The following is a 57671-nucleotide window of genomic DNA, read 5'->3' as shown; positions in this document are numbered from 1 at the left end:
GAGGATGTTGGCCTTGGGGTGGTGGCCCATCAGGTCGAAGCGGAAGCCGTCGACCTTGTACTCCTTCGCCCAGGTGACGAGCGAGTCGACGACGAGCTTGCCCATCATCGCGTTCTCGGGCGCGGTGTTCGCGCAGCACGTGGAGTTCGCGACCGAGCCGTCCGGCATGAGCCGCTGGTAGTAGCCGGGCACGATCCGGTCGAGGACAGACGTCTTGTCCTGCCCGGCCGCCGCCGTGTGGTTGTAGACGACGTCCATGACGACGCGCAGGCCGTCCTCGTTGAGCGCCTTGACCATCCGGCGGAACTCGACGGTGCGCCGGGTGCCGTCGGGGTCGCTCGCGTACGAGCCCTCGGGGACCGTGTAGTGGTACGGGTCGTAGCCCCAGTTGAAGGCGTCCTTGGCCGCCGCCTTGCCGACGCACTCCTGCTGCTTGTCGCTGTCGGGGGCGTACGACGCCAGGTCACAGGCGGGCGTGGCCTGCTCGGACCTCTTCTCGGGGATGGTGGCGATGTCGAAGGCGGGCAGCAGGTGCACGTACGAGGTGCCGGACTTCGCCAGCTCGCGCAGGTGCCTCGAGCCGTCGCTGTTCTTGTCGGTGAAGGCGAGGTAGGTGCCGCGGTCCTTCGCCGGGGTCGTGCGGTCCGCCACCGAGAAGTCGCGGATGTGCAGCTCCTGGATCTGCGCGTCCTTCATGGCGACGGCCTTGGGCTTGGCCAGACCGGACCAGCCCTTCGGGGCGAGCGCCTTGTCGGCCAGGTCGACGACGAGGCTGCGCTCCGAGTTCGCGGTGAGCGCCACGGAGTACGGGTCGGTGACCTTGTTGCTGACGAGCTTCTGGACGCTCGGCGCCCACACGGTCACGGCGAACCGGTACTCCTCGCCGCGCCAGGCGGACGCGGGGCCGGTGACGGACCAGACGCCGCTCGCGGCGTCGCGGCGCATCGCGCGCTCCTTGCCGCCAAGTTCGAGCCGTACGTCCTGCGCGGTCGGCGCCCAGACGGAGAGCGTGACCTTGTCGCCCTTGAACACCGGGCCCAGGGCGGCCTTTTCCGCGCTGCCCGCGTACAGGTCGTCCAGGGCGCCCGGGATCTGCACCCCGGTGGCGGCGAGCAGGGCGCCGTTCGCCGCGCGCTGCGTGGCGATGAGCTGGCCGCGCAGGGCGTCCCGCACCCGGTCGCGGTCGCGCGGATCGACGGTGAACGCCGGATAGTCCTTGAGGTGCGGGTACCTCGCCTTCTGCGCGTCGGTCAGCGCACCGGGCCTCAGCCGCAGCCAGTGCCCCTCGCTGCTCAGCGCACCGTCCTGGACGGTGATGCCGCCCTCGGGCGCGTAGACGAGCTGCTGGCTGGTGGCGGCGGTGGCCGTCACCTTCCAGACGACGGTGTTCGCGTCGATCCACTGCGCCTGCGCCTTGGAGAGGTCGAGGTCACCGCCCGAGCCGACCGACGGGAGCAGGTAGGAGGACTCCCCCGCATTGAGCCACACCTCCTTGCCGTACGTGGCGAAGTCGAGGACGCGGTCGGTGGCGATGTCCTTCTCGTCGCCCTTGTGGACGATGTAGTTCAGCGTCGTCGCGCCGTCCGCGAGCGGCACCTCGAAGATCAAGCCGTACGCGTCCTTGCCGGTGGGCTTGAGCGGCTTCGACCAGTCGGTGGGGTTGGCGGCACCCGTCCAGGTGTGCAGGCCCCAGCCGTCGTAGTCGCCGTCCGCGCGGTGGACGTGGATCACGGCCTTCTTCTCGTCCTGCGGCGGATAGACCCCATCGGGCCTGGCGGTCGCCTGCCCGTCCTTGCCCTGCTCGACCCAGACCTCGCCGGTCCTGGCCAGGTCGACGGTGCGCTGCGGACCGTCGGTGTCGTCACCGTTCTGGAGGGTGTACGTGACGGAACTCGCCCCGTCCGGGACCTTCACCCAGGTGAAGGCGCCGAAGGCGTCCCGGCCGGTGAACTGCCCCGTCGCGGAGCCCGACTTGAGCGTCCAGCCGTCGTAGTCGCCGTCCGCGCGCTTGTAGTGGACGACGGCGTAGTCACGGTCGACCGCCGTCGGCTTCTCGGGCGCGGGCGGCTGCCCCGCCGTCGAGGAGGCGAGGGCGCTCGCGGTGCGTCCGGCGCGGTCCACCACGACAGCCTTGTACCGCAGCGTCGTCCCGGCCTCCACCGTGTCGGGGAGGTACTGGGTGATCCGGTACGGGGCGTGGTCGACGGAGCCGAGCGTCTTCCAGGCGCCGTTGCCCACCTGCGCGGCGAAGACGACGCGCGCGGAGGCGGTGGTGCCCGGGTCGGCGGAGAGGGTGACCGTGCCGGTGGCGCCGGCGGCGGGGGCCTTCAGGGTCAGCGCGGGCTTCGCGGCGGGCGCCGGGAGCTTGCCGTCGGCGCGCAGGACCAGTGATGACAGGGCCGGGACCGTCACCTCGACGGAGCCGCCGGACGCCTTGACCGTGCCCGAACCGCCGTACAGCGCATGGAACTTCGCGGACTCGACGGGCAGCGTCACCGTCTTCGCGGTCGTCGCGTTGTTGACCGCCACGACGTACTCGCGGTCCGCGCCCGTACGGGAGAAGGCGTACACCGAGTCCTTGGCGTACAGCTCCTTCTGGGTTCCGTCGGCGAGCGCCGGGTTGTCCTTGCGGAGCTTGGAGAGCGCGGCGATCGCCTTGTAGAGCGGGTGCCGGGTGTCGTAGGCGTCGTCGGCGTGGGTGCGGGCGGTGCCGATCTCGTCGTCGTCGAGGTAGTCGGCGACCTTCGAGGCGAACATCGTCTGCCGGGCGTCCTTGTCGCCGCCGGGGCCGGTGAAGCCCTGCTCGTCGCCGTAGTAGACGACGGGGTTGCCGCGCGAGAGGAACATGACCTCGTTGGCCAGCTTGTCGCGGCGCAGCAGCTCGGCGTCGGACGCCTGCGGGTTGTCGGCTTTCAGGAAGCTGCCGATGCGGCCCATGTCGTGGTTGCCGAGGAACGTGACCTGCTCGTAGGCGTTCGCCTTGTCGGTCGCGTACTTGTAGTCGTCGGCGAACACCTTGGCCAGCTTGTCGGCCGTCGCGCCTTGTGAGGCGTAGGCGCGGGCCCCTTCCTGGAAGGGGAAGTCGAGGGTCGCGTCGAGGCGGCCACGGGTGACGTACGGGGAGGTCACGTCGGTGTCGGCGGAGTACACCTCACCGAACATGAAGAAGTCGTCCCGGCCGTGCTTGGCGGCATACGTGTCGAGCGCCGTGGCCCACTGGGTCCAGAAGTCCAGGTCGACATGTTTGACGGTGTCGATGCGGAACCCGTCGATGTCGAAGTCCCGCACCCACGTCTTGTAGATGTCCTCCATGCCCTTGACGACCTCGGGCCGCTCGGTCCACAGGTCGTCGAGGCCGGAGAAGTCGCCGTACGTGGTGGACTCGCCCTCCCAGGTCGAGTCGCCGCGGTTGTGGTACATGGTCGGGTCGTTCAGCCAGGACGGGACCATCTCGCCCGTGTTCTTCGGCGTGTACGGGAACGAGTCCGCGTCGACCTTCGCGGTCACCCCCTTGCTGTCGTCGAAGGGGCGGCCCTCGGTGTCCAGGTAGGGGTAGGCGCCCTTGGGGCGGTAGTTGTACGTCATCTCGGTGTAGTCGACCGTGTCGGCGGTGTGGTTCGTGATGACGTCGAAGAAGACCTTCATGCCCTTGCGGTGGGCCTTGGATATCAGGGTCTTCAGGTCGGCGTTGGTGCCGAAGTGCGGGTCGACCTGGGTGAAGTCGGTGATCCAGTAGCCGTGGTAACCGGCTGAGGCGTTGTCGCCCGTGCCCTGCACCGGCTTGTTCTTGAAGATCGGCGCCAGCCATATCGCGGTGGTGCCGAGGTCCTTGATGTAGTCGAGCCGGTTCGTCAGGCCCTTGAGGTCGCCGCCCTGGTAGAAGCCCTTGTCGGACGGGTCGTAGCCGGTGGCGAGGCGGGTGCCGGTGAGGCCGCCCTTGTCGTTGGACCTGTCCCCGTTGGCGAAGCGGTCGGGGAGGACGAAGTAGTACTGCTCGCGCGTCAGGTCATGGCGCGCGGGCGTGGCGGCCAGCTTCGCGTCCGACGGCGGCGCGGGCGGCGCCGCGGCGCGGGCCGCGAGCGGCTGGGCCAGGGTCAGGACCAGCGCGGCGGCCGCGGTGTACGCGGCGGTCCGTCTGTGGCGTTGCGGTGTGGAGAGGGTGCGGCTCAAGGCGTGAACTCCTCGCGGAGGCGGAAGCTGGGGCTCTTGCGGACATGTCCTTCGGGGGGTGGCTCCGGTCCGCCGCGCGACCGTATCGCTTGCAGGAACTTTGCTGCAAGAGTTCTGCAATGCATAGCAAGAACTTTCAACAGAGTTATTGACGCGGCCTTACGGGCTCCCTCACGCTCTCGGTGCGCCGCCCCCTCAGGGGCCGTCGCAGTCCCCACATGTAGGAGCCGCACATGCACCCGTCCCCCACCGCGCCTTCCCGCAGAAGGCACCGCACCGCCACCGCTCTCGCCGTCGCCGCGCTCGCGCTCGGCGGCGTCGTCACCCTGCCCGCGCAGACCGCGTCCGCCGCCGACACGGGCGTCAAGAACGGCGACGTCATAGCCAACCTGTGGTCGTGGAACTGGAAGTCGGTCGCCAAGGAGTGCACCGACGTCCTCGACCCGGCCGGATACGGCGCCGTGCAGGTCGCCCCGCCCGAGGAGTCCCTCAAGCAGACGAACTACTTCTGGTGGGACGTCTACCAGCCGTACTCGTACAAGCTGGACAGCCGCTTCGGCAGCGCGAGCGACTTCAAGAGCATGATCGACACCTGTCACGCCGCCGGCATCGAGGTCTACACCGACGCCGTCATCAACCACACGGCCGGGCAGACCGGCACCGGCTACGCGGGCACCACCCTCAGCGACAAGTACGACACCCCGGACTACGACCCGGCCGACAGCGACGACTGCAAGAAGACCATCGCCAACTGGTCCGACCAGTACGAGGTGCAGCACTGCGAGCTGCTCGGCATGCCCGACCTCGACACCTCCGAGTCCGCCGTCCGGCAGAAGATCGCCGGCTTCCTCAACAAGCAGATCGACCTCGGGGTCGACGGCTTCCGCGTGGACGCCGCCAAGCACATCGACACCGCCGACATGAAGGCCATCGTGGGCGCCCTGCACACCACGAAGGCGGGCGACGCCCCGTACATCACGCAGGAGGTGTACCCGGGCACCCCGCCCGCCCTCGGCGACTACTACGCCAACGGCGACGTCCTGGACTTCACGTACGCGGCCGCCATGAAGTCCCAGTTCGGCGGTGGCGACATCGCGAACCTGGCGTCGTTCGGCAGCAGTTGGGGCCTGGCGAACGAGGCGAACTCCAACACCTTCGTCACCAACCACGACACCGAGCGCAACGGCTACACGCTCAGCTACAAGGACGGCGCGACGGCGGTCCTCGCCAACGTCTTCCAGCTCGCGCGCGGCTACGGCCGCCCGTCCGTCTACGCCGCCTGGAACTTCTCCCAGAGCGACGAGGCGCCGCCCAACAACGGCGGCTTCGTCACCGACACGAACTGCTCCTCGGGCTGGTCCTGCCTGGACCGCGACACCGCCGTCTCCGGGATCATCGCCTGGCACAACGCGGTCGCGGGCGCCTCCGTCACCAACTGGCAGTCCCCCGCCTCGAACGTCATCGGCTTCGCGCGCGGCACCGGCGGCTTCGTCGCGCTCAACAACTCCTCGTCCGCCCACACCCACACGTACACGACCGGCCTCAAGGACGGCACGTACAAGAACGTGATCAACGGTGGCGCCACCTCCGTCACCGTCTCCGGCGGCAAGGCCACGCTCACCGTCCCGGCGAAGGGCGCGGTCGCGTTCTACGACGGCTCGTACATCTGCACCGTGAACTGCGGCGGTGGCAACGACGGCGGGAACGGCACCACCACCGTCACCGCCTCCTTCAACGCGTACGCGCCCACCACCTCCGGCACCGACGTCTACGTGGTCGGGTCCGCCCCGGCGCTCGGCTCCTGGAACACGGCGAACGCGGTGAAGCTCTCCGCCACCGGCTACCCCGTCTGGAAGAAGGACATCGCCGTCCCGGCCTCGTCCGCGATCGAGTACAAGTACCTGAAGAAGGACTCCGCCGGGAACGTCACCTGGGAGTCCAACGCCAACCGCAAGCTGACCACCGGCACGTCGTCGGCCACCGTCAACAACACCTGGAACGTCGCGGACGCGAGCGCCACCGACGTGCGGTTCGCGGTCAACGCCACGACCACGACCGGCACGAACGTCTACGTCGTCGGGTCGATCCCCTCGCTCGGCTCCTGGAACCCGGCCGACGCGATCCCGCTGTCGTCGGCCACGTACCCCTCCTGGGGCAGCACGGTGATCGTCCCGAAGAACACGTCCTTCACGTACAAGTACCTGAAGAAGGACGCCTCGGGGAACGTGACCTGGGAGTCCGGGGACAACCGGTCCTACACGACCGGCTCGGGCAGCGGCTACACCGCGAGCGACACCTGGAAGTGACCCACGTATGAGGAAGGGGGCCGGTGCGAGAACACCGGCCCCCTTGTCACGTGTGTCTCCGGATCAGACCGTCTCCCACCACACCGTCGTGTCGGCGGGCAGCTCGACCGTGCCGTTCTCGGGCGCCGGCACCGGGCCCGAGGCGAGCAGCGTCCGGCCGGGCGCGGGGACGCGGACCGGGGCGCCGGTCGTGTTGACCGTGCAGGCGAACCCGGGGCGCTCGAAGAAGAGGACGCCCGCGGGCACGTCGTCGCGCCAGGTCACGTCGGCTCCGGCGCCGAGGCCGGGCTGGGCGCGGCGCACGGCGAACGCCGAGCGGTACATCTCCAGCGTCGAGTCCGGGTCGCCGGTCTGCGCCTCGACGCTGAGCGGGCCCCAGGTGTCGGGCTGCGGGAGCCAGCTGCCGCCGCCACCGAAGCCGTACGAGGGTCCGTCCACCGTCCACGGGATCGGCACCCGGCAGCCGTCGCGGAAACCGTCCTGGCCCTGGGCGCGGAAGAACGACGGGTCCTGGCGCACCTCGTCGGGCAGGTCGGTGACGTCGGGCAGGCCCAGCTCCTCGCCCTGGTAGACGTAGGCGGAACCGGGCAGCGCCAGCATCAGCAGTGTGGCAGCGCGGGCGCGGCGCAGGCCGAGCTCGCGGTCGCCGGGGGTGCGGATCTGGGTGCCGCCGGGCGGGTTGGCGTAGCGGGTGGCGTGCCGGGTGACGTCGTGGTTGGACAGGACCCAGGTGGCCGGGGCGCCGACGGGGCGCATGGCGTCGAGGGAGCTGTCGATGATGGTGCGCAGCTCCTTGGCGTCCCAGGGGGCGCCGAGGTACTGGAAGTTGAACGCCTGGTGCAGCTCGTCGGGGCGCACGTAGTTGGCGGTGCGCTCGACGGTCGGGGTCCACGCCTCGGCGACGAAGACGCGCTCGCCGTCGTACTCGTCCAGGATGAGCCGCCACGAGCGGTAGATCTCGTGGACGCCGTCCTGGTCGAAGAAGGGCATGACGTCGTTGCCGAGCAGCTTGAGCTGGTCGTGGGCGCCGAGGTCGGGCAGGCCCTCGGCCTTGACGAGGCCGTGGGCGACGTCGATGCGGAAGCCGTCGACGCCCATGTCGAGCCAGAACCGCAGGATGGAGCGGAACTCGTCGGCTACGGCCGGGTGCTCCCAGTTGAAGTCGGGCTGCTCGGGCGCGAAGAGGTGCAGGTACCACTCGCCGTCGGGCAGCCGGGTCCAGGCGGGGCCGCCGAAGATGGACTCCCAGTCGTTGGGCGGCAGTTCGCCGTCCGGACCCTTGCCGGGGCGGAAGTGGTAGCGCTCGCGCAGCGGCGAGCCGGGGCCCTCGGCGACGGCCCGCTTGAACCATTCGTGCTGGTCGGAGGAGTGGTTGGGCACGAGGTCGACGATGATGCGCAGGCCCAGGGCGTGCGCGTCGCGGATGACCGCGTCGGCGTCGAGGAGGGTGCCGTACATGGGGTCGACGGCCCGGTAGTCGGCGACGTCGTAGCCGCCGTCGGCCTGCGGGGACGCGTAGAACGGGGAGAGCCACACGGCGTCGACGCCGAGGTCGCGCAGGTAGGGCAGGCGGCGGCGGACGCCTTCGAGGTCCCCGGTGCCGTCGCCGTCGCTGTCGGCGAAGCTGCGCGGGTAGACCTGGTAGATGACCGCGTCCCGCCACCAGTCGGTGGTCTCGCGGGTCGTGGTGGCGAACGCCGGGGACTCGTCGGTGGAGTGCTGAGTCATGGTGTCCTTGCTGCGTAAAGGAGCCGGCTGTGGGTCGGTGTGCGTATCGGGTCTGCGTGCGTATCGGGCCTTCAGCCCTTGGTCCCGCCCGCGGTGAGGCCGGTGACCAGGTGCTTCTGGACAAGGTAGAAGAAGGCGGTGACGGGGATGGCGATCAACACCGCGGTGGCGGCCATGAGGTTCCACTGGGCGTCGTGCTCGCTGATGAAGCTCTGCAGGCCGACCGCGAAGGTGTACTTGGCGTCGTCGAGCAGGAACGTCGAGGCGAACGCGACCTCGGCGAACGCGGTGATGAAGGCGTAGAACGCGGCGACCGCGATGCCGGGCTTGGCCAGCGGCAGGATCAGCCGCCAGAACGTGCCGAACGGCGAGAGGCCGTCGATGCGGCCCGCCTCGTCGATGTCGACCGGCACGGTGTCGAAGTAGCCCTTCATCAGCCAGGTGCAATACGGCACGATCGTCGTGCAGTTGACCAGGACGAGGCCCAGGTAGCTGTCGACGAGACCGAGTTCGGAGAAGATCTCGTACATCGGCACGATGAGGACGGCGATGGGGAACGCCTGCGTGAGCAGCAGGACCCACATCAGCGGCCGGTAGCCGGGGAAGCGCATCCGGGAGACGGCGTAGCCGGTCGTGGCGGCGAAGAGGACGCCGACGAGGGTGGTGCCGAGCGCGACGACCAGCGTCGACTTCGTCCAGTCGAGGAAGCCGGTGTGCTGGAGGACGTACGTGTAGTTGTCGAGGGTCGCCTTGGAGGCGATGCCGCCGGGGTGCAGGTAGTCGTCCTTGTCGGGGCCGGCCGACAGGTAGACCAGCCACACGATGGGGAACAGGGCGATGAGGCTCGCGACGGCGAGGACGCCGTGCGACAGGGCGGTCGCGAGCGGACCGCGCTCACCGCGCCGGCGCGCCCGGCGTGCGTTCGACGGGGCGGCCTTCGGCGCGGAGCGCTGCGCGGGGACCTCCGGCGCTGGGGTGGTCGTGGTGCTCATGGTGGTGGCTCCTGCGGCGTCAGACGGCGAGCTGCTCATTGCGCTTCAACCAGCGGTAGTAGAAGGAGGTGAAGACGGTCAGGATCGACAGGAGCAGCACGCCGTAGGCGGCGGACTGCGCGAAGTCCCGCGGCTGCTGGCCGAAGCCGAGGCGGTAAGCCCAGGTGACGAGGATCTGGGCGTCGGGCGCGGTGTTGCCGAACAGCAGGAAGATGATGGCGAACTGGTTGAACGTCCAGATCACGCCGAGCAGGACGACCGTCGAGGAGACCGAGCGCAGGCCCGGCAGGGTGATGTGGCGGAACTGCTGCCAGGCGCTGGCGCCGTCCATCTCGGCGGCCTCGTAGAGCGAGGCGTCGATGGACTGCAGGCCGCCGAGCAGGGAGATCATCATGAAGGGGACGCCGCACCAGGTGTTGACGAGGATCGCGGCGGCCTTCTGGAAGAAGGGGTCCTCCAGCCACTCGGGCTGGGGCAGGTGGAGCGAGCCGAGCGTGGCGTTGATGATGCCCGAGTCCGCGAGCATGATCCGCCAGGCGAAGACGGTGACGAAGGTGGGCACCGCCCACGGCAGGATCAGCATGAGCCGGTAGAAGGTGCGTCCGCGCATCTTCTGGTTGAGCAGGAGGGCGAGGCCGAGCCCGATGCCGTAGTGGAGGGCGACGCAGAGCGCCGTCCACACGATCGTCCAGATGAAGTGCGACCAGAAGCGGTCGTAGGAGGACGGGCCCCACAGGATGTCGGCGTAGTTGTCGAGGCCGATGAACTTGTAGGTGGCGTCGATGTGGTTGACGCCGATGGTGCGGGCGGAGTTGAGGCTGTTGGCGTCGGTGAGCGTCAGGTAGAAGCCCCGTACCAAGGGGTAGCCGACGAGAACGCCGAGGACGATCACCACCGGGGCGATCATGGCGTACGCGTACCAGTACTTGCGGTACGAGTCCTTCAGGCGCCGGATCGGTCCTGGGCGCGGCTCACGGCTCTGGGCAGCCGGTCGTTCGACGGCGATGGTCATGGCGGAGCACCTTCTGGTCAGGTCGACGCCGGCCCGCACCCTCCCCCCGCGGGGCGCGGACCGGCCGAACTACAAGGACGCGTACGTCCCTCGCGTCACTTGCTGAAGTCGGGCACGAGCTTGGTGAAGGAGGCCTCCAGGCTCTTGAGCCCCGCGTCCAGGGACTGCTTGCCGGTGGCGATCTTCGGCAGCTCCTGGTCCATCGGCGTCCACAGCGAGCTGTACTCGGGCAGCTCGGGACGCGGCTGGGCGGCGGAGAGCACCTTCTGGTAGCCGGCGATGCCCGGGTCGGCGGTGACCTTCGCGGTGTAGGCGTCCGCGCGCGTGGGCAGCGTGGAGTTCTTCAGGGCGATCTGCTCCTGCGTCTTCGCCGAGGTCATCCACTTGACGAACTTCAGCGACGCCTCCTGGTGGGCCTTGTCGGAGCCCGCGTAGACGGAGAGGTTGTGGCCGCCGGTCGGGGCGCCCGCCTTGCCGGTCGAACCGGCCGGGACGGTGGCGATGCCCAGGTTGTTCTTGTCCTTGAAGGCCGAGCCCTTGTAGAAGTTGGTGATCTCCCAGGGGCCCTGGATGATCGAGGCGACCTTGCCGTTGACGAAGGCGTCCTGGATGTGGGCGTAGGCGTCGGCGGTGGCGTCGGCCTTGTGCAGGCCCTTGCCGTCGAAGAGGCCCTGCCAGGCGGTGAGGCCCTTCTTGGCCTCGGCGGAGCCGATGGTGATCTTCTTGCCCTCGGCGTCGACGGTGTCGGTGCCCTCGCCGAGGAGGAACGGTTCGGCGTAGTAGCCGGCGGTGGAGGCCCAGTAGCCGTCGGCGCCGGTCTTCTCCTTGACCTTGGCGGCGTCGGCCTTCAGCTCGTCCCAGGTGGTGGGCGCCTTGGTGATGCCGGCCTTCTTGAAGAGGGCCTTGTTGTAGACGAAGGCGAGGGTGTCGGTGACCAGCGGCACGCCGTAGGTCTTGCCCTCGAACTGCGCCTGCTTGATCAGGCTCGCCTGGAACTTGTCCTGCTCGGCGAGGGCCTCGGTGCCGTCGAGCGGCAGCAGGTAGCTCTTCTTCGCGAACGCGGGCGTCCAGCCGACCTCGGCGCGCAGCACGTCCGGGGCGCCGCTCGCACCGGCGGCGGTGTCGAACTTGTTCTGCGCCTGGTCGAAGGGGACGTTGACGTACTTGACCTTGACGTCGGGGTTGGCCTTCTCGAAGTCCTTGACCAACGCCTTGTACGTGGGCGCCTCGTTGGTGGCGTTCGACGTGTCCCACCAGGTGATGGTGGTCGGTCCTGACGCCTTGCCGCCGTCGTCGTCGCTTCCGTTGCACGCCGTCGCCGCGAGCGCGAGGGATGCCACCACCGCGGTGGCCGCTATGCCACGCCGCATGAGATCTCCTTGAGGGTGAATGCCCGTGAGTGGGCGAGGAGTGGTCCCGTCCGCTCCTCCGACCCACTTGCCGGCCGCGCCGTCGCCGCCGCCGGGCGTCAGGAACGTAACAGCGCGGCAAGCCCGGCGAAAGACCTTGCAGCAAAAAATTGCAGCCAAGTTGGCGAGTTATCGCTTCGTGACCCACAAGGGTCCGGAGAAAGCGGGAAGTTCTGCCCGATAATCACCCGTTATGCCTCCTTGCAAGGGTCTGCAAGGTCTTGCCACATGGGGGTGACACGGGGATCATCAGGAGCCTTGCCAGCACGATGTCCCCCCAAGGAGTGCGATGACGCACCTGCCCGCGCAGGCGACCCGGCGACCGGTCCGTACCCCACCCGCGACCGCGCGCCTGGCCGACATCGCCGTGCAGGCGGGCGTCAGCGAGGCGACGGTCAGCCGGGTCCTGAACGGCAAGCCGGGCGTCGCGTCGACCACCCGGCAGTCCGTCCTCGCGGCGCTCGACGTGCTCGGCTACGAGCGGCCCGTGCGGCTGCGGCAGCGCAGCGAGGGGCTGGTCGGCCTGATCACCCCGGAGCTGGAGAACCCGATCTTCCCCGCGCTCGCGCAGACCATCGGGCAGGCGCTGACCCGCCAGGGCTACACCCCGGTCCTCGCCACCCAGACGCCCGGCGGCTCCACCGAGGACGAGCTGACGGAGATGCTCGTCGACCGGGGCGTCACCGGCATCATCTACGTCTCGGGGCTGCACGCCGACACGACGGCGGACATGCAGCGCTACGAGCAGTTGCGCGGCCAGGGCGTGCCGTTCGTCCTCGTCGACGGGTTCTCGCCCAAGGTGCAGGCCCCCTTCATCTCGCCGGACGACCGGGCCGCGATGCAGCTGGCCGTCACCCACCTCGCCGCCCTCGGCCACAGCCGGATCGGGCTCGCGCTCGGCCCGAAGCGGTTCGTGCCGGTGCAGCGGAAGATCGAGGGGTTCGTGCGCACGATGCGGGACCGGCTCGGCGTACACCCGGACGACACCGTGCGCGACCTCGTCCAGCACTCCCTCTACACCCTGGAGGGGGGCCAGGCCGCCGCGTCCGCCCTGATGGACCGCGGCTGTACGGCCGTCGTCTGCGCCAGCGACATGATGGCGCTCGGCGCGATCCGGGCCGCCCGGCAGCGCGGGCTCGAGGTCCCCGACGACATCTCCGTCGTCGGTTTCGACGACTCCCCGCTGATCGCGTTCACCGATCCGCCGCTGACCACGGTGCGCAAGCCCGTGCAGGCGATGGGCCAGGCCGCGGTCCGCGCGGTCCTGGAGGAGATCGGCGGCACCCCTGCCCCGCACACCGAGTTCGTGTTCATGCCCGAACTGGTGGTGCGGGGTTCCACCGCGTCGGGGCCCGGTGTCAACGGCAGACGCTGAGCTTCTCTGAACGGGGCGCCCCCCGTCTCCGTATGCTGCGGTGAGGGCCGGCCTTCACATCCCGAGGCCGGAGAAAACGGGGGCCCGTACGGGAGGCACGCATGGTGCGCAGAGCGCTCCGCTGAGGCGGGCGGTACGGCTGTTTCTTCAGCCGCGCCGTCCGCCTGATCATTTCTCACCTTTCTCAGGCAATCCCTGAATTCCTTTTTATCGAGCACGGAGTGCCGCTTCGCGCTGCCCGAAAATCACCCGGAAAACGCGCCCGCAATTTATTTCCGGACTATTTCGTTCCTGGTTGACAGGGCCGAATCGGCTCGCCAATCCTGGCTGCACCACCGCGATTCCGGAAATTCGCAGAACTCCAATGCCCGGGAAGGGGGGAAACGCCATGAAGAAGATTTCCGTCCGCAAGGCCGGTCCGATCCGTCTGACCACCGCCTGCTACTACCTCTGCGGCGACGCCGCGTAATCCGCTCCACCGCCGGTCGGGGCCGGGCCGCCTTCGGGGCCCGGCTCCGATCCCCGACCCGGGAGGTGCGCCGGATGGGCGCGACCGTATCCCTGCACCGGCTGACCATGGTCGCCGAGGACGACGGCGTGATGGTCGGCCGGCCCGACACCGGCAGCTACGCGGTCTTCCCCGAGGAGGGGGCGCAGGCGCTGCGCAGGCTCGCCGACGGGGAGTCGACCGAGGAGGTCACCGCCTGGTTCGAGCGCGCCTACGGATCGCCGCTCGACCTCGACGACTTCCTGGAGACCCTCGCCGACCTGGGGTTCCTCCGCACGGACGACACCGAAGGCGGCCCCGACGAGGAGCCGCGGGTGCGCTGGCAGCGGCTCGGGCGGGCGGTGTTCTCCTGGCCCGCGTTCCTCGCGTACGGCGTGCTCGTGGGGGTCACGGTGGCCGCCATGGTGCACGACCCGGGGCTGCGGCCCACGTACCACCACGTGTTCTTCACCCACTACGTGTCGCTGATCCCGATCGTCGTCTTCGCCGTCGCCATTCCCTGCATCGTCGTCCACGAGGGATTCCACGCGCTCGCCGGGCGCCGCCTCGGACTCCCCTCCACGCTCGGGCTCGGGCGAAGGCTCTACTACCTCGTCGCCGAGACCCGGCTCGATTCGCTGCTCAGCGTGGAGCGCAAGAAACGCTATCTGCCGTTCTGCGCGGGCATGATCGCCGACATTCTGCTGTTGTGCGGACTCACCCTTCTCTCCGCCGCTCTCGACGGACTCGGCTTTCCGGCGTGGATCCACAAACTCTGCCTCGCCGTCGCCTTCACCTGTGTCCTGCGCCTCATCTGGCAATTCCTGTTCTATCTGGAGACCGACATCTATTACGTGCTGACCACCGCGACCGGGTGCACGGATCTGCAGAACGCGACGCGGTTCAGGCTGCGCACCGGACTGCGCAAACTCGCGCGCCGGAAGCCGCCCGTCCCCGACACCGAGTGGTCGCCGCGCGACCACGCCGTGGCGCGCTGGTACGCACCACTGCTCGTCACCGGGTACGGGTTCTCGCTGGCCTCGCTCCTGTGGGCGGGGCTGCCGACCGCGCTGCACTTCTGGTCGACCGTCACCGGCCGGCTGAGCGGCGGGGACACCCCGTTCTGGGACCTGGTCGACGCCGCCGGCTTCCTCGCCCTGTCCGGACTGCAGATCGGGCTGCTCGTCCACGTCACCCTGCGGGACCGGCGCGCCCGGTCCCGGACCACCGCACCACAAGGAGCCCTGACATGACCGCAACTCCCACGACCCCGCTGTCCACCCGGCACTGGTGGCTCGACGCCGGCGCCGAGGCCACGGACGGTGAGCCGCCGCCCAGGGCCCGGCTCCAGGTGCGCTGCCACCGCCGGTTGCGGGGGCCCTTCACCGCCGCGCACTTCCTGCTGCACCAGGCCGTGCCCCAACTGGTCGAACGCGACACGGAGTTGGTGGCCTCCGCCCGGGCCCTGGAGATCGAGTCGATCGCGCCCGAGCTGATGGCGATCGTGCCGACGCCGCCGCAGACCCTCACCAACCTCGCCTCCGCCACCGAGCGCACCCGCTTCTATCCGGCGACCCGCGCCCTGCGCATCGCCCACGGCGTCGCCGAACTCCTCATGGACTGGGCCCGCTCCGCCCACCCCGGCGGCCTCACCCTCGCCTTCCGCGGCCTGGACGACGCCGACCCCACCGACCGCGATCTCGTCGCCGTACTGCTGCGGCGCTGCGACCCGGCCGTGCTCACCGTGGTCGTGGACGGCGCGGGGGCCGCCTCCGACCTGCTGGGCAAGGCCCTGGCCGCGTACGCGCACCGGGCGCCCCGGCTCCCCGTCGTCGATGCCGCGCTGCTGCCCGACACCGACCTCGCCCAGCTCTACATCGACTCCGACGGCACCAGCGAGGACCCCCGGCTGCTGCGCGCCTACGACGCGCTGCCCGCCGACGAGCGCGCCCGCCGCCACACCGCACGCGCCGCGCTCCTCGCCGCCCGCGACGAACCGACCCTGCGGCTCGCCGCGATCCCCTACCACCTGGAGCACGGCACCGACCCGGCGGGCGCGGGCGTCGAGGCGATCGTCGAGGCCGTCACCACCTGCTTCAACAAGGGGTTCTACGAGGCCGTCATCAACCTCGCGCTGCGCGGCCGGGCCCTGCTCGACGAGGCCGCGCCGACCCGTACGTACTGGAACCTGACGCACAAGATCGGCGCGTGCCTGTGCTACCTGGGCCGCGGCCACGACGCGTTCCCCTACTTCGAGGAGATGCGGCGCGGCTCCACCTCGCCCGACGTCCACATGGGCACCGCCTACCTCATGGCGATGCTCTACACGCGGTTCCTGCCCAAGGAGGACCACGACGAGGACCGCGCCCTGGCCTGGGTCAACACCGCCATCTCGATCGCGGACGTCCACCCGGACCCGCACAAGCGCGTCCTGGTGCGGGCGTTCATGCGCAACGCGCGCGCCCTGGTCGAGCTGCACCGCGGCGACGTCGACGGATCGCTCGCCCTGGTCGACGAGGCGATGGCGATCACCGACGCCGACTTCGGCCCGCACGAGCAGCTCCTGCACCGCTCCGTCCTGCTCTACAACCGGGCCCAGGTGCGCGGCGCCCGCCGCGACCACCAGGCGTCCCTCGCCGACTACGACGAGGTGATCCGCCGCGACCCGGACTACGGGGACTACTACTTCGAGCGGGCCGCCCAGCACCGGGCCCTCGGCGACCACCGCTCCGCGCTCGCGGACTACGCGGCGGCGATCCGGCTGACCCCGCCCTTCTACGAGGCGCACTTCAACCGGGCCGACCTGCTGCGCGAACTCGGCGACGACGCGGGCGCGCTGCGCGACCTCGACATCGCCCTCGACCTCGAACCGGACCACGTGGACTCCCTGGTGCACCGCTCCGACCTGCACCTGGCCCGGGGTGACCTCGACAAGGCCGCCGCCGACATCGGCCACGGTCTGTCCCTGGCCCCCGCCAACGCCCAACTCCTCGCCGCGCAGGGCGCCCTGCTCGCCGAGACCGGCGACGCCGACGCCGCGTACGACAGCTACTCGGCGGCGCTGCGGGCCGACGCGCTGTGCGTCGCGGCGTGGGCCAACCGCGCGGTGCTCGCCTTCGAGGCGGGCCGCGCCGACTCCGCCGTCAAGGACCTGGACGCGGCGCTCGCGCTCACCGACGACGCCGAGCTGCGGGCCAACCGGGCCGTGGCGCTCCAGGCGCTCGGCGAGCACCGGCGGGCCGTCGCCGACCTGGACGCCGCCCTGGCGGAGACCGGCGGCGGTGCCGACCCGGAGCTGCTGTACCTGCGCGGGGTCAGCCGCTTCGCCCTCGGCGACGAGAGCGGGGGCCGCGCGGACTGGGCGGCGCACAGCGCGGCGTACGCCACGGCGGACGCCTCCCCGCACGCCGAGGAGGTCCGGGCGCGCTTCGGGGCCGTTCCGCGCGAGGGGGCGGCGTGAGCCGGACCGATGGATCCCGGCGGCTCCAGCCGGTACCGGCCGCGGGCCCCGTCGAGCCGGCCGGGGCGGACCTCGTGCGGTCCGTCCTGCGCCGGCACGCCAAGGGCGTCGCCGTGGTGACCGTCGGCGGGGAGCCGCCGACCGGGTTCTGCGTGACGTCGCTGGCCTCGCTCTCCCTGGACCCGCCGCTCTTGTCGTTCACGGTCGGCCTGCGCTCGGCGTCGTGGACCGCCGTGCGGGGCGCGACCTGGGTGATGGTGCAGCTCCTCGCCGAGGGCCAGGAGGAGGTGGCGCGGACCTTCGCGGGCCCGCGCCAGGGCCGGTTCGGCGCGGACACGTCCTGGCACCGGGACCCGCTGGGCCTGCCCGCGCTCGACGGCGTCCTCGCCCGGTTCGTCCTGACGCCGGTCAGCTTCCGGCCGGTCGGCGACCACGCGCTCGTCATCGGGCTCGTGGTGCGCGCGGCCCGGGTCGCGGAGGCGACGGGCCCGCTGGTCCACCACGACGGCGACTTCGTCGGCCTCGACCGGGCATCCGGTCCGCGCTGAGCGGCACCTACGGGCCATTGGTACTGTCGGCCATGATCGACCACGTACCGAAGGGGCCCGTACGCGCATGGCCGTGGACCAGCTCGACACCCGTATCCTGCGCCTGCTCCTGGAACAACCCCGGACCAGCGTCCGCGAGTACGCCCGCATCCTCGGCGTCGCGCGCGGCACGCTCCAGGCGCGGCTCGACCGGCTCGAACGGGACGGTGTGATCACGGGCGTGGCCCCGTCCCTCTCCCCCGCCGCCCTCGGCCACCCGGTGCTCGCCTTCGTGCACATCGAGGTGACGCAGGGCCATCTCGGCGACGTCGGGGACGCCCTCGCGCAGGTCCCGGAGATCATCGAGGCGCACTCGATCACCGGCGGCGGCGATCTGCTCGCCCGCGTGGCGGCCCGCGACGCCGGTCATCTGGAGGACGTGGTCCAGCAGCTCAACCGGTTGCCCGGAGTGGTCCGCACCCGCACCGAGGTGGCGCTGCGCGAGCGCGTCCCGCACCGGCTGCTGCCGCTGGTGGAGGCGGTCGGGAAGGCGGCGGCCACGGAGCGCGGCTGACGTTTCCGCCCGCGCTCGTCCTGGCCGCCCGTCCTGCATGCTGAGGGCATGAACACCCCGCACCCCTTCGGTTCCACCGCGATCGTCTTCGACCTCGACGGCACGCTCGTCGACAGCGAACCCAATTACTACAGGGCGTCGGTCGCCACCCTGGCCCGCTACGGCGTCGAGGACTTCAGCTGGGCCGACCACGAGACGTACGTCGGCATCTCCACCGCGGAGACCATCGGCCTGTGGAAGCGGCGCTACGGCATCGACGCCCCGGCCGACGAGATCCTCGCCGACAAGACCGCCCGCTATCTGGAGCTGGCCCGCGCCGGCACGACCGTCTTCCCGCAGATGCGGCTGTTCGTGGAGCGGCTGCACGAGGCGGGTGTGCCGATGATCGTGGCGTCGGGTTCGTCGCGGGACGCCATCGGGTCGATCCTGACCGGCACCGGCCTCGCGTCGATGCTGACCCAGTACGTGTCGGCGGACGAGGTCGCGCACGGAAAACCGGCTCCCGACGTGTTCCTGGAGGCGGCGCGCCGGCTCGGCGTGGACCCGGCGCGGTGTGTCGTCCTGGAGGACGCGGCGCCCGGCGCCGCCGCCGCGCACGCGGCGGGGATGCGGTGCATCGCGGTGCCGTACGTCGCGGCGCAGGCCGACGACCCGGCGTTCACCACGGTGGACCTGCTGTTCAAGGGCGGGCAGGAGGAGTTCACGGCGCGCGCGGCGTGCGAGTGGCTGGAGCGTTCGGCGGGCGTTCAGCCGTGATTGACGTCCTCGGCGGCGTCCATGAGCATGTCCGCACCCGGTCATCCGTCGGGGTCCAAGGTTCCGGAGGGGCTCATGGGGTCTGCCGCCGTACTCGTCGCCAACCGCGGGGAGATCGCCGTACGGATCCTGCGGGCCGCCGCCGGTCTCGGCCTGCGCACCGTCGCGGTGCGCGAACCCGGTGACGAGGCGCACGTCCGCCTCGCCGACGAGACCGTGCCGCTGGCGGCGGGCGGCTACCTGGACGCGGCGGCGCTCGTGACCGCCGCGCGCCGCACGGGCTGTACGTATCTGCACCCCGGCTACGGCTTCCTCAGCGAGTCGGCGGCGCTCGCCCGCGCCTGCGCCGGGGCGGGCGTCGTCTTCGTCGGCCCTTCGCCCGAGGTCCTCGACCTGTTCGGGGACAAGGCGCGGGCCCGCGCGCTCGCGGCGGAGGCCGGGGTGCCGGTCCTTCCCGGCACGGACGGCGACACGACCCGTCAGCAGGCGCGGGCGTTCCTCGCGGACGGCCCCGTGATGGTGAAGGCGGTCGGCGGGGGCGGCGGTCGCGGCCTGCGGATCGCGCGGACGGCTGGGGAGCTGGACGAGGCGTGGGAGCGGTGCGGCTCCGAGGCGCGGGCGGGCTTCGGGCGGGCCGGGTTGTACGTGGAGCGGCTGTGGGAGGGTGCCCGCCACATCGAGGTGCAGGTCGTCGCGGACGGGGCTGGCGAGACCCGGCATCTGTGGGAGCGGGACTGCAGCGCCCAGCGACGCCACCAGAAGCTCCTTGAGATCGCCCCGGCGCCCGCGCTCGACCCGGCGGTGCGCGAGGGGCTGCTCGACAGCGCGCTGCGGCTCGCGCGAGCCGCCCGTTACGAGGGTCTGGGCACGGTCGAGTTCCTCGTACGGGGTGAGGAGTTCGTGTTCATCGAGGCGAACCCGCGGCTCCAGGTGGAGCACACGGTGACGGAGCAGGTGACCGGGGTCGACCTGGTCGCGGCGCAGTTGCGGATCGCCGCGGGCGAGCGCCTCGCCGATCTGGGGCTGGCCGGTGAGCCCCCGGCGCCGCGTGGCTTCGCCGTGCAGGTGCGGGTGAGCGCGGAGTCGGCCGGGCGGATCACACGGTTCGACGTGCCGACCGGCCCGGGCGTCCGGGTGGACACGGCGGCGCGGACCGGGACGGAGGTCGGGACGCGGTACGACCCCCTGCTCGCCAAGGTGGTGACCCACGCGGCGGACGGGACGTTCGAGGCGGCGTGCGCGCGGGCGCGGCGGGCGCTGGACGAGTTCGGGGTCGAGGGCGTACGGACGTCCCTGCCGTTGCTGCGGGCGGTGCTCGACCATCCGGGCCTCACCGGCGGCGGCTTCGACACCGGGTTCGTGGAACGGCACTTCGCCGGGTCGGCGGCACCGGAACGGACCGGTGACGCGGGGGCGGTGACGGCCCCGATGAGCGGCACGGTCGTCGCGGTCGAGGCGGAGCCCGGCCGGGCGGTGGCGGCGGGGGCCGCACTGGTCGTCCTGGAGGCGATGAAGATGGAGCACGTCGTGCGCGCGGAGCACTCCGGTGTCGTACGGGCCGTGCACGCGCGCGTGGGCGAGATCGTGGCGGAGGGCGCCGCGCTGGTGCGCGTGGACGCGGCGGAGGGCGGACCGGTGGCCGAGGAGGTCGTCGCGGAGGCCGATCCGGAGGCGATCCGCGACGATCTCGCCGAGGTCCGGGCGAGGCACGCGCACGGGCTCGACGCCCACCGACCGGAGGCGGTCGCCAAGCGGCACGCCGCCGGGCGCCGCACCGCCCGCGAGAACATCGACGACCTCTGCGACCCGGGCACGTTCACCGAGTTCGGCGCGCTCGCCGTCGCGGCGCAGCGGCGGCGCAGGACGCTCGACGACCTGATCCGGTCCACGCCCGCCGACGGCATGGTCACCGGCACCGGGCGGATCGGCGGCGCGCCCGTCGTCGCGATGTCGTACGACTACACCGTGCTCGCCGGGACGCAGGGCCTCAACAACCACCGCAAGACCGACCGGATGCTGCACATAGCCGAGGAGCGGGGGCTGCCGGTGGTGCTGTTCGCGGAGGGCGGCGGCGGACGGCCCGGTGACACGGACACCACGTCGGTCGCCGGTCTGCACGTGACGACGTTCCAGCGGATGGCGCGCCTCAGCGGCCGGGTGCCGCTGGTCGGCATCGCGTCGGGCCGATGCTTCGCGGGGAACGCGGCGCTGCTCGGCTGCTGCGACGTCGTCATCGCGACGCCCGAGGCGACCATCGGCATGGGCGGCCCCGCCATGATCGAGGGCGGTGGGCTCGGCGTGTTCCGGCCGGAGGAAGTCGGCCCGCTCTCCGTGCAGGTGCCGAACGGGGTCGTCGACCTGCCCGTCGCCGACGAGGCCGGGGCGGTGCGGGCGGCCCGGACGTATCTCTCGTACTTCCAGGGGGCGAAGGACGACTGGGACGCGCCCGACCAGCGGCTGCTGCGGCATGCCGTGCCCGCGAACCGGCGGCGCGCCTACGACGTACGGACCGCGATCGCCGGGCTCGCCGACACGGGTTCCGTCATGGAGCTGCGGCGCGGCTTCGGCGTCGGGATCGTCACCTCCCTGGTCCGGGTCGAGGGCCGGCCGATGGGGCTGATCGCGAACGACCCCGGGCATCTGGGCGGCGCGATCGACCGGGACGCCGCCGACAAGGCCGCGCGGTTCCTGCGGCTGTGCGAGACGTTCGGCCTCCCCATCGTCTCGTTGTGCGACACGCCGGGATTCATGGTCGGCCCGGACGCCGAACGCACCGGCACCGTCCGGCAGTTCGCCGATCTGTTCGTCGCGGGGGCGCGGCTCACCGTGCCGCTGGTCTGCCTGGTGCTGCGCAAGGCGTACGGGCTCGGCGCGATGGCGATGATGGGCGGTTCGACGCGGGCGCCGCTGGCGACGGCGGCCTGGCCGAGCGGGGAGTTCGGCGGGATGGGTCTGGAGGGCGCGGTCCGGCTCGGCCACCGGCGCGAACTGGAGGCGATCGAGGACCCGGCCGAGCGGGAGCGGGCGTTCGCGGCGCGCGTCGCCGAGCTGTACGAGCACGGCAAGGCGGTGAACGCGGCGGCCGCCCTGGAGATCGACGCGGTGATCGACCCGGCGGAGTCACGGAGCTGGCTCCTTGCCGCGCTCGGCCCCGACACGCGGGCGCCCGGGCGTCTTTGAGCGGTGCGCCGGACGGGTACCCGAACGATCATGCGAATCAGTGTGGTGGATGTCGGATCGAACACGGTGCGCCTCGCGGTCGCGGACGCGCGGGACGGCGCGCCGCTGCCGGTGCACACGGCCAAGCGCAGACTGCGCCTGGCCGAGGAGGTCGACGGCGAGCGAAGACTCGGGCCGCGCGCCGTGGAGCGGATCGTCGAGGCGGTCGGGGACGCCTGCGCGGAGGCCGGGCGGTGGGGCAGCGACGAGCCGTTCGCCTTCGCCACGGCCATCGTGCGCGACGCGCCCAACCGGGACGAGGTCCTGCGCGCCGTCGAGGAGGGCACGGGCGCGCGGCTTCGGGTGCTGCCCGGTGAGGTGGAGGCCGAGCTGACGTTCCTCGCGGCGCGCCGCTGGATGGGGTGGCGGGCCGGGCCGCTCGGGGTGCTCGACATCGGCGGCGGGACGCTGGAGGTCGCCTTCGGCCGTGGTCGCCTGCCGGACTTCGCGATCTCGCTGCCGCTGGGCGCGCGGCGGCTGACCCGCGAGCACCTGTCCGGCGCCGACGTGCCGACGGAGGCGGAGCTGAAGGAGTTGCGCCGGTACGTGCGCCACTCGCTGCGCGACGTCGCGGCGCGGGTCCGCTGGGAGGGGCCGGTCACGATGACGGCGACCTCCCGCACGTTCACGCAGCTCGCCCGGTTGTGCGGGGCGCCCGCGGGGCGGCACGGCCCGTTCGTCGGCCGGACCCTCACGCGCAAGGCGCTGCGCTCCGCCGTCGGCCGGCTGGCGGCCCTGCCCGCCGCGCGCCGGGCCGAGCTGCCCGGGATCTCGGCGCCGCGCGCGTCGCAGTCCCTGGCGGGCGCGCTCGTCGGGCACACGGCGATGAAGCTGATGAACATCCGCGAGCTGACGATCTGCCCGTGGGCGATCCGCGAGGGCATCCTGCTGCGGCGCATCGAGGGCGACAAGGACTGGTGGTACGGGGAGCCGCGACAGACGCCCGCGGGGGCGAAGCTGCGGCTCGCCGGGCGCTGAACGGGCCGCGGGCGGGGTGATGTTCGCCATGAACGGGGCGGGTCGGTTGTGGCGCGGCGTCGGAGCTGGTCAGCTTGGTTTTTCAGCCCCGAGGAGCGCGTTGGAGGCCCCTTGTTCACCTCCGTGGACGATGTCACCGCACGTCTGGCCGAAACCGGCTATCTGGCCTCGCCCGCCGTCGCGACCACCGTGTTCCTCGCGGCCCGGCTCGGCAAGCCGCTGCTCGTCGAGGGCCCGGCGGGCGTCGGCAAGACGGAGCTGGCCAAGGCTGTCGCCGCGATCAGCGCCGCCCGCCTGATCCGCCTCCAGTGCTACGAGGGCGTCGACGAGGCACGGGCGCTGTACGAGTGGAACCACGCCAAGCAGCTCCTGCGCATCACGGCGGGCCGCGACGAGTCGTGGGACCAGACGCGCACGGACATCTTCAGCGAGGAGTTCCTGCTCTCGCGCCCGCTGCTCACCGCGATCCGGGGCGACGACGCGAAGGTCCTCCTCATCGACGAGATGGACAAGGCGGACGTGGAGGTGGAGGGCCTGCTCCTCGAAGTCCTCTCCGACTTCCAGGTGACGGTGCCCGAACTGGGCACCATCAGCGCCACCCGCCGCCCCTTCACCGTCCTCACCTCGAACGCCAGCCGTGAGCTGTCGGAGGCGCTGCGCCGCCGCTGCCTCTTCCTGCACATCGGCTTCCCCGAGGAGGAGTTGGAGCGCCGGCTCGTCGCGCTGAAGGTGCCCGACCTCGACGAGGTGCTCGCGCACTCCCTGGTCCGGGTGGTGGGCGCGCTGCGCGCGATGGACCTGCGCAAGGTGCCGTCGGTCGCCGAGACGGTCGACTGGGCGCGCACGCTGCTCGCCCTCGGCGCGGACCGCCTGGACGAGGAGGTCGTACGGCAGTCCCTCGGGGTCGTCCTCAAGCACCAGGAGGACGTGCAGAAGGCGACGGCCAAGCTCGACCTGGACGCGGTGTGAGCACCGGGTCCGCCTCGGTCGCTGACCGGGTCACCTCCCTCGTACGGGCGTTGCGCACGCACGGCGTCCGGATCGGGACCGGTGAGAGCGTGGACGCCGCGCGGGCCGTCGCCGCGCTCGGCCTCGACCGGCGCGAGCATCTGCGCGAGGGCCTGGCCGCCGCGCTCCTGCACGACCAGAGCCAGCGCGCCGTCTTCGACCCGGTCTTCGACCTGTACTTCCCGCGCACCGTGGACGCGCCTCCCTCGTCGGACGGCGCCTTCGACCGCGCCGGTCTGCGGGAACGGCTCGCGGAAGCCATCGCCGCGCACGACCGGGCGGCCATGGAGCGCCTCGCCGCCGAGGCCGTCGACCGGCTCGGCCGCTACGACGCCGACGGCTTCTCCTCGATGCAGACCCTCGACCGGCTCCGCCCGCAGACCCTCCTCGCCGGGATCATGGCCGGTGTGCGGGGCGGCGAGGGCTCCGGCGGCGCGTTCACCGACCGCATCGAGGCCGACGAGATCCGCCGCCGCATCGAGGAGTTCCGCGAACAGGTCCGCGCGGAGGCGCGGCGCCGGGTCGCCGAGCGGCGCGGCACCGACGAGATGGCCCGCCGCGTCCCCGTACGGACCCCGGACCGCACCCCGTTCCTCTACGCGGGCCGCGACCAGCTCGCCGAACTGCGCAGGACCGTGCACCCGCTGGCCCGCAAACTGGCCACGCGTCTCGCCGCGCGCAGGCGCCGGGCCGCGCGCGGCCACATCGATCTGCGCCGCACGCTGCGCGGTTCGCTGTCCACGGGCGGCGTCCCGATGCGCCCGGTGCTCCGCAAGCGCCGCAAGGCCCGGCCCGAACTGGTCCTGCTCTGCGACGTGTCGGGCTCCGTCGCCGGGTTCGCGAACTTCACGATGCTGCTCGTGCAGGCGCTGCACGACGAGTTCAGCAAGGTCCGCGTCTTCGCCTTCGTCAACAGGATCGACGAGGTCACCGACCTCATCGCCCGGGGCACCGCCGACCCGGAGGGCCTGGGCGCCCGCATCACCGCCGAGGCGACGGTCACCGGCTGGCACGGCAGCAGCGACTACGCCACCGCTCTCGGCGAGTTCGTCGAGCGGTACGAGGCTGTCGTCACCCCGCGCGCCTCGGTCTTCATCCTGGGCGACGCCCGCACCAACCAGATGGACCCGAACGTCCCGGCCCTGCGCCGCATCGCCCGCGCGGCCCGGCGCGTGCACTGGCTCAACCCGGAGCAGCGCTCGCTGTGGGACACGGGGGACTCGGCGGCGGGCGCGTACGGGGAGGTCGTGGCGATGCACGAGTGCCGTACAGCCCGGCAGATGAGCGCGCTGATCGGCCGGTTGCTCCCGGTCTAGGCGGGCTCGCCCAGCCAGGTGAGCGCCGCGACCACCAGCGCCTCCACGCCGGTGCTCAGGGTCGGCTCGATCAGCGGCGCGAAGTGCGGGGAGTGGTTGCCGGGCAGCTTGTCGAGACGGCCCTCCTGGAGCGCGCCGAGCACGGTCGTCGTCTCCAGGCCGCCCCAGAACCAGAACACGGTCGGCACGCCGAGCGCCTCGCCGAACACCCCGACATCCTCGCTCGCGTTGACCTGCGGCATCGGCATGAGGCGTTCCTGACCGAAGTGCGCGGCGAACGCGGCCACCGTGGCCTGTGTCTTCTCCGGGTCGCTGACGAGGGCAGGCGCGCTGGCCCGCCAGTGGAAGTCGGGCTCGGCGGTGGCGGCGCTGGCCTGCGACTCCGCGCGCACGACCCGTTCCACGGCCTCGCGCACCTGGGTGCGGACCTGCGGGGTGTAGGCCCGGATATTGACGCCGAGTTCGGCGGTGGCCGGGATGATGTTCTCCTTCGTCCCGGCCTGGAGGCGGCCGACGGTGACGACGGCGGTCTCGGCGGGCGGCACCTCGCGGCTGACGATGCCCTGGAGCCGGGTGACGACGTTCGCGGCCATCAGGACGGGGTCCACGGACGCCTCGGGGCGCGAGCCGTGCGCGCCGCGCCCGTGCAGGGTGATGTCGACGGAGTCGGAGGCCGCCATGACCGGGCCCGTGCCGTAGCCGATGAATCCGGCGGGCAGCGGGCCGACGTGCTGGCCGAGGACGATCTCCGGCTTGGGGAAGCGCTCGAAGAGACCGGCGGCGACCATGTCGCGGGCGCCGCGCACCAGTTCCTCGGCGGGCTGGAACACCACGAGGAGCGTCCCCGACCACTGGTCGCGGGCCTGTGCGAGCAGGGTGGCGGCGCCGGTCAGGCAGGTGGCGTGCATGTCGTGGCCGCAGGCGTGCGCCACCGGTACCTCGCGCCCGTCGGCGTCGACGCCGCGGACCCGGCTCGCGTAGGGCAGGTCCGTCAGCTCCTCGACGGGCAGGGCGTCGATGTCGGCGCGGAGCATGACGACGGGCCCCTCGCCGTTGCGCACGAGGCCGACGACGCCGGTCCCGCCGATGTGCTCGGCGACCTCGTCGAAGCCGGCCGCGCGCAGCCGCCGCGCGAGCAGGTCCGCCGTCCGGGTCTCCTGGAGCGACAGCTCGGGGTGCTCGTGCAGGTCCCGGTAGAGGGCGGCCAGGTCGTCCTGGAGCGCGGTCAGCCCCGCGGTCACCGTCTGTGTCATGTTCCGGCCCTCCTCGCCTGCCGACGGGGGCGCGGCGCCCCCGTGATGATCATGTCACCATCTCCGCAAGGGGCCACTGCGCACCCGGCGGGGGCCGTCCGGCCCTTGTCGCGCCGGGACCGTACGGCCCATGGTTGAGGGATCTCTCCCCGCACTTCCCATCCGCCTCCTACGCAAGAGACCGGCAACGGGTCGGCCGTGGCCCCGCCGCCCGCCCCGCGCGCCGGGCGGGCGCTACGTGGATCAGCCCACAAGGACGGTGCCATGCCGACGGAACTGAGGGTCCTGCTCGTGGACAACCACGAGGAGTCGCTCTACGCCCTGGAGAACGCGCTGCGCCCGCTCGGCTGTCCCACCGAGCGGGCGCAGAGCGGCGAGGAGGCGCTCAAGGCGGTCCTGCGCGGCGGCATCGACCTCGTCATCCTGGACGTGGTCATGCCGGGCCTGACCGGTGTCGAGGTCGCCCGTCACCTGCACCGACTCGACCAGACGGCCGACATCCCCGTCATCCTGCTGACGGGGCTCGTGGGCCACACCAACCTCGCCGAGCAGGCGTACGAACTGCAGGTGACGGACATCCTCACCAAGCCCCTCGACCCCTGGCTGCTGCGCGTCAAGGTCGCCTCTCATCTGCGCTACCTGAGCCGTATCAGGGAGCTGGAGAGCGGCGCGGAGCGGGAGTCGCGCGCGGCGCGCAACGGTGCGGCGAAGGCCCGCATGGGGCGGGGTCAGTGAGCGTGGATCGGCCCCCGCTCCCCCGCGAGCGGCGCCCCGGTGCCGCCGCGCCGCACCGCGACGATCTCCGCGCCGATCGACACGGCTGTCTCCTCGGGCGTACGGCCGCCGAGGTCGAGGCCGATCGGTGAGCGGAGCCGGGCCAGTTCGGTGTCGGTGAGCCCGGCCTCGCGCAGTCGCTGCGCGCGGTCCTCGTGCGTGCGGCGCGAGCCCATGGCGCCGACGTAGGCGACGGGCAGCCGCAGCGCCACCTCCAGCAGGGGCACGTCGAACTTGGCGTCGTGCGTGAGGACGCAGAGCACGGTGCGCTCGTCCGTACGGGTGGAGCGGAGGTAGCGGTCGGGCCACTCCACCACCACCTCGTCGGCCTCGGGGAAGCGGGCCCGGGTCGCGAAGACGCCGCGCGCGTCGCACAGCGTCACGTGGAAGCCGAGCAGCTTGCCCACGCGCACCAGGGCGCCCGCGAAGTCCACCGCGCCGAACACGATCATCCGGGCGGGCGGCACGCTCGACTCGACGAACAGGGTGACGTCGCCGCCGCACCGCGCCGAGCTCTCCGGCACTTCGCAGAGCCCGGTCGTGCCGAGGTCGAGCAGGGCGCGGGCCTGCGCGGCGAGGCCGGGGTCGTCGCCGGAGCCGAGCGCGCTCTCGTAGGAGCCGTCGGGCCGCACCAGCAACAGGCCGCCGCTGTCCGGGAGTTGCCCGGGGCCGTCGAGCACGCGCGCGAGGGCCACCGTCTCGCCCTGCGCGGCTGCGGCGAGCGCCGCCTCCACGACCGGGCGGGACGCCGAGCCCGCACGGACCGGGACGACGTGCACCTCGACGGCGCCGCCGCAGGTGAGGCCCACGGCGAACGCGTCGTCGTCGCTGTATCCGAACCGCTCCCTGCGCGGCGCTCCGTCGGCGAGCGCCTCGACGCACAGCTCGTAGACGGCGCCCTCGACGCAGCCGCCGGAGACGGAGCCGATGACCTCCCCGGCGGTGTCGACGGCGAGGGCCGCGCCGGGCGGCCGGGGCGCGCTGCCGCTCACCGAGACGACGGTGGCGACAGCGAACTCCCGGCCTTGCGCGACCCACGCGCTCAGCTCGGCGGCGAGATCAAGCATCCGGGCCCGTTCCCTCGCGCCGCGCCTCGCCGAGCAGGACCCGGTCGGGGCGGATCGGCAGGTCGCGGTGGCGGACGCCGGTCGCGTGCCACACCGCGTTGGCGATGGCGGCGGCCGTGCCGACGATGCCGATCTCGCCGATGCCCTTGATGCCGACGGGGTCGTCGGGGTCCGGGTCGTCGATCCACTCGGCCCGGAGCTCCGGCACGTCGGCGTTGGCGGCGACGTGGTAGCCCGCGAAGTCGGCGTTGACGTGTCCGCCGGACACCGCGTCGCGCACCGCCTCCTCGTGCAGGGCCATGGAGATGCCCCACGTCATGCCCCCGGTGAACTGGGAGCGGGCGGTGAGCGGGTTGATGATCTTCCCTGCGGCGAAGACGCCGAGCAGCCGCCGCACCCGTACCTCGCCCGAGGCCACGTCCACCGCGACCTCGGCGAACTGGGCGCCGTAGGAGTACCGCTCCTTCTCGGAGAGCTGCGCGATCAGCTGGGCGGTGTCCGTGCGCGCGGTGATGCCCTCCGCCGGGATGTCGCCGGGCGCGAGCGGCAGGCGTTCGCGCAGGTCGCGGGCGGCGGCCTGGACGGCCCAGCCCCAGGAGCGGGTGCCCATGGAGCCGCCGGCGACCCAGGCGGGCCCGAAGTCGCTGTCGGCGATCCGCACCCGCACCCGTTCGGGTGCCACCTCCAGGGCGTCGGCGGCGATGAGCGTGAGGGCGGTGCGCGCGCCGGTGCCGACGTCGGCGGCGGTGACGCGGACGGTGAACGTCCCGTCGGCCTCCGCCGTCACGGACGCCGTCGTGGGCGCGACGCCGGACGGGAACGTGGACGCGGCCGTGCCGGTGCCGAGCAGCCAGCGGCCTTCACGGCGCACGCGCGGACGCGGGTCGCGGTCCGCCCAGCCGAACAGGCGGGCCCCCTCCTCGAAGCAGCCGAGCAGGTTGCGGCTGCTGAACGGCAGCCCGGAGACCGGGCCGACCGTCGGCTCGTTGCGGACGCGCAGCTCGATCGGGTCCATGCCGAGCCGCTCGGCGAGCTCGTCGAGCGCCGACTCGACGGCGAAGGAGCCCGGGGCCTCGCCGGGCGCCCGCATCCAGGTCGGCGTCGCCACGTCGACGGGGAGCACGCGGTGCGCGGTGTGGTGCGCGGTGGCCTCGTACATGGAGCGCCCGTAGGAGGCGCCGTTCTCCACGAACTCGCGCAGGGTGGAGGTGAGGTTGTGGTGCTCGTGCGCGAAGGCGCGGAGCTTGCCGTCCGGGTCGGCACCGAGCCGCACGCGCTGCGCGGTCGGGCTGCGGTAGCCGGTCGTCGCGAATACCTGACGCCTCGTCAGCACCACGCGTACGGGCCGGTGCAGCTCGGTCGCGGCCATCACGGCGGCCACGTGGTGCGCGCGCAGCCCCTTGGAGCCGAAGGCGCCGCCGACGTGCTCGGAGCGGACGTGGACCGCCGACAGGTCGAGCGAGAACAGGTTGGCGAGGTCGTCGGCGACCCACTTGGAGCCCTGGTTGGAGTCGAACACCTCCAGGCGCCCGCCGTCCCAGCGCACGGTCACCGCGTGCGGCTCCATCGCGCCGTGGTGCTGCTCGGGCGTGGTGTAGGAGGCGTCGACGACCACGGCCGACGCGGCGAGCTCGGCGTCCAGGTCGCCCTTGGCCGCCTCCCCCTCCTCGGGGGTGTAGGTGCCGGGCCGGTCGGCGCCGAAGGTGACGTCGTGCGGCTCCTCGTCGTACTCGACGACCAGGGACTCGGCGGCCTCCCGCGCCTGTTCGGACGTCTCGGCGACGACCAGGGCGACGGGCCAGCCCGCGTGCGGCACCCGGTCGTCCTGGAAGACCGTGACGATCGGGTCGGGGCGGCCGAGCGCGCCGACGACGTCGTCGTTCACGCGCGGCGCGTTCTTGTGGTGCAGGACGGCCAGGACGCCGGGCAGGGCGCGGACCGCCTCCTCGTCGATGGCGCGGACGCGGCCGCGCGCGATGGTCGACAGGACCAGCCAGCCGTGGGCGAGGTTCTCGAAGGGGATCTCGCCCGCGTAGCGCGCGGCGCCCGTCACCTTCTCGACGCCCTCGATCCGGGAGCGCGCGACGCCGACGGCGCCGGCGTTCGTGGTGGTCCGGGTGGTCTGGATCGTCACCGGGTCGCCTCCTGCGAGTCCTGCGAGTCCTGCGTGAGTTCGGTGAGCATCGCCACGACGAGGTTGCGCAGCAGCGGCACCTTGTAGCCGTTCTGCGGCAGCGGCTCCGCCGCGGCCAGTTCGGCGTCGGCCGCCGCCGCGAACGCCTCCGCGGTCGCGGGTGCGCCGGTCAGCGCCCGCTCGGCGGCGCGGGCCCGCCACGGCCGGGACGCCACCGCGCCGAACGCCAGGCGCACGTCGCGCACGACGCCGTCGCGGACGTCGAGCGCGGCGGCGACGGAGCCGATCGCGAAGGCGTACGAGGCGCGCTCGCGGACCTTGCGGTAGCGGGAGTGGGCCGCGACGGGCGCGGGCGGCAGGGTGACGCCGGTGATGAGCGCGCCGGCGGGCAGCGCGGTCTCCAGGTGCGGGGTGTCCCCGACGGGGAGGTAGAAGTCGGCGAGCGGCACCTCGCCGGGCCCGTCGGCGGTCTCGTAGCGCACGACGGCGTCGAACGCGGCGAGGGCGACGCCCATGTCGGACGGGTGAGTGGCCACGCACGCGTCGCTCGCGCCGAGAATGGCGTGATTGCGGTGCTCCCCGGTGATGGCGGGGCAGCCGCTGCCGGGGACGCGCTTGTTGCACGGCTTGGTGACGTCGGTGAAGTAGGAGCAGCGGGTGCGCTGGAGCAGATTGCCGCCGACGGTGGCCATGTTGCGCAGTTGTCCCGAGGCCCCGGCGAGCACGGCCTGGGTGAGCGCCGGGTAGCGGCGGCGGACCTCGGGGTGGGCCGCGAGGTCGCTGTTGGTGACGGTGGCGCCTATGCGCAGGCCGCCGTCGTCGGCCGTCTCGACGCGGCCGAGCGGCAGTTCGCGGACGTCGACGAGGCGCGCGGGGCGCTCCACGCCGGACTTCATCAGGTCGACGAGGTTGGTGCCGCCGCCGAGGAAGCGGGCGTCGGGGTCGGCGCCGAGCACGGCCACCGCGCCCGGGACGTCGAGTGCCCTCTCGTAGCCGAACTCCTTCACGCGACGGCCTCCTTCGAGGTCTGCGGGGTCTGCGAGGTCTCCGCGGCGGCCTGGGCGACGGCCCGGACGATCGAGACGTAGGCGCCGCAGCGGCACAGGTTGCCGCTCATCCGCTCCCGGATCTCGTCCGGGGTCAGGGGCGGGGGCCCGGCCTCGGGCCGTACGTCCTCGGTCGCGGCGCTCGGCCAGCCCTCCGCGTGCTCCTTAAGGACGCCGAGCGCCGAACAGATCTGGCCGGGCGTGCAGTAGCCGCACTGGAACCCGTCGAGCTCGACGAACGCCTTCTGCAGCGGGTGGAGCGCGTCGCCGTCGGCGACGCCCTCGATGGTGGTGATCTCGCGGCCCTCGGCGGCGACCGCGAGCGTCAGGCACGACACGGCCCGGCGCCCGTCGACCAGCACGGTGCAGGCACCGCACTGGCCCTGGTCGCAGCCCTTCTTCGTACCGGTGAGATCGAGCCGCTCGCGCAGGGCGTCGAGCAGGGTGGTGCGGTGGTCCACGGGCAGCGTGTGCTTCTCTCCGTTGACGTGCAGGGTGATCGAGCTGGAGGTGGACATGCCCGCTGGGGCCATGGTCAGCCTTCTTTCGCGTATCTGGCGTGTACCTGGTACGAGGGGATCAGCGCTGTACAGAGAAGGGACGGTGCTGCACGGTCGGGGTGGATTCGGCGGCGGAACAGTCGGCGCGCGCCGATAAGGTGGGGGGATCGAGACCAAGCGGACACCTGTCCACTCTCTGCGCACGAACGTAGTGGACAATTGTCCGGTCAGCAAGGACCATTCCGCGCCACGACCCGAGGAGGCGGCGTGCAGCACCCGAAGAAGCAGCCGGGGCTGCGCTCGGACGCGCAGCGCAACCGCGAGCGCATCCTCGAAGTGGCCCTGGCCGAACTGACGTGCTCGGCGGACACACCGCTGAGCGTGATCGCGCGCAAGGCGGGCGTCGGACAGGGCACCTTCTACCGCAACTTCCCCAGCCGGGAGGCGCTGGTCCTTGAGGTGTACCGGTACGAGGTGCAGCAAGTCGCCGAGACGGCGGCCCAGTTGCTGTGCACGCGGACGCCGGAGGTGGCGCTGCGCGAGTGGATGGACCGGCTCGCCCAGTACGCGATGGCGAAGGCGGGCCTCGCGGACGCGCTGCGCGAGGCGACGACGGCACGCGGCGCCTTCAAGAGCCTCTCGTACGGCCCGCTGACCGAGGCCGTCACCCTGCTGCTCACGGCCAACACGAAGGCGGGCACGATCCGGCCCGGCGTCACCGCCGACGACTTCATGCTGGCGATCGCGGGGCTGTGGATGGTGGACCCGCACACCGACTGGCAGTCCCGTACGAAGCGCCTGCTGGACCTGGTGATGGACGGTTTGCGGGCGGGGGCGCCGGGCCCGCCGGACGGATACTGACTACGACCGCTTGCGCGGCTTGCCCCGCTTGGCGCCGCCCTGCTGCTTGGCGCCGGGCTTGGGACGGCCGGTGCCGCGCGCGGGCGTCTTGCGGGGCGCGGGCTTGGCGGGCTTCTTCTTGGCCGGCGCCTTCTCCTGCGGGCTCTGCCGCCCCCGGGAGCTGTTGACCGTCCGGCCGCGCACGATCCCGATGAAGTCCTCGACCTGGTCGGTGGTGCGCTCCTCGGGCCAGGCGAGGGCGACGTCCGAGCCGGGCGCGTCCGCGACCGGCCGGTAGGTGAGGTCGCGGCGGTGGTGCAGCCGGGCGAGCGACTGCGGCACGATCAGCAGGCCGACGCCCGCAGCGACCAGCTCCACGGCGTCCGCCGTGGTCGCGGGCCGCTCGAACGCGGGCTGCCCCGGCGGGCGCTCCCAGCCGAGCACGTCGTCGAGCGGATGCTGCACGATCTCGTCGGCGAGGTCCGCCAGGGTGACCTCCTCGACAGCGGCCACCACGTGGTCCTTGGGAACCAGGACGACGGTGGTCTCGGTGTAGAGGGGGATCGCGCTGAAGTACGTACGGTCCACGGGCAGGCGCACCAGACCGGCGTCGGCCTCGCCGCGCCGCAGGGTGTCCGCCGCGTCGCCTGCGGCGACCGGGACGAGGGTGAGCGGGGTGTCGGGCAGGCGCTCGTTCCAGATCCGCACCCACTTGGCGGGGGTCGCTCCGGGGACGTACGCGAGCCGGAACGAGGGCGCTGCCGCGGGGGTCTTCTCCGTGCCTGTCACCCCGCAAGGCTACCCGGCGCGGTCACACGTGGTCGGACCTCTGCCCCGCGCTCGATACCCTTGACCTCATGAGTTCCGATCAGAACACCCAGACCATGAAGCCCGCGACGGCGGCGAAGAAGCTGGGTGTGTACCTCGAGGCCACGCCCGCCGAGTTCCGTGAGGGCGTCGTCTCGCGCGGCGAGCTGAACGCCCTGCAGGCCGACCCGCCGCAGTGGCTGCGGGACCTGCGCGCGAACGGCCCGCATCCCCGCCCGGTCGTCGCGGAGAAGCTGGGCGTCTCCATCGCGGGCCTCGCCCGTGGCGGTGTCACCGAGCCGCTGACCACCGAGCAGATCGACGCGCTCAAGGACGAGAACCCGGAGTGGCTCCAGAAGGAGCGGGCGACGCAGGCGGAGGTCCGCAAGGAGAACGTCCGCGTGAAGAAGCTCCACGCCGAGCAGGCGCGCAAGCGGGAACAGCGCGCTCAGGACTGATCGCGGCGCAGGGCGAGGAGGCCCGCCAGGGCGAGCGCGGCGAGGACCGTGCCGGACGCCGCGGGCCAGCCGCCGGACGCGACGAGGGGCGCGGCGAGCGCGGAGCCGACGACGCCCGCGAGGAAGTAGAGCAGCAGGTAGACGCCGCTGAGGCCGCCCGCCCGCGCCGGGTCGATGCCGAGGACGCGGGTCTGGTTGGCGGCCTGGGCGGTGAAGCAGCCCGCGTCGACGAGGGCGAGCCCGGCGGCCGTGACGGCGGGCCGGTCCAGACCGGTGCAGAGCAACGCGGCCCCGGCCGTCGCCGCGCCCATGCTCGCGCAGATCACCGCGCGCGGCCCGAACCGGTCGCCGAGCCGCCCCGCGACCGGCAGCGCGGCGAAGCCGAGCGCCCCGGCCAGGCCGTAGAGGCCGATGGCGGCGGCGTCGAGCCCGTACGGGGGTTGCGCGAGGCATACGGTCAGCGCGACCCAGACGAGGCTGAACGCGAAGTACCACAGGCTGCCGGTGAGCACGGCGCGGCGCAGGGTGCGGTGGCGGCGCAGGGAGCCCGGCAGTGAGGTCAGCGTGGCGAGGTAGGTGTCGCCGGGCGCAGGCCGCGCGTCCGGCAGCCGCAGCCACGCCCCGGCCGCGCAGGCGAGGACGAGCCCGGCGCAGCAGAGCAGCATGCCGCGCCAGCCGAACGCGTCCGCGAGCGCCCCGCCGACCAGCCTGCTGAGCAGGATCCCGGCCGACATTCCGGCGGCGACGACCGCGACGGCCGCCCCGCGCCGCCCCTCGGGCACGCCCCGGCCCGCGATCGTGGAGGCCATCGCGCTGACGCTGGCGCCCGCGCCGACGAGCAGGTAGGCGACGAGCAGCACCCCGAGGCCGGGGGCGGACGCCGCGAGCAACAGGCCACCGGCCAGCAGGACGAGCTGCCCCGCGACGAGCCGCCGGGGCGCCGCCCGGTCGGCGAGCGGCAGCAGGAAGGCGAACCCCGCGATGCACCCGGCCAGCGCGGCGGTGGTGACGAGCCCGATGGCGGCGGTGGAGGTGCCGGTGGACCGGGCGACATCGCCGAGGGCGGGTTGCACGGCGTAGTTGTTGGCCAGCGCCACCCCGGCGACGAGGCCGAGCAGCCCGACGCCGCCGCGCCGCAGGACCGCGGCCGCGCTCATCTCAGGGCCCCTCCCCGCGCACAAGGACCACCGCGTACCGGCACTCCGTGTCCGTCGCGTTGGCGAAGACGCACGCCGAGGGCGGGCCCAGTTCGACCGTGTCGCCCGCCTCCAGTTCATGGACCGTGTCGCCCTCGTGGAAGGTGAGGCGGCCCTCGATCACCCAGATGAGCTGGCGGTGGAAGGCGAACGCCGCCGCCGGGTACGGGACCCGGGCCCCGGCGGGCAGCCGGACCTCGGCGACCTCGGCGGGGAAGCCGGGCCCGGAGAGCTGCCGCCGCTCGTACCCGGTCTCCGGGTCGTGCCAGCGGGACGCGGTCCCCGCGCGCCGCACCCGGTCCGCCCCCGTGCCCGGCTCCTCGTCGGGGTCGAGGAGGGTGGCGACGCTCAGCTCGAACGCCGCCGACAGTTTGCCGAGGACGACGGCGGTCGGACTGCTCTCCCCGCGCTCGATCCGGTGGATCATGGCCCGGGACACCCCGGACTCCTCGGCGAGTGCGGACAGCGTCCAGCGCCGCCGGTCCCGCTCGGCGCGGATCCGCCCGCCGATCCGCGCGACCAGCGGGTCTACGATGTTGGACATGAATCCACCATACGAGACGGGGGCGCGGGCGGTGACGGTCCGCCCGGCCCGCACCGAGGACCTCGACGCGGTCCTGGCCATCCGCAACCACGCCATCGAGCACGGCACGGCGCTGTGGACGGACACGCCGCAGACCCGCGCCGAGGGCGCGGCCTGGCTCGGCGCGCACCTGGGGCGGGGTTCGGCGTACGTGGCCGAGGACGGCGGCACGGTCGTCGGCTTCGGCGTCTACGGACCGTGGAAGGACTACTCCGGGTTCCGGCACACCGTGGAGAACTCGGTGTATGTGGCCGAGGGCCACCACGGCAAGGGCATCGGTTCGGCCCTGCTCACCACGCTCGTCGCGTCGGCGAGGGCCGCGGGCCTGCATGTCATGATCGCCGGGATCGAGGCGGGCAACACGGCGTCGGTCCGGCTGCACGAGCGGCACGGATTCGAGCACGCGGGCACGGTCCGCGAAGTGGGGACGAAGTTCGGCCGGTGGCTCGATCTGACGCTGATGCGGCTTCCCCTGGAGTAGACGCGCGCGGAGGCACAGGCCCCCGCCGTCTCACCCCGTGCGGTGCAGCGCGCTGTCCAGCGCGCCCCGTGTGCGGTCCGGCAGCGGCCGGCCGTTCGCCCAGCCCACGAGCTGCCGGGCGACGTCCCGCAGCTTGGTGTTGGTGTGCTGCGAGATCTCCTTCAGGACGTCCCAGCCCTCGTCGGGCGTGAGCCGTCCGAGCACGATGACGACACCGATCGCCTGGTCCACGACGATGTGCGAGGCGATGGCCTGGCGGAGTTGCGCCGCCTCCGCCCGCAGCCCGGTGAGGTTCTCGGCCGATTCTTCCCCGTCCACCCCGACCCACCGCCTCTCCTCGCGACCGACGCAACCACCCACGATGCCGAGGCCCGGGCCGCCGCCGCGACACCGTGGACGAACAGCGCCGGGGATCAGGTGTCCAGAAAACGAACCCCTTCCCCCCGTCCTCCCGCCCCGGCGTGCCGGTGCGGTGCCCCGGAGCCGTAGGCTCCTGTAAGGACCACGGGCGCACGACAGGCGAGGTGAGGCGGCATGCAGACCCTGCACTTCGACAGCAGCGACATCGGGGTGACCGAGGAGTTCCTCAGCCGCGCGTACGCGCGCATGCAGATCGGCAACGGCACCCCGGACTCCAGCCGCGCGCGCATCCGCCGCGACGCCATGCCCGGGGTGAGCGTCGACGAGCTCGACCTCGACTTCGACATGCGCTACGAGGTGACGCCGCTCGGCAAGATCTGTCTGTGCGTCGTCCACGAGGGCACGATCCAGGACCACGGCTTCGCCGGTGTCGAGGACGCCTTCGGCCCCGGCGACGTGGTCTCCTTCGCGCCGCCCGAACTCCCCTACCGGGGGCGGATCATCGGCGCGCGCTACAACATCACGATGCTGGACCCGGCGCTGCTGAGCCAGGTCGCCGGGAACGATCCGCGCTCGGGTCCGGGGCCGGTCCGGCTCACCGGGCACCGGCCGGTCTCCGCCGCCGGGGCGGAGCATCTGCGGCGCACGATCGTCCACGTACGCGATCACGTCCTCGGTGATCCGGAGGTGGCGGAGCAGCCGTTGGTCACCGCGACGGCGGCGCAGCACCTGGCCGCGGCCGTCCTCGCCGCGTTCCCGCACACCGCGCTCACCGAGCCGACCACCGCCGACCGCAACGACGCCCGGCCGAGGTCCCTGCGGCGCGCCGTCTCCTACATGGAGGACCACGCGCACGAGCCGATGACGGTGGCGGAGATCGCGGCCGTGGCGCATGTGACGGTGCGGGGTCTGCAGTACGCGTTCCGCCGCCATCTGGACACGACGCCGCTGGCGTACCTGCGCCGCATCCGGCTCTCGCACGCCCACCGCGACCTGGTGAACGCCGACCCGTGCGGGGGCGTCACGGTGACGGCGGTGGCGGCCCGCTGGGGTTTCTACCACCCCGGCCGGTTCGCCTCGCTCTACCGCAGGGCGTACGGCCGCCCGCCGCACCACACGCTCGCGGCCGCCTGACGCACGCCCGCTCCTCCCGCTGCTGCGCGAGGCCGTCATCCGGTGCCCGGCGCGGCCTCCGCCCGGGGCTGGGGCGCGGGCGGCTCCTGCCGCTCCGCGTCCTGCCACCGGATCCGGGTCCCGCACAGGCAGACGACGGCCGCCGCCGCCGCGACCACGCCCAGCCCCCACACCAGGCTGCTCGCGCCCGCGACGAACCCGATCAGCGGCGGCCCCGCGAGCAGGCCCGTCGTCCCCATGGCCGCCACGAGCGCCAGCGCGTCGGAGCCCTGCCGGGCGGCGGCGACGTAGACGCACGGGGTGACGGCCGCGATGCCGAGGCCGACGCAGGCGAAGCCGGTCAGGGCCGTCACCACGCCCCCGCCGGCCAGGGCGAGCACGAGGCCCGCGGTGGCGAGGGCGCTGCCGAGGACGACGACCCGGCCGTCGCCGAAGCGGCCGCGCCAGCCGTCGGCGAAGAGCCGGGCGAGCACCATCATGGCGGAGACGACGGCGATGCCGAGCGGCGCCAACTGGTGCGAGGCGCCCGCGACCTCGCGCATGTACAGCGTCGACCAGTCGTTCATGGCGCCCTCGGTGACCGTGCCGAACGCCATGGCGCAGCACATCCACAGCACCACGCGTGACGGCATGCCCCGCTTGCCGCGCCGCGCCTTCTTCTCCTTCTGCCCCGGCGCGGGCGCGTCGTCGGCGAGCAGCCCGGTCCTGGCGTACGCGCCGAGCAGCACGAGCAGGGCCGCGGCGACGGCGAAGTGCGCGGTGACCGAGGGCGTCACCGCGTTCATCCGGGAGGCGAGGAGCGCGGCGAGCAGGGAGCCGCCGCTGAACGTGGCGTGCAGCCGGGCCATCGTGGTCCGCTCGAACCGGGCCTCCAGCGCGGCCCCTTGCGCGTTCATGGCCACGTTGAGGCAGCCGACGAGGACGCCGTCGAGGCCGAGGACGAGGAGGGCGAGCGGGAAGTTCGGCGCGGCGGCGAGCGCGAACAGCAGCGCGGCGAGGCCGAGCGCCGACAGGAGGGCGAGCGTGCGCGAGCCGAACCGCCGCATGAGCGGGTCCACCAGCGGGAACGAGACGACCGCGCCGATCCCGGCCGCCATGAGGAGGACGCCGACCTCGGCCGCGCTGAGGCCGAGGTCGTCCTTGAGGGCGGGGATGCGCGAGGCCCAGGTCGCGTACTGGAACCCGAGGGAGCAGAACAGCGCGGCGATCGCCCACTGGTGCCGGCGGAAGGGGTCAGAGGACACGCGCATCACTCGTTTCGAGAGGCAGGGACATGTAGACGGCGTTCGCGCCGTACTCACCGCCGGGGGCGACGACCCCGGGGTGCGCGGTGAAGCCGCGCGCCGACCAGAACGGTTCCGTGCCACCGACGGAGACCAGCGAGACCCGCTCGTAGGCGCGGGCGCGCGCGACCGCGCAGAGGTGGCCGAGCAGGTGCCGGGCGAGGCCCTGGCGGCGCAGTTCGGGAGCGATGACGAGGTCGTGGAGGTGGAGGTTGCGGGCGGGGACGGCGGCCCGTCCGGCGGTGGCGCGGGCCCGCCGCAGATCCGGGTAGGAGCCGTGCGGGTACGGCAGCGCCAGGACGTACCCGGCGAGCTGCCCTCCGACGTGGAGGGCGAAGCAGGTCTCCGGGGAGGCGTCGCGCCGGGCGCGCAGGGCGGCCTGCCCCTCCGAGAGGCCGAGGCGGCTGTAGGCGCGGGCCTCCAGCGCGGTGATGGCGGGCCAGTCCCGTTCGGCGATGGCGCGGACGCGGGCGGTGTCGCTCATGCCGGGCCGCCGGCGCAGTGGTGCGGGAGCGGGGCGAAGCCGTTGAAGCCGAGGGTCATGTAGCTGGTGGCGTAGGCGCCGCTGGACCGCACCTGGACGGGGTCGCCGGAGCGCAGCTCGCGCGGCACGCTGACGAGGCCGGGGAAGGCGTCGTCGCTGTCGCAGGTGGGGCCCGCCACGCGCGCGAGGACGCGTTCGGCGCCGGGCGGCGCGTCGGGGAAGACGAGCGGGTACTGCAGCGCGTCGGTCTCGTAGAGGCCGTTGAACCGGCCGACGCTGAGGTACAGCCAGTGCCGGTCCTCGCCGTCGGGTCCGCGCCGCCGGGCCATCCGCACCACGTGGGCGTGGACGGTGCCGTGGTCGGCGACGAGGTGGCGGCCCGGTTCGACGACGAAGGCGAGCGGTCCGCCGTGCAGGTCGCGCAGGTGCCGCAGGCCGTCGCGGAGCACGGCGAAGATCTTGTCGAGCGGCGGGTCGAGCGGGGCGCCGTACCGGTCGGCGTAGCCGAGGGCGGGCAGGCCGCCGCCGAGGTTGACGTGGTCGAGGACGATGCCTTGCCCGCGCAGGGCGGTCAGGGTCTCGGCGAGGTCGGCGAACGCGTCCTGCCAGGCGTCCGCCGTCATCTGCTGCGAGCCCACGTGCACCGAGAGCCCGGCCGGCACAAGACCGGCCGCGCGCGCCGTGCTCAGCACGCGTACGGCCTCGTCGGGGGCGCAGCCGAACTTCTCGCTGAGCCCCCACAGCGCGCCGTCGCCGGTCGTCGCGAGGCGGCAGAAGACGCGGGCGCCGGGCGCGTGCGCCGCCACGGCCCGTACGTCCTCGACGGTGTCGGTGGCGAAGTCACGGATGCCGAGGCGGTGGGCGTCCGCGATGTTCCGGTCGGACTTCACGGTGTTGCCGTAGTGGATCCGCCCGGCCGGGACGCCCGCGCGGAGCGCCTGGGTGATCTCCTGCGGACCGGCGGCGTCGACCCCGGCCCCCCGCCCGGCGAGGAGGCGGAGCACCTCGTCCACCGGGCACGCCTTGAGCGCGAACCGCACCCGGACGCCCGGGAGTTCGGCGAGCAGCGCGTCGTACTGGGCGCCGATCCCGTCGAGGTCGTACACGAGCCGGTCCTCGACGGCGACCGCGGTCGCGGTCATCGGACCGGCTCCGGCGCGGGTACGGGGGTGACGCGGGCGGCACGCACCAGCTCCGCCCACTCCTCGGTCAGGAGGGCGAAGTCCGCCATGTCGCCGCGCGCCTCGTCGAGCAGCTGCTCGCGCCTGGGCCGGAGGAGGTCGGCCAACTCCTCGTACTTGCCGCCCAGTCGGCGGTACGAGGCGTCGAGCACGTCGAGCCGGCGTACGTTCTCGGCCTGGTCGAGCTGGACGCTCTCGCGGACGAGCGCGGCGACGCGGTCGGCGCGCACCTGCCCCTCGTCGTCGAGGAGGCCGTCACCGGCCTCGGCCATCCGCTCGTAGACGTGGTGCAGGTACAGCATCGACAGCAGGAACTTGGCGAACCGCGTCTGGTAGGCGAGGAAGCCCTGCCGCGTCCTGCGCTCGCCGGTGTGGAAGTTGACGATGTCCCGGTTGTGCAGGACGCCCGGGAGCCCCGCGTCGTGGACGAGGTGGATGAGGAAGTAGTCGCTGCCGATGGTGTCGGTGGCGGGCGGCAGCGGGACGCGCTCCTGGACGCCGTGGAAGGCGATGTTGCACATGTCGACGCGCATCGGGTCGACGAGCGTGAGCAGCGTCCGGTCGTGGCGGAACGGCTCGGTCCCGGCGCCGAGGAACGATTCGGCGGCCAGCTCCGCGCGTTGCTCGGCGGACCAGTGCCCGGGCGCCCACAGTCCGACGATGTCGGTGTAGACGTCCGGGTCGAGCGCCTTGATCTCGGCGATGTCCACGGAGAGCGCGCCGACGAAGGAGGCGCCGGCCATCGCGACGCGGCGGTCCCGTGCCGCGGTGGTGAGGGCGGTCTCGTCGACGGCGCGGGCGGCGTCGGCGGCCCGCAGGCCGAGGGTGCGCAGCTCGTGGTGGACGGGGAAGACGGGCCGCCCGTCGGGCTTCTGGTACCGGCTGTCGGAGTCCCTGCGGTGCACGGAGGCGCAGCCGAGGGCGGCGGCGACGAGGAACGCGCGGTTGGTGCAGGCGCCGTAGGAGACGGCGTCCGGGAGCATGAGGTCGAGCAGGAGGTCGGGCTTGCGGGTGCCGCTCCGCTCGATGACGGCGCGCAGGAAGGCGCGCTGCTCGGCCTCGTCGAGGTGGTGGACGGTGATCCGGGGGTGGGGCGGCAGGTCGTGCAGCACGGCCCGGTGGAGCGCGCGGACCGCGGCGTCCTCGCAGGAGTCGAGGACGAGGAGGCGCACCTCGACGTCGTCGAAGGCCGTGACGGCGTACGCGGCCTCCTCGCCGAGGGCGGTGAGGGTGTCGGCGCAGGGGCGGTTGGTCGGCAGCGTCAGGCAGATACGGCGCACGCCGCCTCCTCCTGCGCGCCGTGCCGTCCTTCGCCCCAGGAGCGCAGGCCCAGCAACTTGGCGCCGAGGTCGGTGAGTTCGGCGGTGTCGTAGCGGAGGGCCTCGGGGCGGTGCGCGTCGCCGAGCAGGGTGGCGTTCCAGTCGGGGGTGGTGAGGTCGCGCCAGGAGTCGACGCGGGAGCGGCGCAGCGTCTCGTGCGTCTCCAGGGCAGGCATCATCGACAGGTACTGGACGGCGCGGACACTGCTCTCGGAAGTGTTGGGGGCGACGCCGTGCGCGAGCATGCCGTTGAAGATGAGCAGGTCACCGGCGTGCAGGTCGGGCCGGACGACGGGCATGTCGGCGCGGTCGACGCGCGGCCGGATGGGGTCGCGGCCGTCGGGCTGGAGGGCGGCCCACCGGTCGAAGCGCCGGAACAGCTCGGGGCAGCACTGGAACCCGCCGGTCTCGGGGCTCGTGTCGTTCAGCGCGATGATCCCCTGGACGCGCTGCGGCAGCACGCTGGCCGTGGTGTCGACGTCCCAGTGCAGCTCGATGTCGAACCCTTCCTCGGTGGGCGCGATCAGCTCACGGGAACGGTTCTTGATGTTGGGCGGGTTGAGGTTGAGCCGGTCGAGGGTGACCCACAGCTCCTCGCAGTCCCACACGTCGACGAAGGCGTCGTACACCCGCTGGGTCTGCCGGCTGTCCCAGAGGAGCTGGTGGTGGTACGCCTCCACGAACCCGTAGACGTGCAGGTCGCGGTCGAGGTCGCTACGGAACTTGCGCTCCTCGTACCAGGTGTCGGGCCGGTCGGGGTCGAGCCCCTGGAACTCGTAGGCGAAGTCGAGGAGTCGCTGTGCGGCGTCGCGGGGTATCGCCTGCTTGACGATGACGTACCCGTACGTCTGCCAGAACGCGAAGTCCTCCGGCGACAGCACTCTGAGCGGCCGCGTCTTGCGCAGGTGTCGCAGTTGGGTCTGCGCCAGGTAGGTCTCGCCGTCGGCGCTGAGGTACGGGAGGTCGCCGGCGGCGCGGTGCAGATACGGGGCGGGGGGTGGCACGGGGTGTTCCAAGACTCGTTCCTTCGGTGCAACCACGTCGGCCTCGGGAGGCGGTGACGGGTGGGAGGTGACGTAGGAGGAGATGGCATCGCCGGACAAGAACGTCTGTCGGCTGCCGCCCGGGCACTTCGCGGGCGACGGCGCAGGGCGGTCGAGGGCGGTCGCGGAGGAGAGTCGAACACGTCCTCCGGCGGGCCGGCGCCCCCTCAATCTGGACTAGACCAACTGAGACTGTCAACACCGGAATTGACCGCGCGCTCGGCCCGGGTGTCGGGTTACTCGCAGGTCACATGCCTGATCGCCGAAGTACGGGCAGGTCGTCGGCCCGGCCCTTGACAGCGCGGACCGAAGCGGGAATGTTGGTGGTCTATACCAACCGCAGGTCGGCGAGGAGGCGCGGTCTGTTCGAATGCCGCGCACGCCCGTCCGTCCGCTCGGCCGCGCCCAACACCTCGACGCCCGCCCGGAGTCGGCCGTGCGAAGTGCCCCACGTGCGGCGGGCGGCCCCGGCTACAGTGACCCCAGATCCTGCGAAGGCGAGGGGTTCCGTTGGGGGGAGCGAGGGGGAAGCGGCCCACCGTGGTCGTGCTCACCGCCCTGCAAGTCGAGTACGAGGCGATGCGCCGCCACATGACCGACGTGCGCGAGGTGCCGTTGCCCCAGGGCACGCTCCTCGACCTCGGACGGATACCCGGCCTCAACTGGAGCGTGGCGCTCGCCGAGACGGGCCCGACCAACACCCGCGCGGCCCTCGTCGCCCAGCACGCCATCGAGCAGGTCGACCCCGACGCGGTGTTCTTCGTCGGTGTCGCCGGAGGGCTCAAGGAGGACGTCCGCCCCGGTGACGTCGTCGTCGCCAGCAAGGTCTACGGCCACCACGGCGGACGCGAGAGCGCGGACGGGTTCGCCGCCCGCCCCGAGGCGTGGCAACCCACGCACGCCATGGACCAGTTGGTGCGCTCCGCCCGCCGCAACACCCCCTGGGCCTTCCTCCCCTCCGGCACCACCCCCGCGCCACTGCCGCGGGTCCACTTCGAGCCGATCGCCTCGGGCGACGTACTCCTCGCCGCGCGCGACTCCGAGACATTCCGCCGCATCAAGCGGCACTACAACGACGCCGTGGCCGTCGACATGGAGAGCTTCGGGGTGACCCGGGCGGCCGGGATGAACCCGGCGCTGCGCGCCCTGTGCGTCCGCGGCATCAGCGACAACGCCGACCCGGACAAGAGCGCGTACGACGCGGCGGGCTCACAGGAGACGGCGGCCCGCCACGCCGCCGCCTTCGCCCTCCGCCTCCTGCGTGACCTGCGCCCCGCCGCGCGACCGGCACCGAAACCGGCCCCGGCACCCTCCGTCATCGTCGTGTCCGGCCCGGAGCCTCCGCCCGACCCGGTGGAGTGGAAGGGCCGGCCCGTCGTCACCGTCGGCGCACAGGAGTACCTCCTCCACGACGGGCCCGACGACCTGCTCCACGAGACCGAGGACCATGACGTGGTGCGGCGCCAGGCAGTGGCGCGTGTCGTCTCCGGCAGCGGCACCGGCACCCACGTCTGGCTGCGGCAGGTCGAGCGGATCCGGCCCTCGCACGGCCCCGGCGGCTCCGACCCCTTGGCCGCGCTCGAACGGGAGGCGAGGCTGTGCCGGCGCCTCGGCGGCCCCGACGTCGTCCAACTGGCCCGTGGCGGCACGACCGCGACGCTCGCCCTGGCCTGGCCCGGCGGGACGAACCCCGCCGGCCCCGCGGAAACCCTCCACGCGATGCTGCCCGATCCGCCGGCCGCGCTGGACCCCATGCGCCTGTGGACCCTGGTGAAAGGGCTCGCCGCCGTCGCCGAGGCCCTCGAACGGCTGAGCGCCACAGGGCACGCGCACCGGGCGCTGCGCCCGACGGCGATCGTCCTGCACCGGCCGCGCGCCGCCCTGCGTGACCTGGGCCTCGCCGCCGTGCCGCCCCGCCCGGGCGAGAACCCCGGCCCCTTCCAGGCCCCCGAACAGCGCTACGGCTCCGGCGCGCGACCCGGCCCCGCCACCGACGTCTACCAGCTCGGCGCGCTGCTGCACCGCGCGCTCACCGGCCGCGCGGCCACGCCCGACCCGCCGCCCCACCGCGGCCCGGACTTCGTGCCGGACGGCCTCGTCCACGTGGTCGCCGCCGCTCTGCGGGGAGACCCGAGGGCCCGGCCGCGGATGCGTACGCTGCGGCTCGCCCTGCGCGCCGCCGCACGCGAGCTGGCCTCCGTCCCGCCGTCCCCGCGCTGAGGAGCGTCGCAGATGTCCTTCGCCACCGTCGCCCTGCGCGCTCCCGTGGTCCTCGTCCCGGTGCCGGGCCTCGACGCCCAGCTCCGCACGAAGGCCCGGGGCAGCGCGGGTCTGCCGCCCGACGTCCCCCGGATCGTGCACGACCTGAACGCGCTGGAGGACGGCGCCGCCACGATCCTCAGCCCGGCCCAGGGCCGGTACAAGGCGTCCTTGCTCGTCCACACACGGACGTACCGGCTGCGTCTGGAACCGACGCACCGCGGGACCGGCTACCTCGTCAAGCACATCGACGCGCTGCGCCTGGCCGATCACGCACGCCTCGCGCGCTCCAGCCTCCTGGTGCGCCCGCCCGCCTGGCACATGGTCTTCGAACTGCCCGCCGTCCCCGCGGGCGCGAACGCCCAGTGGCACCACGTCGAGCAGGCCTGGCAGACGCTCGGACGGGAACAGGCGCCGCAGGGGTCCGCCGGCACCCTCAGCGAGACCCAGACGGAGTTCCTCGACACGGTGGACCGGTTGATCGACGCGACCGAGGACATCACCACCCGGGAGCAGCGCGACGCCGCGCCCTTCCCCTACCGCCGCGTCTCGGCGACGGCGGGACAGCGCCGCAACACCCCGCAGTCCGTCTACGAGTTCCAGCTCGTCGGCGCCGACATGCCGTCGCCCGGGGACTACGTCCGCGTGGAGGGCGACACCGAGACCCGGGGAAAGGTGAGCCGCGCGGCGGGCGGTTCCGTCACCGTGCGCTTCGACCAGCCCCTGTCCTGGGACCGCCTGCCGGCCCGCGGAGCCCTGGAGATCGTGCCGAGCACGGTGGTCTTCGCCAAGCAACGACAGGCCGTGGCGAGCCTGCGCACGGGGGACGCCAGGAACCCGGGGCTGCTGGCGGCCATGGCGGAGCACCGCGTACGCCCGGTCCCCGCCACGTCCGTCCGGCCGCACGAACAGCTCGACCCCGAGCAGCTCGCCGCGTTCCGCGCGGCGCTGACCACCGAGGACCTGCTGGTGGTGCTGGGGCCGCCCGGCACCGGCAAGACCCGGACGATCACCGAGATCGCCCGTACCGCCGTGCGAGCGGCCACCGCCGAGACCGGTCGTGTGCTCGTCACCTCCCACACCAACCGCGCGGTCGACAACGTCCTGGCCCGGCTCCCCGACGATCTCGTGGTGATCCGGGTCGGGGACGCCGCCAAGGTCCATGCCGACGTGGCCCCGTTGCTCCTGGAGGAACAGTCGGAGAACCTCTCCGAGGGCATTCAGCACGCCATGGCGCAGCGCGTCGAGACCTACCGGAAGGCGTCCGCCGTCGCGCCGTGGACCGATGAGCTGGCCGCCAGGCTCCAGCAGGTCGACGAAGCGGCCGCGGACGTCGAGGCGGCGGCCGAGCGGGCCCGGGCGGCGATCCGGGCGGCGGCCGCACCGGGCATGGCGTCGCTGACGGCTCTCCAGCAGCAGGAGGAGGAGCGCACGGCGTCCCTGCGGTCGTCGGCCGAGCGGGCGGCATGGCTCGGGCAGAAGGCGCGGACCGCACGGCAGCGCTCCGACCTCTTCCTCGTCGGCCGGTTCTACCGCTCCCGTGCGAGGCGCCGGGAGGCGGAACTCACCGAGGTGGTGACCGAGGTGGAGCGGCTCCAGTCCTGGGAGCCCGAGCTGCGCAGGCAGGCGGAGGCGGCGCGGGCCGAGGTGGAGCGCGCGGTGCGGGAGGACCCCCGGGTCGGCACGGCGCGCGCCGCCCACCGCGCGGCGGAAGCGTGCCTCGCCGACCAGGTGCGATCGGCGCAGACAGCCGGCGACATGGCCGCCCACGCGCTGGGCACGGTCGTACCGGACGCGGCCCCTCCCGTCCTGCCACCGGACCCGGTTGGAGCGGCGGCCGCGCTGCACGCACTCCACGCGGAGCTGGCGGGATGGCTGCCGGTCCTCGACAAGCGCCTGGAGCTCGCCGCGCAGTGGCAGGCGGCCACCGGCCAGGACCCGCGTCAACTGGTTCCCGAACTGGTCCGCTACGCCCAGGTGGTGGGCGCCACGTGCATCGGTGCCGCGTCTCGCGCCGAGCTCTCCGGAGTCGACTTCGACCTGGGGATCGTCGACGAAGCGGGGCAGATCGGCGTCGCGGACACACTGGTGCCGCTGACGCGCGTGCGGCGTGGCGTCCTCGTCGGCGACGACCAGCAGCTCCCGCCCTTCCGCGACTCCGAGGTGGACGAGTGGGCGCGGGGCACCGGCGACCCCGAACTGCTGCGGCTGATGTCGCAGAGCGCCTTGGCGCGCCTGCGTGCCGGTCTGCCGTCCTCCCATGTCGTGCGTCTGACGCGGCAGCGTCGGATGCCCGCCGAGATCGCCGACTTCATCTCGGCCGCGTTCTACGGCGGAACGCTGCTGACCGAGAAGGACCATCGGCACACCGACCTGTTGTTCACCAGCCCGATGGCGTACGTCGACACCGCCGCGCTGCCCATGCGCACACGCTTCGAGAAGGGGAGCAACCGCGCCGAGGGCAGGAACCGGAAGGGCCCCTTCAACCCGTGCGAGGCCCGCCTCCTGGCGAGGCTCGCGGCCTACTACCACCGCAGGGGCTCCGAGTGGGTCGTGATCGTCCCCTACCTCGCGCAGCGCCAGGAGGTCATCCGCCATCTGACCCCGCTCATCGGCGACTCCCAGCTCGCGGAGGCGTCGGTCGGCAGCGTCGACTCCTACCAGGGAGGGGAGCGCGACATCGTCCTGTACGGATTCACCCGCAGCAACCCGCACGGCCGCATCGGCTTCCTGAAGGAGCTGCGCCGCACCAATGTGGCCTTCAGCCGCGCCAAGACCCAACTGGTGCTCACGGGCGACCTGAGCACCTTGATGCGCGCGGACGACCCCGACTTCCGGGACCTGGTCTCCGCCCTCCACCGCCACCTTCTCGACCGGGGTGACCTGCGGCAGTACGCGGCCGTCATGGCCGACCTCGATGACGCGGTTCCGGACCTGGGCAAGGTCACCGACCCCTCCGCCGAAGGGAGCCGGCCATGACGACGGCCACCCGGCTGATGAACTTCCCCGAGGAACGGGCCCTGGAGGACGCCTCCTTCGGGCAAGGCATCGTGCCCACGCGCCTGTACGCCCTGCTGCTGCCGGTCTGGCAGGTGGAGATCCGCGCCGACATCACCGAGGGCGAGGACTTCTACCTCATCGACCGCTTCCTGGAGCGCGGGCTGCGCCACGGTTCCTTCCACACCGTCGACGAACTCGCGGACTTCTTCGCCCTGGACCGGCCCCTCGTCACGCAAGCCGTCCGCTTCCTCACCGCGATCGGTCATGTCCGGGAGGACACGGAGGGCCGACTGTCCCTGACCGCGCTGGGCCGGCGCTCCGTGGACGACGACGTCCGCTACGTGGTCACCCACCAGGACCGCAGGCAGCTCTACTTCGAGGCCCTGAGCTGCACTCCCCTGCCCCGCGCGCACTACGACGACGAAGTCGTCACCTTTCTGTCCGGCGACGAACTGGCCGCGGTGCAACGAAGCGACCACTACCCGCGCTTCACACCGATCCACTCGGCGTCGAGCTTCGACCACGCGGCCCTCGACCGCCTCAGAACCCGCAAGGACCGGGCACGCTTCAATCTGCCGGTCGCCCTGGACGCCCTGGAAGCCTTGAGCGAGACACGCGTCTTCCTGCCCGTCTACCTCGTACGCGGCCGAGAGCGCCATCTGGTCTACGGCCAGGCCCAGGCGGGCAACGCGCACGATCCGGAGCTGAGCGACATCTGCTCCCGTACGCCCGAACTCGTGAACGCCCTCGACAACGAGGAGCTGGACGAGGAAGCGGACGACCGCCTTCTGCGGTCCGCCCGCAAGTGGCTGGACAGGCTGGGGCACGAGGCGATCGCCCCGGAACAGGACGACGACGGCACCTGGTCGGTCTCCCTGCCCTCCACCGCGTTCGGCGAGAAGGGCCTCCCCCATGCGCGGATCGGCGGCTACCGCATGGCGGGCAGCCGCTTCTACCGCGTGTGGTGCGCCGACGAGACCGCGCGCAAGCTCGCTCTCCTCGCACGGCTGGACCAGCGCATGGGCTCGCGTGCGCACGTCACCCGGCAGGACGCGGAGGAACTCATCGCCCGCCTGGCGCGCCAACTGCGCCTCGCCGCGCCCGGACTCGCCCGGCTTCGCGACGGCGCGAGGAGAACCGGCCGCACCGGCCTGGAGAGTCAGCTGGCACGACTGGAGAAGGAACCCACGTGATCGACACAGGTGCACTTCTGCTCGCCGAGTACGAACAGGTCAAGCAGGAGCAGCGGGCCCGGATCGGTTTCCGGGACAACCTCATCTACGCCACTCTCGGCGTCATGGCGGCGGTGATCGGCTCCACGCTGGCCCGGGGCGGCCATCTGGAGATGCTGCTGCTGCTCCCTCCGCTCTCCGTGATCCTGGGATGGACCTATCTGGTCAACGACGAGAAGATCTCCGCCGCGGGGCGGTACATCCGCGACGACCTGTCCCCGCGCCTCCAGGAGATCGCACCGGACCAGGCCGTCGTCTTCGGCTGGGAGTCGGCGCACCGGCGCGACACGCACCGGCGCTCACGCAAGCGGCTCCAGCTCGCCGTGGACCTCCTGACGTTCTGCGGGGCGCCACTCGCGGCACTCGTCGTCTACTGGCTCCTTGGCCCGACGCCATGGCAGCTCCTCCTGGTCTCGGCCGCGGAGACCGCCATGGTCGTCGGACTCTCCGTGCAGGTCGTGCGCTACGCCGACCTGGGCGGCTGACGGAGCCGCCGCTCAGCCGAGGAAGCTCAGCCGGACCTTCCGCTCCGGGTTGTCCACGTTCGTGTCGACCAGGCACACCGACTGCCACGTCCCCAGTTCCAGGGAGCCGCCGACCACCGGCAGGGTCGCGTGCGGGGGTACGAACGCGGGGAGTACGTGGTCGCGGCCGTGGCCGGGGCTGCCGTGGCGGTGCTGCCAGCGGTCGTCCGCCGGGAGCAGGGTGTGCAGGGCGGAGAGCAGGTCGTCGTCGCTGCCGGCGCCCGTCTCGATCACGGCGATGCCGGCCGTGGCGTGCGGGACGAAGATGTTGAGCAGGCCGTCACGTCCGCGGGCGGCTTCGCGGAGGAAGGACTCGCAGTCGCGGGTGAGGTCGACGACTCGTTCGTCGGAGCCGGTGGTGAGGTTCAGGATGCGGGTCGTGAATGCGTCGGACATGGGGCCATTGTCGCTCTGTCGACCTCCGTGGGCCCGCAGCCCCGGGCGAAGGGCGCGCCCTCGACCACGTGGTGCAGCGTGGCGGGAAGATCCGTGGCCCCGGTCCAGTTGGTACGAGCGTGAACGAGATCGGGGCAGTCGAAGCAGCGGCAACCGATGACGGGACGATCGGCACGGCCGACGCGCGCGAGGGCGCGGACGCGCGGCCGGAGAATGCAGCGAGGCCGGTCGACGTCGTGGTCATCGGCGCCGGCCAGGCCGGGCTCTCCGCCGCCTTCCACCTGCGGCGGGTCGGCCTCGTCCCGGAGCGGGACTTCGTCGTGCTCGACCACGCGCCCCGGCCGGGCGGCGCCTGGCAGTTCCGGTGGCCCTCGCTCACGTACGGCAAGGTGCACGGGATGCACTCCCTGCCGGGCATGGAGCTGACCGGCGCCGACCCGGCCCGCCCTTCGTCGGAGGTCGTCGCTGGCTACTTCGCCGCGTACGAGGACCGGTTCGACCTGCGCGTACGGCGGCCCGTCAAGGTGCGCCGGGTCCGGGAGGGGGACGGCGGGCGGCTGCGCGTCGAGACCTCGGACGGCGCCTGGGCGGCACGCGCGCTGATCAACGCGACCGGTACCTGGGACAAGCCGTTCTGGCCGCGCTACCCCGGCCAGGACACGTTCCGGGGGCGGCAACTCCACACTGCGCGGTACCCGGGGCCCGAGGCGTTCGCGGGGCAGCGGGTCGTCGTGGTCGGCGGTGGCGCCTCGGGCACGCAGCACCTCATGGAGATCGCCCCGTACGCGGCCACGACGACCTGGGTGACACGGCGCCCGCCCGTCTTCCGCGAGGGCCCCTTCGACGAGGAGCGCGGGCGGGCGGCGGTCGCGCTGGTCGAGGAGCGGGTGCGGCAGGGGCTCGCCCCGCTGAGCGTCGTCTCGGTCACGGGCCTGCCGCTCAACGACGCGATCCGGGAGGCCCGCGCCAACGGTGTCCTGGACCGCCTCCCCATGTTCGACCGGATCACGCCGACCGGTGTGGCCTGGGACGACGGGCGCACGGTCGACGCCGACGTCATCCTGTGGGCCACCGGGTTCCGCGCCGCCATCGACCACCTCGCGCCGCTGCGGCTCCGCGAACCGGGCGGCGGCATCCGCATGGAGGGCACGCGCGCCGCTCTGGACCCGAGGGTGCACCTGGTCGGGTACGGGCCTTCGGCGAGCACGATCGGCGCGAACCGCGCGGGGCGGGCCGCGGTGCGGGACGTCCAGCGACTGCTGCGGTCCACGACGGACGCGGTACGGACGGCGGCGTGAGCCGCCCCTAGCTCCGCTGGTTCCTGTTGAACTCCGCCACGTTCCTGCGCTGCTCCGCGTAGTCGGAGGTGAAGCGGGTGTCGCCCGGCTTGACGGTGACGAAGTACAGCCAGTCGCCGCGCGTCGGCCGCGTCGCCGCCTTCAGCGCCGTCTCCCCCGGATTGCCGATCGGCGAGGGCGGCAGCCCCTTGCGCGCGTACGTGTTGTAGGGGCTGTCCGACTTGGTGTCCTTGGCGCTGGTGTCGAGCGTGGAACGGTTCAACGCGTAGTTGAGGGTCGAGTCCATCTGCAACGGCATCCCCCGGCCGAGCCGGTTGTAGATGACGCGGGCGACCTTGCCCATGTCGTCGGCGTTGTCCGCCTCCGCCTGGACGATGCTCGCGACGGTCACCCTCTGATACAGATTCACCGCGCTCCCGTCGACGCTCGCGCTTACCCGACTGCCCGCGAACCTCTTGGTGGCCGTGTCGACCATGTACGAGAGGACCGACTCCGGGGTCGACTCGTCGTCGATGGGGTACGTCGCGGGGAAGAGGAAGCCTTCCGGGTGGCCGCCCGCCTGCTCCGGGAGCCGGAGCCGCGCTTTCGGCACGTCCTTGCGGGTGGTGCCGGCGGGCAGGTCGAGAGCCTTGTCGACGGCCGCGTAGACCTGGCTCGACCGCCAGCCCTCGGGGATCGTCAGTGTGCTCGGCCCCTTTTTCTCGCCGGTCATGGTCAGCGGCACCACGACAGCGGCGGCCACCACGACGGCTCCGGTGACGAGCAGGGCGATCCGGCCCCTGCGTGTGAGTCGCCGTAGGCCCCGTCGCGGAGTCTCGCTCGGCATACCCGTACGGTTCGGCATAGCCGTACGATAACCCGCACATCAGGCCGGTATGGGGCGTTACGGACTCATGCCGGGCCCGTGCCGGTCCGGCTCACGCCGCCGTCTCCAGGCGCGCGTCGCGCCGCACCAGCGCCGCGTACCGGCCGTCCTCGGCCAGCAGCTCCTCGTGCGTGCCGCGCTCGGCTATGCGGCCTCCGTCCAGGACGACGATCTGGTCGGCGTCGCGGATCGTGGAGAGGCGGTGCGCGATGGTGAGCGTGGTGCGGTCGGCCGAGAGGGCGTCGATCGCCTCCTGCACGGCGTGCTCGGTGCGGGTGTCGAGCGCGCTGGTCGCCTCGTCGAGGATGAGGATCGGCGGGTCGCGCAGGATGGTGCGGGCGATGGCCAGGCGCTGCTTTTCGCCGCCGGAGAAGCGGTGGCCGCGCTCACCGACCACGGTGTCGTACCCGTCGGGCAGGCCGGCTATGTGGTCGTGGATCTGGGCCGCGGCGGCAGCGGCGTGCAGCTCCTCGTCGGTGGCGTCCGGTTTGGCGAACCGGAGGTTGTCGGCGACCGAGGCGTGGAAGAGGTACGTCTCCTGCGAGACGACGCCGACCGCGCGCGCGAGGGTGTCGAAGTCCAGGTCGCGCACATCGACCCCGTCGATCGTGACACGGCCGCCCGTGACGTCGTACAGGCGCGGCACGAGGTAGCTGAGCGTGGACTTGCCGGAGCCGGTCGGGCCGACCACGGCGAGGCTGCCGCCTGCCGGGACGGTGATGTCTATGCCGTCGAGGATCGGTTCCTGCCGGTCGTCGGCGTCGTAGCGGAACTCGACGTCCTCGAAGCGGACCTCGCCCTTGACGCTGTCGAGGTGGACCGCGTCCTCGCGCTCGGTGATGTCGACGCGCAGGTCGAGGTATTCAAAGATGCGCTGGAAGAGGGCGAGCGAGGTCTGGATCTGGACGCCGGTCTGGAGCAGGCTGACCGTCGGCCGGAAGAGTCCCTGCTGGAGCGAGACGAACGCGACGAGCGTGCCGATGGAGACGCTCGGGCCGCCCAGTTGGAAGGCGATGCCCGCCGCCCAGTAGATGAACGCGGGCATGGCGGCCATGACGATGCTGATGACGGCCATGCGCCAGCGGCCCGCCATGTTGGAGCGCACCTCGAGGTCGACCAGGCGGTCGGACTCGTCGGAGAAGGACTTGGTGAGGGAGTCGGCGCGGCCCATGGTACGGCCGAGCAGGATGCCGCTGACGGAGAGCGACTCGGTGACGGTCGCGGCCATTGCGGCCATCTGCTTCTGGCGCTGGGTGGCGATCTTCTTGCGCTCGCGACCGACGCGGCGGGCTATCCACACGAAGACGGGGAGCAGCAGCAGGGAGACGAGCGTGAGCCGCCAGTCGAGGGCGACCATGGCGACGATCGTGGCGACGACGCTCGTCAGGTTCGAGACGAGGGAGGTCGCGGTGGAGGTCACCGTCGCCTGCATGCCGCCGATGTCGTTGGCGATGCGGGACTGGACCTCGCCGGTGCGGGTCCTGGTGAAGAAGGCGAGCGACATGCTCTGCAGCCGTCCGTAGACGGCGGTGCGCAGGTCGTGCATGACGCGCTGGCCGACGGTCGTCGAGATCAGTGTCTGCAGGACACCGAAGACGCTGGTGACGACGGCGCTGAGGATCATGCCGAGGGCGAGCAGGCTGAGCAGCCCGGTGCGGCCCTGCGGTATGGCGACGTCGAGGATCTCCTTGAGCAGGAACGGCGTCGCGACCGTGACCAGCGAGGCGGCGCCCACGAGCAGGCCGACGAGCGCGAGGCGGCCGCGGTAGGGGCGGAAGAGGGAGAGGATGCGGCGGATCTGCCGCGGCTGGCCCGATGCCTGGGCATCGGGGGGCGGCGTCCAGTCGATTACGTCGCGGGGCATGGGCCTCCTAGGTCGGGGACGAGTCCGGCGGGAAGTCGCCGGATTCGACCTTGGGGAGCATAGCTCATTGTTACCTATACTCACAATGCACGAAGTCCTGCTAATGTTCCCGCCATGAGTACCCCGGACGCCGACGGCTTCCTCGCCGAGCAGTTGCTGCGGCTCACCCGCCGCCTGCAGCGCATACAGAAGCGGCAGCTGGAGCCCGTCGGGATCACGCCCGCGCAGTCCCGGCTGCTCCGCACGCTGGTGCACTACGAGACGCCGCCGCGGATGGCGGACCTCGCCCAGCGCCTGGAGGTCGTGCCCCGCGCCGTGACCAGCGTCGTGGACGGTCTGGAGGCCGGTGAGCTGGTGCGCCGCGTGCCCGACCCCACCAACCGCCGGGTCATCCGGATCGAGCTGACCGAGCGGGGCCGGGCCGCCCTGCGGGAGCTGCGCAGCGCGCGCCGCGCGGCGGCGGAGGAGATCCTGGCCCCGCTGGACGCGGCACAGCGCGCCCAGCTCACCACCTTGCTGAACGCCTTGTTCGAGACCCCCCGCGACCTGCGTGCCGAGCGCCCGCGCGAACATGAGAACTGAACCGCCGACACCTGCACCGATCTGACCCGCCCGCACCTGCACCGACCTGACACGAGGAGAGGCGAGAGGCATGCCGTTGCTGGAGCCGAAGCCGGAAGCCCTGCGCCCCGGACCCCGCCCCTCGGGCCCGGCGCACGACCGGGTCGCGGACGAGCGGGCGGGCGGCACCCCCGAGCCGCTGCGCTCGGACCTGGAGCGGCTGCTCGGCGCGGAGAAGGTCCTGACCAAGATCTCCGATCTCGTGCGCTACGCCTCGGACGCGAGCCCCTACCGCTTCGTGCCCCAGGTCGTGGTGGTCGCCGAGGACATCGACGACGTGTCGGCGGTCCTGTCGTACGCGCACGGCAAGGGCCGCGAGGTCGTCTTCCGCGCGGCGGGCACGTCGCTGAACGGGCAGGCGCAGGGCGAGGACATCCTGGTGGACGTCCGGAAGTCCTGGTCGGGCGTCGAGATCATCGGTGACGGTTCTAGGGCGCGCATCGGCCCCGGCACCACCGTCGTACGGGCCAACATGGCACTGGCCCGGCACGGGCGCGTGCTCGGCCCCGACCCGGCGAGCGCCGTCGCCTGCACGGTCGGCGGCGTGGTGGCGAACAACGCCTCGGGGATGACGGCGGGGACGACCCGGAACTCGTACCGCACGGTCGCCTCGCTCACCTTCGTCCTGCCGTCCGGGACGGTCGTGGACACCGCCGACCCGGCGGCCGACGAGGAGCTCGCCCAAGCCGAACCGGCGCTCTGCGAGGGCCTGATGGCGATCAAGCGGGAGATCGAGGCGGACGCGGAGTTGACGCGCCGGATCCGCGCCAAGTACGAGATCAAGAACACGAACGGCTACCGCCTCGACGCCTTCCTGGACGGCGCGACACCCGTCGAGATCCTTCGCGGCCTCATGGTCGGCTCCGAGGGCACCTTCGGCTTCATCTCCGACATCGTCTTCGACACCCTGCCGCTGGACCGGCGGGTGTCGACGGCGCTGCTCTTCTTCCCGTCGCTGCCCGCCGCCGCGGCGGCCGTGCCTCTGTTCAACGAGGCGGGCGCGCTGGCCGTGGAGCTGATGGACGGCAACACACTGCGGGCGTCGGTCAGCGTGCAGGGCGTGCCGCAGGACTGGGCCGAGCTGCCGAAGGAGACGACGGCGCTCCTGGTGGAGTTCCGGGCGCCCGACGAGGAGCGCCAGGCCGCCTACGAGGAGGCGGCGGCGAAGGTGCTCGACGCGCTCGACCTCGTCGCCCCCGTCGCCTCGGTGACCAACGCCTTCACGCGCGACGCGAAGACGATCAACGGCTACTGGAAGGCGCGCAAGGCGTTCGTCACGGCGGTCGGCGGCGCGCGCCCCTCGGGCACGACGCTGATCACCGAGGACTTCGCGGTGCCGCCGTCCCGGCTCGCGGAGGCGTGCGAGGCGCTGCTCGACCTCCAGACGCGGCACGGTTTCGACGCCGCCGTGGCCGGTCACGCCGCCCACGGCAACCTGCACTTCCTGCTGGCCTTCGACGCCGCGCTGCCGGCGGACGTCGACCGGTACGCGGCCTTCATGGACGACTTCTGCCGGCTCACCGTGGAGCGGTTCGACGGCTCACTCAAGGCCGAACACGCCACCGGGCGCAACATCGCGCCCTTCCTGGAGCTCGAATGGGGCCCGCGCGCCACGGAGCTGATGTGGCGCACGAAGCAGATCATCGACCCCGACGGCGTCCTCGCCCCCCGCATCGTCCTCGACCGCGACCCGAAGGCGCATCTGCGCGGCCTGAAGACCATCCCCAAGGTGGAGCTGATCGCCGACCCGTGCATCGAGTGCGGCTTCTGCGAGGACACCTGCCCCAGCGAGGACCTGACCACCACGCCGCGTCAGCGCATCGTGCTGCGCCGCGAGATGATGCGCCAGCCCGCCGGTTCACCGGTCGAGGCCGCGCTGGTCGACGCCTACGGCTACGACGCCGTGGACACCTGCGCCGGTGACTCCACCTGCAAGCTGGCCTGCCCGGTCGGCATCGACACCGGGGCCTTCATGAAGAGCTTCCGGCACGCGCGGCACTCGCCGCGCGAGGAGCGGGTGGCCGCGCTCACCGCCAAGAACTTCAAGGCCGTCGAGGCGTCCGCGCGGCTCGCCGTGGCCGCCGCCGACAAGATCGGCGACCGGCTGCTCACGGCGGTGACGAAGAAGGCCCGCAAGGCGGTCCGCCCCGACCTGGTGCCCGAGTGGCTGCCGGAGATCCCGGCCGCGGCCTCCCGCAAGCTGCCCCGCACCGCGCGCGTGGGCGCCTCGGCCGTGTACTACCCGGCCTGTGTGAACCGCATCTTCGGCACCCCGGGAGACGTGTCGCTCCCCCAGGCCGTCGTCGCGGTCTCCGCGCGCGCGGGGCGTCCGGTGTGGATCCCGGAGGACGT

General features: G+C 72.6%; 45 protein-coding genes (2 of these 45 running past the window's edge). 23 read left to right on the top strand and 22 right to left on the bottom strand.

What is annotated here, in order from left to right; translation table 11 throughout:
• Positions 1–4104, bottom strand: partial view of a pullulanase-type alpha-1,6-glucosidase gene (gene pulA, locus ABZ877_RS03270; RefSeq protein ID WP_361063875.1) — the 5' portion only. 1152 nt of this gene lie to the left of the window's left edge; only the first 4104 of its 5256 coding nucleotides appear in the window; it begins with the start codon at positions 4102–4104; its stop codon lies off the left edge, out of view.
• A 299-nt stretch (positions 4105–4403) separates the two neighbouring features.
• Here pulA and ABZ877_RS03265 point away from each other — a divergent pair, with 299 nt between their 5' ends.
• Complete coding sequence (locus ABZ877_RS03265; protein WP_361063466.1) at positions 4404–6476, top strand: carbohydrate-binding module family 20 domain-containing protein; 2073 nt, start codon at positions 4404–4406, stop codon at positions 6474–6476.
• Between the two features lie 63 nt (positions 6477–6539).
• Here ABZ877_RS03265 and ABZ877_RS03260 read toward each other — a convergent pair whose 3' ends face one another.
• The 4 genes from ABZ877_RS03260 to ABZ877_RS03245 form a co-directional block, all read right to left on the bottom strand.
• Entirely contained in the window at positions 6540–8204 is a 1665-nt protein-coding gene (locus ABZ877_RS03260) for an alpha-amylase family glycosyl hydrolase (RefSeq protein WP_361063463.1), read from the bottom strand.
• A 71-nt stretch (positions 8205–8275) separates the two neighbouring features.
• On the bottom strand, positions 8276–9196 hold the full coding sequence (locus ABZ877_RS03255; RefSeq protein WP_361063460.1) for a carbohydrate ABC transporter permease: 921 nt from the start codon (positions 9194–9196) through the stop codon (positions 8276–8278).
• A 19-nt stretch (positions 9197–9215) separates the two neighbouring features.
• Positions 9216–10208, bottom strand: a complete 993-nt coding sequence (locus ABZ877_RS03250) for a sugar ABC transporter permease (RefSeq protein WP_361063457.1) — start codon at positions 10206–10208, stop codon at positions 9216–9218.
• 95 nt (positions 10209–10303) lie between these two features.
• Positions 10304–11578, bottom strand: coding sequence for an extracellular solute-binding protein (locus ABZ877_RS03245; RefSeq protein WP_361063454.1), 1275 nt, complete (start codon positions 11576–11578; stop codon positions 10304–10306).
• Between the two features lie 328 nt (positions 11579–11906).
• On the opposite strand from ABZ877_RS03245, the gene ABZ877_RS03240 reads away from it, so the two are divergent.
• The 10 genes from ABZ877_RS03240 to ABZ877_RS03195 all read left to right on the top strand — a co-directional run bounded on the left by ABZ877_RS03240 (position 11907) and on the right by ABZ877_RS03195 (position 25317).
• Positions 11907–12992, top strand: coding sequence for a LacI family DNA-binding transcriptional regulator (locus tag ABZ877_RS03240; protein ID WP_361063451.1), 1086 nt, complete (start codon positions 11907–11909; stop codon positions 12990–12992).
• Positions 12993–13535: 543 nt separating this feature from the next.
• The gene (locus tag ABZ877_RS03235) at positions 13536–14732 is read left to right on the top strand and encodes a hypothetical protein (RefSeq protein ID WP_361063448.1); all 1197 of its coding nucleotides are present in this window, start codon (positions 13536–13538) and stop codon (positions 14730–14732) included.
• Positions 14729–16939: a tetratricopeptide repeat protein gene (locus ABZ877_RS03230; protein WP_361063445.1), complete on the top strand. Its 2211-nt coding sequence runs from the start codon at positions 14729–14731 to the stop codon at positions 16937–16939. The genes ABZ877_RS03235 and ABZ877_RS03230 overlap by 4 nt, the downstream gene beginning before the upstream one ends.
• On the top strand, positions 16936–17487 hold the full coding sequence (locus ABZ877_RS03225; protein WP_361063442.1) for a flavin reductase family protein: 552 nt from the start codon (positions 16936–16938) through the stop codon (positions 17485–17487). Before ABZ877_RS03230 ends, ABZ877_RS03225 begins: the two co-directional genes overlap by 4 nt.
• A 67-nt stretch (positions 17488–17554) precedes the next feature.
• Positions 17555–18040 carry an Lrp/AsnC family transcriptional regulator gene (locus ABZ877_RS03220; RefSeq protein WP_361063440.1) on the top strand — a complete coding sequence of 162 codons (486 nt, stop codon included), beginning with the start codon at positions 17555–17557 and terminating at the stop codon, positions 18038–18040.
• 48 nt (positions 18041–18088) lie between these two features.
• Entirely contained in the window at positions 18089–18796 is a 708-nt protein-coding gene (locus ABZ877_RS03215) for an HAD family phosphatase (protein WP_361063437.1), read from the top strand.
• A gap of 75 nt (positions 18797–18871) precedes the next feature.
• Complete coding sequence (locus ABZ877_RS03210) at positions 18872–21976, top strand: carboxyl transferase domain-containing protein (protein WP_361063434.1); 3105 nt, start codon at positions 18872–18874, stop codon at positions 21974–21976.
• Between the two features lie 30 nt (positions 21977–22006).
• Entirely contained in the window at positions 22007–22993 is a 987-nt protein-coding gene (locus ABZ877_RS03205; RefSeq protein ID WP_361063432.1) for a Ppx/GppA family phosphatase, read from the top strand.
• A gap of 111 nt (positions 22994–23104) precedes the next feature.
• Positions 23105–23962 carry a MoxR family ATPase gene (locus tag ABZ877_RS03200; RefSeq protein ID WP_361063429.1) on the top strand — a complete coding sequence of 286 codons (858 nt, stop codon included), beginning with the start codon at positions 23105–23107 and terminating at the stop codon, positions 23960–23962.
• The gene (locus tag ABZ877_RS03195) at positions 23959–25317 is read left to right on the top strand and encodes a VWA domain-containing protein (protein WP_361063426.1); all 1359 of its coding nucleotides are present in this window, start codon (positions 23959–23961) and stop codon (positions 25315–25317) included. Before ABZ877_RS03200 ends, ABZ877_RS03195 begins: the two co-directional genes overlap by 4 nt.
• Here the strand turns inward: ABZ877_RS03195 and ABZ877_RS03190 are convergent.
• Positions 25314–26570, bottom strand: coding sequence for an amidohydrolase (locus ABZ877_RS03190; protein ID WP_361063423.1), 1257 nt, complete (start codon positions 26568–26570; stop codon positions 25314–25316). The two genes, ABZ877_RS03195 and ABZ877_RS03190, sit on opposite strands and share 4 nt — an antisense overlap.
• A gap of 264 nt (positions 26571–26834) precedes the next feature.
• Between ABZ877_RS03190 and ABZ877_RS03185 the strand changes: the two genes are divergently transcribed.
• Entirely contained in the window at positions 26835–27305 is a 471-nt protein-coding gene (locus ABZ877_RS03185; protein WP_361063420.1) for a response regulator, read from the top strand.
• Here ABZ877_RS03185 and ABZ877_RS03180 read toward each other — a convergent pair.
• Genes ABZ877_RS03180 through ABZ877_RS03165 form a run of 4 tightly spaced genes read right to left on the bottom strand, consistent with a single transcriptional unit; the run spans position 27299 to position 32124 of the window.
• Complete coding sequence (locus tag ABZ877_RS03180; RefSeq protein WP_361063417.1) at positions 27299–28411, bottom strand: XdhC/CoxI family protein; 1113 nt, start codon at positions 28409–28411, stop codon at positions 27299–27301. The two genes, ABZ877_RS03185 and ABZ877_RS03180, sit on opposite strands and share 7 nt — an antisense overlap.
• Complete coding sequence (locus ABZ877_RS03175; RefSeq protein WP_361063415.1) at positions 28404–30545, bottom strand: xanthine dehydrogenase family protein molybdopterin-binding subunit; 2142 nt, start codon at positions 30543–30545, stop codon at positions 28404–28406. The genes ABZ877_RS03180 and ABZ877_RS03175 overlap by 8 nt, the downstream gene beginning before the upstream one ends.
• Positions 30542–31552, bottom strand: coding sequence for a xanthine dehydrogenase family protein subunit M (locus ABZ877_RS03170; protein WP_361063413.1), 1011 nt, complete (start codon positions 31550–31552; stop codon positions 30542–30544). Before ABZ877_RS03170 ends, ABZ877_RS03175 begins: the two co-directional genes overlap by 4 nt.
• Complete coding sequence (locus ABZ877_RS03165; RefSeq protein WP_361063410.1) at positions 31549–32124, bottom strand: 2Fe-2S iron-sulfur cluster-binding protein; 576 nt, start codon at positions 32122–32124, stop codon at positions 31549–31551. Before ABZ877_RS03165 ends, ABZ877_RS03170 begins: the two co-directional genes overlap by 4 nt.
• A 234-nt stretch (positions 32125–32358) precedes the next feature.
• Between ABZ877_RS03165 and ABZ877_RS03160 the strand changes: the two genes are divergently transcribed.
• Entirely contained in the window at positions 32359–32952 is a 594-nt protein-coding gene (locus tag ABZ877_RS03160) for a TetR/AcrR family transcriptional regulator (RefSeq protein WP_361063407.1), read from the top strand.
• Here the strand turns inward: ABZ877_RS03160 and ABZ877_RS03155 are convergent, their stop codons facing one another.
• Entirely contained in the window at positions 32953–33720 is a 768-nt protein-coding gene (locus ABZ877_RS03155; protein ID WP_361063404.1) for a LysR family substrate-binding domain-containing protein, read from the bottom strand.
• A gap of 68 nt (positions 33721–33788) precedes the next feature.
• Between ABZ877_RS03155 and ABZ877_RS03150 the strand changes: the two genes are divergently transcribed.
• A complete protein-coding gene (locus ABZ877_RS03150; protein ID WP_361063401.1) occupies positions 33789–34196 on the top strand; it encodes a DUF5997 family protein in 408 nt (135 codons plus the stop codon).
• Here the strand turns inward: ABZ877_RS03150 and ABZ877_RS03145 are convergent.
• A complete protein-coding gene (locus tag ABZ877_RS03145) occupies positions 34187–35353 on the bottom strand; it encodes an MFS transporter (protein ID WP_361063399.1) in 1167 nt (388 codons plus the stop codon). The genes ABZ877_RS03150 and ABZ877_RS03145 overlap by 10 nt on opposite strands.
• 1 nt (position 35354) lies before the next feature.
• Entirely contained in the window at positions 35355–35936 is a 582-nt protein-coding gene (locus ABZ877_RS03140) for an XRE family transcriptional regulator (protein ID WP_361063395.1), read from the bottom strand.
• Between ABZ877_RS03140 and ABZ877_RS03135 the strand changes: the two genes are divergently transcribed.
• The gene (locus ABZ877_RS03135; protein ID WP_361063392.1) at positions 35935–36456 is read left to right on the top strand and encodes an N-acetyltransferase family protein; all 522 of its coding nucleotides are present in this window, start codon (positions 35935–35937) and stop codon (positions 36454–36456) included. The two genes, ABZ877_RS03140 and ABZ877_RS03135, sit on opposite strands and share 2 nt — an antisense overlap.
• A 30-nt stretch (positions 36457–36486) precedes the next feature.
• On the opposite strand, the gene ABZ877_RS03130 is transcribed toward ABZ877_RS03135, so the two are convergent.
• On the bottom strand, positions 36487–36774 hold the full coding sequence (locus ABZ877_RS03130; RefSeq protein ID WP_361063389.1) for an ANTAR domain-containing protein: 288 nt from the start codon (positions 36772–36774) through the stop codon (positions 36487–36489).
• Between the two features lie 216 nt (positions 36775–36990).
• On the opposite strand from ABZ877_RS03130, the gene ABZ877_RS03125 reads away from it, so the two are divergent.
• Positions 36991–37950 (top strand): AraC family transcriptional regulator, encoded by a 960-nt coding sequence (locus ABZ877_RS03125; protein ID WP_361063386.1) that lies wholly within the window; start codon positions 36991–36993, stop codon positions 37948–37950.
• A 35-nt stretch (positions 37951–37985) separates the two neighbouring features.
• Here the strand turns inward: ABZ877_RS03125 and ABZ877_RS03120 are convergent, their stop codons facing one another.
• From ABZ877_RS03120 to ABZ877_RS03100, 5 genes are read right to left on the bottom strand one after another with little or no spacing between them, the layout of a single operon-like run.
• Positions 37986–39200: an MFS transporter gene (locus ABZ877_RS03120; RefSeq protein WP_361063383.1), complete on the bottom strand. Its 1215-nt coding sequence runs from the start codon at positions 39198–39200 to the stop codon at positions 37986–37988.
• Positions 39184–39717 carry a GNAT family N-acetyltransferase gene (locus ABZ877_RS03115; protein WP_361063381.1) on the bottom strand — a complete coding sequence of 178 codons (534 nt, stop codon included), beginning with the start codon at positions 39715–39717 and terminating at the stop codon, positions 39184–39186. The genes ABZ877_RS03120 and ABZ877_RS03115 overlap by 17 nt, the downstream gene beginning before the upstream one ends.
• A complete protein-coding gene (locus tag ABZ877_RS03110) occupies positions 39714–40859 on the bottom strand; it encodes a type III PLP-dependent enzyme (protein WP_361063378.1) in 1146 nt (381 codons plus the stop codon). The genes ABZ877_RS03115 and ABZ877_RS03110 overlap by 4 nt, the downstream gene beginning before the upstream one ends.
• Positions 40856–42178, bottom strand: a complete 1323-nt coding sequence (locus ABZ877_RS03105; protein ID WP_361063374.1) for a DUF6271 family protein — start codon at positions 42176–42178, stop codon at positions 40856–40858. The genes ABZ877_RS03110 and ABZ877_RS03105 overlap by 4 nt, the downstream gene beginning before the upstream one ends.
• On the bottom strand, positions 42160–43233 hold the full coding sequence (locus tag ABZ877_RS03100; RefSeq protein ID WP_361063371.1) for a phytanoyl-CoA dioxygenase family protein: 1074 nt from the start codon (positions 43231–43233) through the stop codon (positions 42160–42162). The genes ABZ877_RS03105 and ABZ877_RS03100 overlap by 19 nt, the downstream gene beginning before the upstream one ends.
• 567 nt (positions 43234–43800) lie before the next feature.
• Between ABZ877_RS03100 and ABZ877_RS03095 the strand changes: the two genes are divergently transcribed.
• The 4 genes from ABZ877_RS03095 to ABZ877_RS03080 are packed head-to-tail and all read left to right on the top strand — an operon-like array spanning position 43801 to position 50236.
• On the top strand, positions 43801–45480 hold the full coding sequence (locus tag ABZ877_RS03095; RefSeq protein WP_361063368.1) for a hypothetical protein: 1680 nt from the start codon (positions 43801–43803) through the stop codon (positions 45478–45480).
• A 12-nt stretch (positions 45481–45492) separates the two neighbouring features.
• Complete coding sequence (locus ABZ877_RS03090; protein ID WP_361063366.1) at positions 45493–48498, top strand: AAA domain-containing protein; 3006 nt, start codon at positions 45493–45495, stop codon at positions 48496–48498.
• The gene (locus ABZ877_RS03085; protein WP_361063363.1) at positions 48495–49712 is read left to right on the top strand and encodes a hypothetical protein; all 1218 of its coding nucleotides are present in this window, start codon (positions 48495–48497) and stop codon (positions 49710–49712) included. Before ABZ877_RS03090 ends, ABZ877_RS03085 begins: the two co-directional genes overlap by 4 nt.
• A complete protein-coding gene (locus ABZ877_RS03080) occupies positions 49709–50236 on the top strand; it encodes a hypothetical protein (RefSeq protein ID WP_361063360.1) in 528 nt (175 codons plus the stop codon). The genes ABZ877_RS03085 and ABZ877_RS03080 overlap by 4 nt, the downstream gene beginning before the upstream one ends.
• A 12-nt stretch (positions 50237–50248) precedes the next feature.
• On the opposite strand, the gene ABZ877_RS03075 is transcribed toward ABZ877_RS03080, so the two are convergent.
• Positions 50249–50671 carry a YjbQ family protein gene (locus ABZ877_RS03075; RefSeq protein ID WP_361063357.1) on the bottom strand — a complete coding sequence of 141 codons (423 nt, stop codon included), beginning with the start codon at positions 50669–50671 and terminating at the stop codon, positions 50249–50251.
• Positions 50672–50838: 167 nt separating this feature from the next.
• Here ABZ877_RS03075 and ABZ877_RS03070 point away from each other — a divergent pair, with 167 nt between their 5' ends.
• Complete coding sequence (locus tag ABZ877_RS03070; RefSeq protein ID WP_361063872.1) at positions 50839–51969, top strand: NAD(P)-binding domain-containing protein; 1131 nt, start codon at positions 50839–50841, stop codon at positions 51967–51969.
• Between the two features lie 7 nt (positions 51970–51976).
• On the opposite strand, the gene mltG is transcribed toward ABZ877_RS03070, so the two are convergent.
• Together mltG and ABZ877_RS03060 are read right to left on the bottom strand one after the other, a co-directional pair.
• A complete protein-coding gene (mltG, locus tag ABZ877_RS03065; protein WP_361063355.1) occupies positions 51977–52813 on the bottom strand; it encodes an endolytic transglycosylase MltG in 837 nt (278 codons plus the stop codon).
• Positions 52814–52886: 73 nt separating this feature from the next.
• On the bottom strand, positions 52887–54698 hold the full coding sequence (locus ABZ877_RS03060) for an ABC transporter ATP-binding protein (RefSeq protein WP_361063352.1): 1812 nt from the start codon (positions 54696–54698) through the stop codon (positions 52887–52889).
• A gap of 114 nt (positions 54699–54812) precedes the next feature.
• Between ABZ877_RS03060 and ABZ877_RS03055 the strand changes: the two genes are divergently transcribed.
• A complete protein-coding gene (locus tag ABZ877_RS03055; RefSeq protein ID WP_361063349.1) occupies positions 54813–55280 on the top strand; it encodes a MarR family transcriptional regulator in 468 nt (155 codons plus the stop codon).
• A 70-nt stretch (positions 55281–55350) separates the two neighbouring features.
• A protein-coding gene (locus ABZ877_RS03050) for an FAD-binding and (Fe-S)-binding domain-containing protein (protein WP_361063346.1) crosses the window boundary here: on the top strand, positions 55351–57671 show its 5' portion. 601 nt of this gene lie beyond the right edge of the window; only the first 2321 of its 2922 coding nucleotides appear in the window; the start codon lies at positions 55351–55353; its stop codon lies beyond the right edge, outside the window.

The sequence above is a fragment of the Streptomyces sp. NPDC046939 genome (genome assembly GCF_040644575.1).
Taxonomy (GTDB): domain Bacteria; phylum Actinomycetota; class Actinomycetes; order Streptomycetales; family Streptomycetaceae; genus Streptomyces.
The sequence above is the reverse complement of the archived record's forward strand: the minus strand, read 5'-3'. Positions and strand labels throughout refer to the sequence as shown.

Excerpts from the sequence above, each read along its gene's own strand:
- ABZ877_RS03185 (WP_361063420.1), top strand. The coding sequence starts at position 26,835 with ATGCCGACGGAACTGAGGGTCCTGCTCGTGGACAACCACGAGGAGTCG.
- mltG (WP_361063355.1), bottom strand. The coding sequence starts at position 52,813 with ATGCCGAACCGTACGGGTATGCCGAGCGAGACTCCGCGACGGGGCCTA.
- ABZ877_RS03245 (WP_361063454.1), bottom strand. The coding sequence starts at position 11,578 with ATGCGGCGTGGCATAGCGGCCACCGCGGTGGTGGCATCCCTCGCGCTC.
- ABZ877_RS03150 (WP_361063401.1), top strand. The coding sequence starts at position 33,789 with ATGAGTTCCGATCAGAACACCCAGACCATGAAGCCCGCGACGGCGGCG.
- ABZ877_RS03125 (WP_361063386.1), top strand. The coding sequence starts at position 36,991 with ATGCAGACCCTGCACTTCGACAGCAGCGACATCGGGGTGACCGAGGAG.
- ABZ877_RS03140 (WP_361063395.1), bottom strand. The coding sequence starts at position 35,936 with ATGTCCAACATCGTAGACCCGCTGGTCGCGCGGATCGGCGGGCGGATC.
- ABZ877_RS03060 (WP_361063352.1), bottom strand. The coding sequence starts at position 54,698 with ATGCCCCGCGACGTAATCGACTGGACGCCGCCCCCCGATGCCCAGGCA.
- ABZ877_RS03085 (WP_361063363.1), top strand. The coding sequence starts at position 48,495 with ATGACGACGGCCACCCGGCTGATGAACTTCCCCGAGGAACGGGCCCTG.
- ABZ877_RS03090 (WP_361063366.1), top strand. The coding sequence starts at position 45,493 with ATGTCCTTCGCCACCGTCGCCCTGCGCGCTCCCGTGGTCCTCGTCCCG.
- ABZ877_RS03115 (WP_361063381.1), bottom strand. The coding sequence starts at position 39,717 with ATGAGCGACACCGCCCGCGTCCGCGCCATCGCCGAACGGGACTGGCCC.
- ABZ877_RS03120 (WP_361063383.1), bottom strand. The coding sequence starts at position 39,200 with ATGCGCGTGTCCTCTGACCCCTTCCGCCGGCACCAGTGGGCGATCGCC.
- ABZ877_RS03220 (WP_361063440.1), top strand. The coding sequence starts at position 17,555 with ATGGCCGTGGACCAGCTCGACACCCGTATCCTGCGCCTGCTCCTGGAA.
- ABZ877_RS03145 (WP_361063399.1), bottom strand. The coding sequence starts at position 35,353 with ATGAGCGCGGCCGCGGTCCTGCGGCGCGGCGGCGTCGGGCTGCTCGGC.
- ABZ877_RS03265 (WP_361063466.1), top strand. The coding sequence starts at position 4,404 with ATGCACCCGTCCCCCACCGCGCCTTCCCGCAGAAGGCACCGCACCGCC.
- ABZ877_RS03075 (WP_361063357.1), bottom strand. The coding sequence starts at position 50,671 with ATGTCCGACGCATTCACGACCCGCATCCTGAACCTCACCACCGGCTCC.
- ABZ877_RS03215 (WP_361063437.1), top strand. The coding sequence starts at position 18,089 with ATGAACACCCCGCACCCCTTCGGTTCCACCGCGATCGTCTTCGACCTC.
- ABZ877_RS03205 (WP_361063432.1), top strand. The coding sequence starts at position 22,007 with ATGCGAATCAGTGTGGTGGATGTCGGATCGAACACGGTGCGCCTCGCG.
- ABZ877_RS03250 (WP_361063457.1), bottom strand. The coding sequence starts at position 10,208 with ATGACCATCGCCGTCGAACGACCGGCTGCCCAGAGCCGTGAGCCGCGC.
- ABZ877_RS03180 (WP_361063417.1), bottom strand. The coding sequence starts at position 28,411 with ATGCTTGATCTCGCCGCCGAGCTGAGCGCGTGGGTCGCGCAAGGCCGG.
- ABZ877_RS03230 (WP_361063445.1), top strand. The coding sequence starts at position 14,729 with ATGACCGCAACTCCCACGACCCCGCTGTCCACCCGGCACTGGTGGCTC.
- ABZ877_RS03110 (WP_361063378.1), bottom strand. The coding sequence starts at position 40,859 with ATGACCGCGACCGCGGTCGCCGTCGAGGACCGGCTCGTGTACGACCTC.
- ABZ877_RS03190 (WP_361063423.1), bottom strand. The coding sequence starts at position 26,570 with ATGACACAGACGGTGACCGCGGGGCTGACCGCGCTCCAGGACGACCTG.
- ABZ877_RS03240 (WP_361063451.1), top strand. The coding sequence starts at position 11,907 with ATGACGCACCTGCCCGCGCAGGCGACCCGGCGACCGGTCCGTACCCCA.
- ABZ877_RS03165 (WP_361063410.1), bottom strand. The coding sequence starts at position 32,124 with ATGGCCCCAGCGGGCATGTCCACCTCCAGCTCGATCACCCTGCACGTC.
- ABZ877_RS03235 (WP_361063448.1), top strand. The coding sequence starts at position 13,536 with ATGGGCGCGACCGTATCCCTGCACCGGCTGACCATGGTCGCCGAGGAC.
- ABZ877_RS03055 (WP_361063349.1), top strand. The coding sequence starts at position 54,813 with ATGAGTACCCCGGACGCCGACGGCTTCCTCGCCGAGCAGTTGCTGCGG.
- ABZ877_RS03210 (WP_361063434.1), top strand. The coding sequence starts at position 18,872 with ATGGGGTCTGCCGCCGTACTCGTCGCCAACCGCGGGGAGATCGCCGTA.
- ABZ877_RS03260 (WP_361063463.1), bottom strand. The coding sequence starts at position 8,204 with ATGACTCAGCACTCCACCGACGAGTCCCCGGCGTTCGCCACCACGACC.
- ABZ877_RS03135 (WP_361063392.1), top strand. The coding sequence starts at position 35,935 with ATGAATCCACCATACGAGACGGGGGCGCGGGCGGTGACGGTCCGCCCG.
- ABZ877_RS03255 (WP_361063460.1), bottom strand. The coding sequence starts at position 9,196 with ATGAGCACCACGACCACCCCAGCGCCGGAGGTCCCCGCGCAGCGCTCC.